We start from the raw sequence: 57,671 nt of genomic DNA, 5'->3' as shown, positions 1-57,671 counted from the left end.
AACTGAAGTTAAATAAGCCATATACAAAAGCGGTGTTTAATGCTGATAGTTTACTTGTTGTAAATGAGCAAGACTACGCCAAGTATGCAGCTGCTGTCCCAGATACAGAAAAGATGATGTATTACGGCTATTATATTAAGAACTGGAAAGATACGGAGGCTCTCGTGAAAGAATTGAAAGGTCACATCGCCGACGATAAAAAAGCAAATTTTGATAATTCTATTCTTATTTATCAAAGTGTAAAAGAAAATGGTGCGATTACGATGTTTATTGGTTTCTTCATAACAATATTGTTCTTCTTCTTTGCTTGCAGTATGACATACTTTAAGTGGTTTAATGATAAAGAACAAGATCGTATTCAATTTCATTCTTTAAAACGAATTGGTATGACGGATCAAGAAATTCGTAAAATTGCAGTTAGACAAATGGGAGCAATTTTCTTTATTCCGATTTTGATAGGTATTCTGCATAGTGGGTTTGCATTATATACGTTAGGGAACATGTTGTATTTAGACTTATGGAAGTCAGGAGCGGTTATTATTACAGCATACGTACTAGCATCCGCATTATATTTTGCCATTGCACAAAGAGGATATTTAAAGCACGTAAAAAGCTAGGACTTCCTAGCTTTTTACGTATGTAACGGGTTTTAGGGGGGAGAAAGGTGAAGTTTTATCAACTTACTTTTCAAAATGTTAGAGGGAATTGGCACAACTACAAAATATTTTTCTTAAGTAGTTGTTTTTCTGTATTTGCCTTTTTTATGTACACATCTATTATTTTGCATCCTTACATGAAAACGGGTGATTTGTATAAGGGGGTACAGTCGGGCCTTATTGTGTGTGATGTGATTGTAATTGCTTTTTCCATTATATTCATTCTTTATTCTAGTTCGATCTTTATACAATCCCGTAAAAAAGAATTTGGGCTATTTATATTAATGGGAGCTACGAAAGTAAATGTCATATGTATGATGATAATGGAGCAACTTGCAGTTGGGCTCATTGCGAGCTTTGCCGGGATAGGGATAGGTCTGCTATTTTTAAAGTTATTTTTTATGATTTTTAGTTTATTGCTTAATATGCCGGATCAATTGTCGTTTATTTTTAGTTTAAAAGCTGTTGTTATAACGATTATCACATACGTCACTATGTTTCTCTTTTTATCAATTTTTAGTGCACTACGTATATGGAAAATCGACATCATTCATTTATTAAAGGAAATTCAGGAAGGAAAGAAGGAAACAAAAAGTAAGAAGTGGCTTTGGTGGTTCGGTTTCGTCTGTATAGGAATTGGCTATGGTTTAACAACAAAAGTGACGATGATGAATATTGCTTTGTATTTTATACCTGTTTCCATTTTAACGACAATTGGTACATATTTTGTATGCACACATGGTACGATTCAAGTATTACAAAGGATTAAAAATAGAAAGAGTGTGATGTATCATTATCCGTATTTATTCGTTGTCAATCAGTTGTTACATACAGTAAAAGATAATCGACGTTTTTTCTTTATTTTATCTATGTTAACAACGATAGTAGTAACAGCTACAGGTTCAGTCTATTTATTTTTTTTAAGTATGAAAGAACAACTTCGTTACAATCAGCCTCATGCTTTCTCATATGTTGAAAAAGGAATTGGTTCTAAGGAAGTAATGGAGAAAGAAACGGTTGAAAATCTGTTTCGTAAGCACGGTGTCAATGATTTTCGTTATGCAACGTTTGTTGGAATCCCGGTAATATTTCAGTTAGATTCTAATAAAGAGTCTTATGCAACTGTGATTAGCGAAGATGAGTATAATAGAGAAGCAAACAGGCAGTCGAAGCAGCTGGTGCATCCGAAAGAAGGAACCGTAACATTTGTTTATTATGGTAATTATGATGTTCCGCCTCGGCATCATAAGAAGTATATAAATTTTAAAGCGCTAGGAGAAATATATCAATTTGCATATAACGGAGCATATGAAGGAAATGTATTTAATACGGATAGTAGTCAGCGTAGCGGCAGATTTCTCGTTATGCATAATCAAGATTTTCAAAAGCTTTCTCGTCAAGTTCCTGACCATGAAAAATATGTATATAGCGGATATGAATTAAGAAATTGGGAGAATAGAGAAAAATTAGGTGAAGAATTACAAGCTCACATTTCAAAAGGGAAAGAAGCAGTAACACGTAATAATGTATATATATATAAGGCGATGAAAGACGGAGGGAATCTTATATTATTTATCGGTTCATTCATTAGTGTACTCTTTTTTCTTGCATCCTGTAGCACAGTTTATTTTAAATGGTTTCATAATATTGAATATGACCGCATGCAATATCAAGCTCTTTTAAAAATAGGGATGACAAAGCAAGAAATATATAAGATTTCACGTTGGCAACTAGGGGTTCTATTCTTTTTCCCCGTTTTATTAGGAAGCATACATAGTGCAGTTGCCTTGCATACGTACTATGTTGCCTTTTTTTTATCTAAATCATTTGGACTCGTTTTAGAGATCATTGCAGTTTATCTCATCGCGTGTATACTCTATTTCTTTTTTGCACAAAAAGAATATATGAAACATATAGGCTAGCTCTTGCTAGCCTTTTTGTTTTAATATTCTAAAAATAGGTAGAAGAATATAGATGTTTATGGTATAACAGTAAGAAAACGAAAAAGAGGGGAAAAGATGACGATTCGAGTTGGCTATTTAGGACCAGAAGCAACATTTACAAATATGGCGGTGAGTCGCTTCTTTCCTGAGGCTGAACATGTACCATATCGAACGATTCCAGATTGTATAGATGCAGCAGCAAATGATGTTGTAGACTTTGCCGTTGTACCGCTGGAAAATGCGATTGAAGGCTCAGTAAATATTACGATTGATTATCTTGTACATGAGCAAACGTTGCCAATCGTTGGCGAAATTACAGTACCTGTTCAGCAACATTTGCTCGTTCATCCGCAGCATGCACAAGTATGGAAAGACGTATATGCAGTACATTCTCATCCACATGCAATTGCACAGTGTCATAAGTTTTTAAATCAAGAATTAAAAGGTGTGACGGTGCGTGATATGACATCAACAAGCGCTGCCGCGCAGTTTGTAATGGAACATCCAGAAGAAAAAATTGCGGCAATTGCAAATGAGGCTGCAGCTGAAAAATATGGATTATCTATTGTCGAGCGTGATATCCATACGCATAAAAATAATCATACGCGTTTTCTCGTATTGCATAAGAACGAACAAGTTGAATTACCGAGAAATGGGGAGCGCCGCGGGACGAAAACAACGCTTATGGTAACGTTACCTTCAGACTATGCAGGCGCGTTATATCAAGTGTTATCCGCATTTGCATGGAGAAAATTAAACCTTTCCAAAATTGAGTCTCGTCCGATGAAAACAGGCCTCGGCAATTACTTTTTCTTAATTGATGTGGAGAAAGAGTATGATGATGTCCTGCTTCCAGGAGTGAGAATGGAGTTAGAAGCACTTGGCTTTTCTGTCACATTACTTGGGAGCTATTCCTCTTATTGGGTGTGAAAAAGAAAATCCCATTGCGCATGCAGTGGGATTTTCTATGTTAATTTTTCAAGCCGTGAGGTCAATGATTTTCGCCAATCTTCTGCGAGTTCGGGAACTGCGATAATCTTTTCCATGCCATCTACATCTTTTTGTCCTCGGAAATAGACTTCGTTCGCGAATAAAATGGAAACTTGCTGTGGCTGACGTTCGAGTAATGTAACTTGTGAATCTTTACGAACCGTTCCTTCTTGCAAAACGCGGCATAAATATCCAGTATAGCCAGTTTCGACAATGCGAGGTAAAATACCAGAAATGCCGAGTCGTTTCGAAATTGTACTACATGGGATTCTTCCTTGCGTTACTTGAACAATTGCATCTCCAAGCTGATAAATGTCACCAATACAAACGTCCTGCTCTAACATATTTGTAACTGTTACATTTTCTCCGAATGCAGATGTAGGAAGTGATGTATGAAACTCGTTTTCCCACAGCTGATAATGTTCGTAAGGATAGACACAAACGGCACGATCAGGCCCTCCGTGAAAACGTAAGTCCGCAACACCGTCTCCTTGAAAGCCATCTTTTGATAAAAAAGCATCCTCAACAAGCTGTTTACATATGCCGGTTGTCATTTCTTTATCTTCTGCATATTGGATTGTTTTTGGTTTTCCGATGCTAAAGTGAATGAGTTCGATTCCCATATATTTTCTCCCTTCCCATCATTTTTTTCTATTGTAGCATGGATAAAAACAAAAAAATGCACAGAGATAGTAAAAATTCTCTGTGCGTTTTTTTAATGAACAAGAAATCCAGCTCGGTCTAATGCCTCACAAGCTGCATTTAACTTTTCAATAGAATCTGCTTCAATTGTATGCAAATGAATTCCATCTGTAAGTTGAGATAAATAAGTCGCTTTTGTTTCTTCAATTTTTTTTAAATACTGTTCGAGTTCAAATCGATTACTTACTAGAATTAAAGCAGTTAAATCTCCGTATACTGGATGTTCCACTTTTACATCTTTAATTGTAACTCCATGGTCAACGAGTAGAGTAAGCTCCTGGCGTACTTGTGATGGCTGATGATTGGAAACGATAATGCGCTCGAATGTAGTATGTTGTTTTTCTGACGGTCTTAAATATAAATATCCTTGCGCTGTTGCAATAATAGGTTCATTTCGGGCTTTTAATAAAGAAATATCTTGTACGATGACCTGACGGCTTACGTTTGTTTTCTTTGCTAATTCACTGCCGGACAATGGTTTACTTGCGGCGAGAAGCCATTCTAAAATGAGCTGTCTCCTTTCCTCTCCTAAAATCTTTTTTTGTTTATTTTGACTCATTTACTATTAACACCTCTATTAAATTGATTTCCGATTGCTATAAGTGCATAGATTGTTGCATCAATATGTTCTGTTGTTGTTTGATGTCCAAATGAAAAGCGGACATACTGCTTTGCTTCTTCATGTTCTTTTCCAATCGCAAGCATTGTTTTAGAAGGCTCCTGTTTTCCGATTTGACAAGCGCTTCCTGTTGAAATAGCAATACCGCGGCGATTGCACTCTAGCATTGTATACTGGCCTTCTATTCCTTTTATTGTAACCCCAATGATATGTGGTAAACAAGAAGTAGAATGGCCTTCAAGTTGTATTTCGTGTGAAATGGCTTGTAATTGCTGGATAAAGTATGCTCGTAATTCTTGTAAACGAGTTACTTCCACTTGTTGATTCTTTACCATGTGCTGTGCTGCTGTAATAAACGAAGCAATGCCAGGGACATTCACGGTGCCGGGACGAAATCCTTTTTCATGAGAGGTGCCAGGAAATACTTGCCCCCAACGAACTTGTGGATTTATATAGCATGCTCCTACCCCTTTTGGACCGTAAATTTTATGAGCAGAAACAGAGAGACTATCAATGTTCATCTTAGTCACATCGATTGGTATTTTCCCAAATGTCTGCACGCAATCTGTATGAAATAAGACGTTACGTTTTTGAAGAATGGCCCCAATTTCAGCAATTGGTTGCAGCGTTCCAATTTCAGAGTTTCCATGTTGTATGCTCGCAAGTACAGTGTGTTCTGTAATAGAACGTTCGAGTGCATCAAGTTGAATCATGCCAAAGCGATCTACAGGGATTTCAGTAATTTCATAGCCCTGCTCTTGAAGAAGGTGAAAGTAATTTCGGATAGATGCATGTTCCATAGGTGTTGTAATGATATGTTTTCCGTCTCGAGTATTTAGTAATGATTGAATCGCGAGATAGTTGGACTCTGATCCGCCGCTCGTAAAAAAGACTCCTTGTTCTTTCCCACTAATCATCGTAGCAAATGCTTGGCGGCAAGACTGTAATAATGAGGAGGCGGTACCGCCAATATCATGTAAGCTTTGTTCATTTCCGAAATAATGTTCAGCGGCTTTTGTATACGTCTCTAGCGCTTCTTTACTCATAGGTGTTGTTGCAGCATAATCCATATATATCATAGAGCATAGCCCTTTCTTTATAAGATTTTCTTATCATTTTATAAAAAGCTCTTGTTATTATTTTAAATATATGTAAATATAGGTGTCAAGACAGTTGAAAAGTGTAAAGTAGGAGGCAATGAAAATGCCAAATGCAGATGTCTTAATTATCGGAAGCGGGGTTGCAGCGCTGCGCGTTGCGCAAACAATTTGTCACGAAAAGAATGTGATTATTATCACAAAGAAAACAGGACGAAATAACAATACAAATTTGGCGCAAGGCGGGATTGCAGCAGCAGTTGCTTCATACGATCATCCAGACGATCACTATGAAGATACGCTTACAGCAGGATGTCATTATAACAATAGGAAAGCTGTTCGTTACTTAGTAGAGCAAGGGCCAAGAGAAATGAAAACCTTACTAGATAACGGTATGCGCTTTGACGGTGATGAGCAAGGATTACATCTTGGAAAAGAAGGTGCGCATCGAAAACGACGTATTTTACATGCGGGCGGGGATGCGACTGGGAAAAATTTGCTAGAGCATCTTGCAGAGCAAGTACTTCCATATGTGACAGTTGTTGAACAAGAAATGGTCTTGGATTTTATAATAGAGAATCAAACTTGTCATGGTGTTGTTGCACGTGATAGTAAAGGAAATATACAAAAATATTACGCACAGTGTGTCGTACTGGCATCAGGTGGTATTGGCGGAGTGTATACATTCACTTCCAATGATTGTACGGTTACAGGCGATGGGGTAGCGATGGTATATAGAGCTGGAGGAAAACTTGTTGATTTAGAATTTGTACAGTTTCATCCAACGATGCTATATGTAAATGGGGATTGCTGCGGTCTTGTGTCAGAAGCGGTGCGCGGAGAAGGTGCTATTCTTCGAAACGCAAAAGGAGAGCGGTTTATGACGCATATTCATGAACAACAAGACCTTGCACCGCGTGATGTAGTCGCGCGTGCTATTCATGAACAAATGTTAGCTGGTGAAATGGTGTACTTAGATATCTCATCTATTTCAAACTTTGAAGAGCGTTTTCCAACTGTTTCTTTTTTATGTAAAAAGAATGGCGTTAACATGGAAAATAAGTATATTCCAGTTGTACCAGGTGCTCATTTTCATATGGGCGGTGTAAAAACAAATTGTAACGGGGAAACATCGATCAATCGTTTATATGCAGTGGGTGAAGTTGCATGTAATGGTGTACATGGTGCGAACCGCCTTGCGAGTAATTCGTTATTAGAAGGCCTTGTATTTGGAAAACGTGTAGGGGAACACATTTTAGCAAATATTGAGCCGCAAATCGTGAATAGCGATGGAGCAGTACAAGGTGAGTTACCGCACATACAGTTGCCGCGAAAAGAAGAAATACAAGAGCTGATGATGAAATACGTTGGGATTGTACGCACGGAAGAAGGTTTATCGTATGCGAAGCAATGGCTAGAGCAGTATGGAACATATAGTAAAATGCTTCCATATGAAGACCTTACAAATGAAGATATAACAATTATTAATATGCTAACTGTTTGCCAGTTACTAACAAAAGCTGCACTGCAAAGAAAAGAGAGTATTGGCGGTCATTATCGCAGTGATTTTCCAAAGCGTAGTAACGGGACGTGCGAAATTGTAATGAAAAAGAATATGTTGCAATTCGCTTAACGAAGGGAAAGAGGGGTTCTATGAATACATTAAAAGTAAAAGAGGCATTGAAACAATTTTTTCTAGAAGATATTGGGGAGCGAGATGTAACATCGCAGCTTATTTTTCCAAACGACTTGCAAGCGCGGGGAACGTTTCTTGTAAAAGATACGGGTGTTTTTGCAGGAGTTGATGTGATTAAGGAAGGTTTTACATTATTAGATAATCGTATTGAAGTTACACTCCATGCAAAAGACGGAGATATGGTGAAAAACGGAGATATCCTTGCTACTGTACAAGGACCGATTGCTTCTTTATTAACAGCTGAACGTGTTGTGTTAAATGTAATTCAGCGCATGAGCGGCGTAGCAACAATGACAAGAAAGGCAGTTACTGCACTCGGCAGCGATCATACACGCATTTGTGATACGAGAAAAACAATGCCAGGGCTTCGTATGTTTGATAAACATGCCGTTGTATGCGGCGGTGGTTATAATCATCGCTTCGGATTATACGATGGTGTCATGATTAAAGATAACCATATTGCGTTCGCTGGCTCGATTACAAAAGCGGTAACAACAGTGAAAGAGCAGCTTGGACATATGGTAAAAGTAGAAGTGGAAACAGAAACGAAAGAACAAGTGCTAGAAGCAGTTGCTGCTGGAGCAGACATTATTATGTTTGATAATCGTACGCCAGAAGAAGTGAGCGAATATTGCAAGCTCGTACCAGGTGCAATTGTTACAGAGGCTTCAGGTGGGATTACGATTGAGAATTTGGCGGAGTATGGTCAAACAGGTGTGGATTACATTTCGTTAGGATTACTAACTCATTCTGTTAAAGCGTTAGATATTAGTTTCAACATTGAAGTGTGATTAAGAGAAGGGAAGAGGGGGACTTCACAGATGAGTATTTTAGAAACAGTGCAACCGATTGAAACGATGTTACCAGATCGTTATCAAACAATGTCAATAGAAGAAATGGAAGAGCGTGTGCGTGAAATTAAAGAGAAGCTAGGAGAAAAGCTTTTTATTCCGGGGCATCATTATCAAAAAGATGAGGTTGTTCAATTTTCAGATTCAACGGGAGATTCCTTGCAGCTTGCACAAGTAGCTGCACGCAACAAAGAAGCGAAATATATTGTGTTTTGCGGTGTTCACTTTATGGCCGAAACAGCTGATATGCTAACAACAGATGAACAAATTGTCATTCTTCCTGATATGCGAGCTGGATGCTCTATGGCTGATATGGCTGATATCGAACAAACAGAGCGAGCTTGGAAAGAGTTACAGCAATTATTTGGAGATACGATGCTTCCGTTAACATATGTAAACTCAACTGCTGCAATTAAAGCATTTTGCGGCCGAAATGGCGGTGCAACTGTTACATCTTCTAATGCGAAAGAAATGGTGAAATGGGCATTTACACAAAAAGAGCGTATTTTATTTTTACCAGATCAGCATTTAGGACGTAATACAGCATATGACCTTGGGGTACCTTTAGAAAAAATGGCGGTTTGGGATCCACACACAGATTCATTAGAATATGATGGGAATGTAGAAGACGTTCAGGTTATTTTATGGAAAGGGCACTGTTCCGTCCATCAAAATTTCACTGTAAAGAATATTGAAAGTGTAAGAAAAAACCATCCAGATATGAACATTATTGTTCACCCAGAATGTTGTTATGAAGTTGTTGCAGCTTCTGATTATGCAGGTTCAACAAAATATATTATTGATATGATTGAAAAAGCTCCGTCTGGAAGTAAGTGGGCAATCGGTACAGAAATGAACTTAGTTAATCGTATTATTCAACAGCATCCAGATAAAGAAATTATTTCATTAAATCCATTTATGTGTCCATGCTTAACGATGAACCGTATTGATTTACCACATTTACTATGGGCGCTTGAAGCAATCGAGCGCGGCGAGCATGTAAATGTAATTCAAGTAGATAAAAAAATAACAGAAGAAGCGGTACTTGCGCTAAACAGAATGTTAGAGCGAGCATAGAAGCGACGGATTTCCGTTGCTTTTTCTTTTGTACATAATTCTGCTTTCGTGAGCATACATTGTGTTGAAGCAATCATTGTGTTAATATTCGTTTTTATCTCGCTATTCGTGAACAGTAAGCTCCTCACCTCAAGATTCAGAGAAAAGCATTGTCCAGCTCTAGTGGCTAGAATCTCCGGTCGTTTCGCCCCCTCGGACGAGGCAAAAAGCGCATCTTTTCCTTAGGCGTGGGCGTCCTGCGATTCTGAACGAGCCGCTTCCGCTTTTCTTAGGAAGATAGGTGGGGATAGCTGTCTGTAAAAGCCCGATTGGTTCAACTAACCATTAGTGGGGATGAAGAAAAACTCCACTGATGGAAGTTTCACTTTATTATAGATAAGTTATACAGGAGGGGGAAAATTTGAAAATTCATATCGTGCAAAAAGGGGATACCCTTTGGAAAATTGCGAAAAAGTACGGGGTGGATTTTGAAACATTAAAAGCAGCGAATACACAGCTCAGTAATCCAGATTTAATTATGCCTGGCATGAAAATTAAAGTACCATCTAACAGTGTTCCGATTAAAAAAAATCCAGGTGCTGGTTCAGTCCCTCCAAAAGAATATGTAAAAGAAGTGCAGCAAAAAGAATTTCCTGTTGCACCTAAACCTCTTGGTATAGAAGAAGAGGAGGAGGTCTCACAAGCTGGACCAATTACAGAAAAACCAGCAGCGCAAAAACCGCAGAAGGAAATGCAGGTAAAACCACAAAAAGAAGTACAAAAGGAACAACCTATCCAAAAAGAGCAGCCTATACAAAAGGAACAACCTATCCAAAAAGAACAGCCTATCCAAAAAGAGAAACCAGTAGAAAAACTACCTGTTGTTGAGAAGCAACCGGTTGTTAGCAAAGTAGAAAAACAAAAAGAGAGCACAAAATTTTCCGTAAACATTTTACCACAGCCGCCGCAACCACCGGTAAAAGCGAAAAAAGAGTATAAAATTGCAGATATTATAAAAAAAGGTAACGATTTAATTGCTCCGCAAGTAAATAAAATGAAAGGAAGTAATGTTGTCGCACCAGGAGTGAAGAAAGAAAATATAAGTAACGTCATCGCGCCAGAAGTGAAGAAAGAAAATATAAGTAATGTCATCGCACCAGAAGTAAAAAAAGAAAATGTAAGTAATGTCGTCGCACCACAAGTGACAAAAGAAAATGTAAGTAATGTCGTCGCGCCACAAGTGACAAAAGAAAATGTAAGCAATGTTGTCGCACCGCAGGTTACAAAAGAAATTCCACAAGTGCTCCCACCTAATGTTACGATGCCAATAATGGAAAATATCCATCCAAGTGTTATGCCAATAATGGAAAATATCCAAATGCCAAATGTGATGTCGATGATGGAAAGTAATCAAATGCAAAATGTGATGCCAATGACGGAAAATAGTCCAATGCAAAATGTGATGCCAATAACGGAAAATAGTCCAATGCCAAGTATGATGCCAATGATGGAAGGTAGCAATATGCCAAATATGATGCCGATGATGGAAGGTAGCAATATGCCAAATATGATGCCGATGATGGAAGGTAGCAATATGCCAAATATGATGCCAATGATGGAAGGTAGCAATATGCCAAATATGATGCCGATGATGGAAGGTAACAATATGCCAAATATGATGCCGATGATGGAAGGTAGCAATATGCCAAATATGATGCCGATGATGGAAAGTAGCAATATGCCAAATATGATGCCGATGATGGAAAGTAGCAATATGCCAAATATGATGCCGATGATGGAAGGTAGCAATATGCCAAATATGATGCCGATGATGGAAAGTAGCAATATGCCAAATATGATGCCGATGATGGAAAGTAGCAATATGCCAAATATGATGCCGATGATGGAAAATAATCAAATGCCAAGTATGATGCCAATGATGGAAAGTAATCAAATGCCAAATGTGATGCCGATGATGGAAGGTAGCAATATGCCAAATATGATGCCGATGATGGAAAGTAGCCACATGCCAAATATGATGCCGATGATGGAAAGTAATCAAATGCCACCATTTGCACCAATGCCGTATCCATACCCACCATCATACCCACAACAGATGCCATATCAATCACCATACCCACAGCCACACTATCAAATGCCATATCAACAAAATCCATACTACGGCATGCCGGCAATGCAAGGTATGCCGCCAATGCAGGGCATGCCACAATATGATATGCAATACACTTCTATGCCAAATCCAAATGTCGCACCTATAACAATGGATAATAATGCACCGCCAATTGCGCCAATACAAGAGGACTGTGGCTGTGATGATGAACCAAAATTGTATAGTCCACAGCCAGGTGTACCATATTTTCCACGTGAATCTTATCAACAAAATCCATATATTCCGTATACACCACAGCCTGGTACAATGTATTATCCACCAAATCCTCCTTCTGTATTTGGTACACCATATTCGGAAGAAGAGGAAAATTAAAAAGGGTGTCAAGGAGCCGTTCTTTTATACAGAACGGCTTTTTTTGTGAAAATCTGTTTGGAAATTCGGAAAAGATTAGATAATATAGTAAAATGAGTACAAATGAATCCTGCTGAGAAAGGAAGTAGCAGAAATGGAACAAAAAATTGAAAAACTCATTGAGTGGTTACAAACGAAAGTAAAAGAGGCAAATGTAAAAGGTCTTATTGTTGGGATTAGTGGCGGCATTGACTCTGCTGTTGTAACGCATTTAATTAAACGTGCATGTCCAAATGATTCTTTAGGGGTTATTATGCCTTGTAAAAGTAATCCAAAAGATCAAGAGGACGCATTAAAAGTTGTAGAAAGCTCTGGAATTGATCATTATATCGTTGATTTAACAGAGACACATAAAACATTATTTGGTGCAGTAGAAGAACAACTGAAGTCAAATGGAAAATGGGATGAAGAACGTGCGACATTAGGTGATGCAAATACACGTGCTCGTCTTCGTATGACAACATTATATGCTGTTGCAAACAATTTTGGTTACCTTGTTGTTGGGACAGATAATGCGGCAGAATGGCATACTGGATATTTCACAAAGTATGGCGATGGCGGTGTAGATTTAGTACCTCTTGTTCATTTCACAAAAGGTGAAGTACGAGAAATGGCAAAAGCATTAGGGGTGCCAGATGAAGTTATACATAAAGCACCAAGCGCAGGTCTTTGGGAAGGCCAAACAGATGAAAATGAAATGGGTACAACATATAACATGATTGACAAATATTTAAAAGGTGAGGAAGTTCCTGAAAAAGATCGTCTTATCATTGAGCGTCTTCATGCCCGTTCAGAGCATAAGCGTCATTTAGCAGCAGCACCTCCGAAATTTTAAGTAAAATACTGACAGTGTAAAAACCCCCTTTGTGACTCATTATAAGAGGGAGCTTTTCGAATGAAAAGTTCATTCTAACAGAGGGGGTTTTTGTATTGAACAAACAAATTAAGCTTATTGCTGCTTCTTTGTTAGTTACCAGTGCGTTAGCTGCATGTGGTACACCTAAAAAAAGTGCAATGGATCGTAATGCTACTTATAATTACCAACGGACAGCGTATGAGAATACCGTTCCGTATACAGATAATGTGACACGTACAGATCGTACTACAGATTATGTCACATACCGTAACAATGCAAGAACGGACGATTACGGAAATGTAAAGTATTCAAAAATTAATAAAGACATTCATAATACTCGTAATAACGTTGGATACAATTATTACCGCGATGTAAATTATCACGGACAAATAACGAATCCGTATCCAACTCGTAACGTTACGATGAACAACTCCTATGTTAACAATGATGGTAAAACAGCTGAAGCTATTACTAATCGTGTAAAGGGTATGGCTAACGTGGAGCGTGTTTCTACTGTTGTGCGCGGTAATGATGTTGTCATTGCAGTAAAATCTCGCAGTGGAACAGATGAAAAAGCATTAACAGATGACATTCGCAAAGCTGTTGCACCGCTTGTTAACAATCGAAATGTCTATATTACAGCAAAAGAAGATATGTTTACTCGTGTTGACACAATTAGCACAAGTCTTCGAAATGGAACAGTTACAAACAATTTAAATCGTGATGTAACAAATCTGTTTCAAGATCTTCGTACGAATGTAACTAATACGGTGCGATAATGAGAAGAAGGGGAAATGTTATTTCCCCTTCTTTTTATTTATGTAATGTATCGATTTTTCTGTTAGTAAATGTATATTTTCGATGCAGTCTAATTGAAGTTCATCTTCTAATAATCCTGTATTAATTGTACTATAATGTTTTTTTGATTCAGATAAATCTGTGATAAGTTGATTCGACATTTTTGAAATTCTCCTTTTCTAGAGAGGGCGTTTAGGGTTACAGTGTAGTATTGTAGAAGAATTGGTAGGTAAAATCGGCAAAAGACATGCTAAAATAGGCAGTATCAAAAGTAGTATAAAGGTGGTTATTCATTTCCTTCTTGCTTTCTTGTGCGGTTAATGTTATATTAACAAAGCGATGAGCTAATTTACGTAAGACGAGAGATATGCTTAAGTGCTAAACACGCGGATGTGGCCGCCTGGTCTCTCGCCGTAAAACGCATCAAGACGCCTGCATGACAGGCGTCTTTCTTATTATATAGAAAATTGTAGCGGAGTAAGATGAAAATCTTATTCCGCTTTTTTGTTAGTTATCTTTTAAACGTGATTCTTTGTAGGAAAGAATTTATTCTAGTCAACTCCGTTTTTCGTATGGTCTAGCTTCGCTTCCTAACTCCTTTCGTCTAAGTGGATTAACAGTGCCACTTTTCTGAGGGATAAAACTTCTATTTTCGGTCAAACTGTAAATAGAAGTTTTTTATTTTCCCTAAAAGAGGTGACAGCATATGAAATTCATGATTATTGCAATGCAGATTGTGCTAGCTGTGTTTTGTTTTTATCATGAATCGAGTGTAGCATCGGCAGAGAGTTCGGATAATGCAGTGGAACAGGAACCTCAAATTACAATCATGTTGCAGCGTATATATTTAGACGGGGAAGTGAGTCAGGAAATTTTTAGAGACAAGGTTGTGCACTTAGAAAAGCTTTTGGAACAATATAAAGAGTGGCAACTTGTTGATCGAGACGATGTACAAGTTGTATTGCAAAAACGCATTGATGATATTTCGCCGTTATTAAAAACAAGCGGTTATTTTGGGGTTTCGAAAGAAGGAATTCTCCAAATTTTTAACGGTGTACCCGAAACCGATAATGTCATTCATTCCTTTTTTCAAATTGATATGAAAAAGATGGAGAGTTATCAGCGCGAACGGTTGAAGCGCGGGATTCGAGTGAAATCGAAAGAGCGATTTGTGGAAGTAATGAAAGATATGGAACAGTATTATATGAGTAATGGAAACAGCCGTAGCTTAAAGTAGCTACGGCTGTTTTCTTATCATTTTTATGCTATTCATTCTTTGAGAGTACTCAGTCAATATGAAAAGGAAAAGATAGGATAGAGAACATTTGTTGGGGGAATCTCGCATTTATATCGTTATTTATGTTAAAATGGAATACATGATTTGAGAGGGAGAGATACAGTTTTGTTTGAATATATTACAGGTTATGTGGAATATGTAGGACCGGAATATGTTGTTCTTGACCATAACGGAATGGGCTATCAAATTTTTACACCAAATCCGTATGTATTTCAAAGAAGTAAACAAGAACTTCGCGTATATACATATCATTATGTAAGAGAAGATATCATGGCCCTTTACGGATTTAAAACACGTGAAGAGCGTTTATTATTTACAAAACTTTTAGGTGTATCGGGGATTGGACCAAAGGGAGCGCTTGCGATTTTAGCTTCTGGTCAAACAGGTCAGGTTGTACAAGCGATTGAACATGAGGATGAAAAATTCTTAGTTAAATTCCCAGGTGTTGGAAAGAAAACAGCGCGTCAAATGATTTTAGATTTAAAAGGGAAATTAGCAGATGTTGTGCCGGATGCCTTTGTTGATCTATTTTCAGATGAAGAGCGTTTCGATGAGAAAAAAGGAACATCTGCGGAGCTTGATGAAGCACTGGAAGCACTTAGAGCGCTTGGATATGCAGAGCGAGAAGTCTCTCGCGTCGTGCCAGAATTATTAAAAGAATCACTTACGACGGATCAATATATTAAAAAGGCACTTAGTCTTTTACTAAATGGTAAGAGGTGAGTAGAATGGACGAACGTCTTGTCTCGGGAGAGTCCGTATATGAAGATGTGGACTTAGAATATTCGTTAAGACCACAAACGCTCCGTCAATATATTGGGCAAGATAAAGCAAAACATAATTTAGCAGTATTTATTGAAGCTGCAAAAATGCGTGAAGAAACGTTAGATCACGTCTTATTGTATGGGCCGCCAGGACTTGGGAAAACGACATTAGCAAACATTATTGCGAATGAAATGGGCGTGAATATTCGTACAACATCAGGACCGGCAATTGAACGGCCAGGTGATTTAGCAGCGGTATTAACGGCGCTTCAACCGGGTGATGTTTTATTCATTGATGAAATTCATCGTCTGCATCGCTCCATTGAAGAAGTGTTATATCCAGCGATGGAAGATTTCTGTCTTGATATTGTAATTGGGAAAGGTCCAACAGCGCGCTCTGTTCGGCTTGATTTACCTCCGTTTACATTAGTTGGTGCAACAACGCGTGCAGGTGCATTATCTGCACCGCTTCGAGATCGTTTCGGTGTATTGTCTCGTTTAGAATATTACACAGTTGATCAGTTATCAGCCATTGTAGAACGTACAGCAGAAGTGTTTGGAGTTGAAATTGATTCGTTAGCTGCCTTAGAGATTGCAAGGCGTGCACGAGGTACACCGCGAATTGCGAACCGCTTATTGCGTCGTGTACGTGATTTTGCGCAGGTGCGCGGTGATGGAACTGTTACGATGGATATTACGCAAATGGCACTCGAACTACTGCAAGTAGATAAACTTGGATTAGATCATATTGATCACAAATTATTGCTTGGTATTATTGAAAAATTCCGCGGTGGTCCAGTTGGATTAGAAACAGTTTCAGCAACGATTGGGGAAGAATCTCATACAATTGAAGATGTGTATGAGCCGTACTTACTGCAAATTGGCTTCCTGCAAAGAACACCAAGGGGTCGTATTGTTACACCGCTTGCATATGAACATTTCGGAATGGAGATGCCTGGGGTTTGATGGATATGTCAAAGCTGCTCATTACGGCTGGCATTCTTTTAATTGTTGTGGGATTAGCTTGGAAGCTTATAGGAAGGCTTCCAGGCGACATTTTTGTGAAAAAGGGAAACGTTACCTTTTATTTTCCTATTGTTACGTGTATTGTGATAAGTATTGTATTATCTTTTATTATGTATGTCATAAATCGATTTAAATAGAAATAGGTGAACTTAGTTATGGATATTAATTTGTTTGATTTTCATTTACCAGAAGAACTTATTGCACAAGTACCGCTTGAAGATCGTGAAACATCAAGATTAATGGTGTTAGATCGTGAAACGGGTGAGATTCAGCATAAACATTTTACTGACATTCTTTCTTATTTACATGAGGGCGATTGTTTAGTTTTAAATGAAACGAAAGTGATGCCTGCGCGTTTGCACGGTGTAAAAGAAGATACAGGTGCACATATTGAAGTGCTTTTATTAAAGCAAGAAGATGGAGACACTTGGGAGACGCTTGTTAAACCTGCAAAACGTGTGAAAGAAGGAACGGTAATTTCTTTTGGTGAGGGAAAACTAAAAGCAACATGTGTCGGAGCTGGTGAACAAGGTGGCCGCCATTTGGAATTTTCTTATGATGGTATTTTCTATGAAATTTTAGATGAGCTTGGTGAAATGCCACTTCCTCCATATATTAAAGAAACGCTTGAAGACCGCGATCGTTATCAGACGGTGTTTGCACGTGAAGTTGGTTCAGCAGCGGCGCCAACAGCGGGACTTCATTTTACAGAAGAACTGCTAGAAAAGTTGAAGCAAAAAGGTGTTCATTTAGCATTTATTACATTGCATGTTGGACTTGGGACATTTAGACCGGTTTCTGCAGATACAATCGAGGAGCATCATATGCATGCAGAGTATTATCATATGTCAGCGGAAACAGCAGATTTGCTAAACAATGTAAAACAAAAAGGCGGTCGTATTATTACTGTTGGTACAACATCAACGCGTACGCTTGAAACAATTGCAACAGACAATAATGGCAAACTTTGCGCAGCTTCTGGCTGGACTGATATTTTCATGTATCCAGGATATGAATTTAAAGCGATCGATGGTTTAATTACAAACTTCCACTTGCCAAAATCAACATTAATTATGCTTGTGAGCGCATTTGCAGGAAGAGAAAATGTTCTTCATGCGTACAATGAAGCGGTAAAAGAAAAGTATCGTTTCTTTAGTTTTGGTGATGCGATGTTTGTTGCATCTCACTCTAAAGTAGAGAAGAAATAAAAAGGAGCAACAATATGACAGCAATACGTTATGAATTAATTAAAACTTGTAAACAAACAGGAGCACGTTTAGGCCGTGTTCATACACCGCACGGTTCATTTGAAACGCCAATTTTTATGCCAGTAGGAACACTTGCGACAGTAAAAACAATGTCACCAGAAGAGTTAAAAGCAATGGATGCGGGTATTATTTTAAGTAATACGTATCATTTATGGCTTCGTCCTGGTCATGAAATTGTACGCGAAGCAGGCGGTTTACATAAATTTATGAACTGGGATCGTTCGATTCTAACAGATTCCGGTGGCTTTCAGGTGTTTAGTTTAAGTGACTTCCGTCGCATTGAAGAAGAAGGTGTTCATTTCCGCAATCACTTAAATGGAGATAAATTATTCTTATCACCAGAAAAGGCAATGGAAATTCAAAATGCACTTGGTTCTGATATTATGATGGCATTTGATGAGTGTCCGCCGTTTCCAGCGACATTTGAGTATATGAAAAAATCAGTAGAGCGTACGAGCCGCTGGGCAGAGCGCTGTTTAAAAGCGCATCAGCGTCCGCAGGATCAAGGGTTGTTTGGTATTGTGCAGGGCGGAGAATTTGAAGAACTTCGTCGTCAAAGTGCCCGTGATCTTGTTTCAATGGATTTCCCAGGTTATGCAGTAGGTGGTTTATCTGTTGGAGAACCGAAAGATATTATGAATCGTGTGCTTGAATTTACAACACCACTTCTTCCAGATAACAAACCTCGTTATTTAATGGGTGTTGGATCTCCAGACTCGTTAATTGATGGTGCAATTCGTGGTATTGATATGTTTGATTGTGTACTTCCAACTCGTATTGCACGAAATGGTACATGTATGACAAGTGAAGGACGTCTAGTTGTGAAAAATGCGAAGTATGCAAAAGACTTTGGCCCGCTTGATCCAAATTGTGATTGTTACACATGTAAAAATTATTCACGTGCGTACATTCGCCACTTAATGAAATGTGATGAAACATTCGGAATTCGCTTAACGTCTTACCACAACCTGCATTTTCTGTTAAAATTAATGGAGCAGGTGAGACAAGCCATTCGTGAAGACCGTCTTGGAGACTTCCGTGATGAGTTCTTTGAACAGTATGGCTTTAATAAACCGAATGCTAAAAATTTCTAATACATAATAATTAAGGAGGAATAAAAGATGAATCCAGGTATGATGAATATTATCATGATTGTTGCGATGTTTGCGATTTTCTACTTCTTATTAATTCGCCCGCAACAAAAGCGTCAAAAGGCAGTAGCACAAATGCAAAGTGAACTGAAAAAAGGCGATGCAATCGTAACAATCGGCGGCATGCATGGTACAATTGAATCTGTAACTGATACAACAATCGTGATTAAATCTGGTGGTTCACACCTTACATTTGATCGCAGTGCGATTCGTGAAATTGTAAAAGGTTAATGAAAAAAAGCTGTCCCAAAAGTATTACTTTTGGGACAGCTTTTTTAATATGTTGTACGCTTGCCAATATTGACTCCGAGTATGCCTCCAAGTGTACTTGCCGCTATAATCACGAGTTGATATAGAAGCTGTGCCTTTGATAACGCCGATGAAAAGCCTAAATAATTTACAAGAAATACGAGAATGGCAAATATGACTCCAGTGGATCCACCGACAAACCAACCTTTTCCCTGCGCTTTTACCCCAGCAACAAATCCAGCAATTATTGTCGACATAATTGCGAGGACAAAAAGTGCGATGGATAAAGTTCCTTCATTTATGTTTGTAAACTTCAATAATAAAGCAATGATGATACTTGCTAGGCAAGCGAAGATAAGTAAGGTAACGATGCCGAATCCAACTGCAATTGATAATTTTTTCGTTCCATCCATAGAGCATCTCTCCTTTCTAATACAAGCATATTTCTTGTTTTGCTAAGTTAGACTAGTTTCTTTTTGTACGGGGAAACTAATATATAGAAATTGAAATGAGAAAGGAAATGAAAGATGGAACTAGTTCAAATTATCTTTCGAACAATTGTCTTATACAGTGTAATGCTCATTATTTTTCGTCTAATGGGAAAACGTGAAATTGGTGAATTGAGTGTTTTGGACTTAGTCGTTTTTATTATGCTTGGTGAAATGGCAGTTATTGCAATTGAGAATATGGATAAGGCAATGTGGCATCAACTTGTTCCGATGGTGCTTATTATGATCATTCAAATTGCTTTATCTTTTGTCTCGCTAAAAAGCCAGCGTCTTCGTCATATATTAGAAGGGGAGCCGGCTATTATCGTGCACGAGGGGAAAATCGATGAGAAGCAAATGCGTAAACATCGTTACAATATGGATGATTTGCTTATGCAATTACGTGAGCAAAGTATCGGTGATATACGTGATGTAGAGTATGCAATTTTAGAACCATCAGGAAGATTATCGGTGTTTGAAAAGCAAAAAAGTAAAAATGATACACCATTATTTTCGGTTCCGCTCATTATTGATGGAGAAATTCAGAAAAAACACTTATACATGATGGAACATACCGATATATGGCTGGAAGACAAACTAAAGAAATTAGGGTATAAAGATATTGAAAATATTTCATATTGTAGCTTTCAAAACGGCCAGTTTTTTGTTGATTTAATAGATAAATGAAAAGTTGCTCCTTAAAATAGGCAGCAACTTTTTATTTAAAAAAAGAGAATCTACGAATAATAGGTAATCGAAGTAATTCTTCTTTTCTAATAAGGCGAAAAAGGATTAACAGAAATATATATAGTGTCGTAGTGGATAGTACTTCCCATAATGTTTGCTTGCCAAGTGAAGGGGAGAAGATGATGTGCTTATGTATGTAGTAACCTGTTCCTCCAGCAATGATCATGGAAAATAATCCGTATACATAATCTTTTATATAAATAGTAAACGTAATCTTTTTTAATACCGTTGCATAGTGAAGTAAAGTAACTGTCACGATATTGGCTGCAATTGCAAGTGCCACACCCATCATTTGAAATTGCGGCTGTGAGGCAAGGACGAAAATAACAAGTAATTTCACAATCGCTCCGATAAATGTATTCATCATGGCAGCTCGCGCTAAATTTAGAGCTTGTAATACAGATGTCAGTGGTCCCTGAAAATAGTGAAATAAAAAACAAGGTGCAAGTACTTGAATAAAAAGGGTCGCGCTATCGGAACCATACATAAGCGTTAAAATAGGTGAAGCGAATACGTATAAAATAACAAAAGACCATCCTCCTGTAATAAGAGAGATGCGCATTGCTTGCTGTAATCTACGCTCTACTAAACGGTGCTGCTTTTTAGCGTTTGCTTCGCTAATGGAAGGAACAAGCGCTGTTGAAAGAGCATAGGTAATAAAAGCTGGCAAAGACAAAAGTGGAAAGGCATACCCATTTAATATACCGTATTGCTTTGTTGCAATAGAGGCTGTAACTCCGGCCATTGCTAAACTTTGCATGACAACAATTGGTTCAAAAAAGTAAGAAATGGATCCGATTAAACGGCTTCCTGTTGTAGGAAGTGCGATATCCATTAAAGAATAAAAGGTGTCTTTGCTTTCTTTTACGGTACTTACAAAACGAGATCGAATGGAAAGATGTTTTTCTCTTTGAAACAACGTTAATAGGAATAAAAGGGAAGCGACTTCTCCGAGTACAGCAGATAGCATTGCACCCGCTGCAGCGTATTCCACTCCATATGGTAAGAAAAGGCGGATGCATACTGCAATAATTGTAATGCGAACGACTTGTTCTAGCACTTGTGCGTAGGCGCTCGGTTTCATGTTTTGTTTCCCTTGGAAATAACCACGAAGCACAGAAGAAACGGCAATAACAGGCACAACGGGTAAAATGGCGATTAATGGATAATAGGTTCGTTTATCGGTTAGAAATGTTTCTGCTAACAAAGGTGCCAGAAGCATAATTCCGGCTGTTAATAGAATACTAATGACCGAGGTGATAGCTAATGAAACAGTTAATATTTTTTTAACTTGTTGCTTATCATGTGTAGCCTCTGCTTCAGCGACCAGTTTTGCAATGGCAACCGGGAGACCGATTTGTGTAATGGTGATAGCTAATATAAATGTTGGAACGGCCATCATATATAATCCAACACCTTCTTCTCCTAAAGTGCGTGCCATTACAATACGGTTAATAAATCCTAATATTTTCGTGATAAAACCAGCTAACATTAAAATAAAAGCACCTCGTAAAAAGGTTTGTTTCGTCATAATTTTCTCCTACCTTCTCAAAATCAATGGAATGATTTACAATAATTTATATGCATCTATAAGGCAAGCATGACAAGCATTTGAAATGAGGAACGTGAGATCAGAAGGAGATGAGCTGGAAGTGGTTGGGAAAGAAGAGTTAATAGAAGCGTATCGGGAACAGTTAAGAATCGTCTTAGAAAGCAAGGTAGAAGAGTTCCAAATGCTCGGCTATGATCGCGTTACAATGGAAGACGTTTGGAAATGTTTAAAGACTCGAAAGTGGAAAAAAGTAGATAGTGATGTCAGATTGTATGAGCTTGTAAATGACGTGTTAACGTTAACAGCTAACGATTATATGACATTTTTAACGATGAAGGCGTACCAAGCACCGCTTTGGTCATTTGAAGAATATGAAAATAAATAATAGGTTGTAATTGGTTTGTTCTTCCTCTTGCAGTATAATAATGAGTATTGATAAAGAGGTAATTTTGGAACAATGGCCTTTGTTCAAAGGAGGAACAAGAAACATATGGCAAAACGAAGCAGTAGAATCGTTGCCTTTTTCCTCGTTGTGTTATTAATTGGAGGAATCATTGGAGCAACGACAAAAAACATTACAAAAGGAATTAACCTCGGGCTTGATCTTCGGGGCGGCTTTGAAATTTTATATGAAGTAAAGCCAGCGAAAAAAGGAGATAAAGTTACAAAGGATACTCTTGTGAGTACGGTTGGTGCACTCGAAAAACGTGTAAACGTTCTTGGTGTAAGCGAACCGAATATCCAAATTGAAGGAAATGATCGCATTCGTGTGCAGCTTGCTGGAGTAAAAGATCAGCAGCAAGCGCGAGATGTGTTATCAACGCAAGCGAAATTAACATTTCGTGATGTAAATGATAACATTCTTATGGATGGTTCTGATTTAGCGACGGATGGAGCAAAGCAAACGTTCGATGAACAAGGCCGTCCAAGCGTTAGCCTAAAATTAAAGAGTGCTGATAAGTTCCGTGCAGTAACTCAAAAAGTATCTAGCATGCCGCAACCAACAAATTTAATGGTGATTTGGCTTGATTTTGAAGAAGGAAAAGATTCTTACAAGGCAGAAGCAGCGAAGCCAAAGCCAAAATATTTATCGGCAGCTACTGTTAGTCAAGTATTTAATCAAGCGGAAGTATCTATTGTTGGTGGAAACTTTACAGTAGAGAGCGCAAAACAACTTTCAGAGTTGTTAAATGCCGGAGCACTTCCTGTTGATTTAAAAGAAATATACTCTACTTCTGTTGGAGCAAAATTCGGAGAGCAAGCATTGCAAAAAACAATTTTTGCAAGTGCGATTGGTATCGCTCTTATTTTCTTATTTATGCTTGTATTCTATCGTCTACCAGGTCTTGTAGCGGTAATTATGCTTGGTTTATATATTTACATAACGTTACTCGTATTCAATTGGATGCACGCTGTTCTAACATTACCGGGTATAGCGGCACTGGTGCTCGGGGTCGGAATTGCGGTTGATGCAAACGTTATTACATATGAAAGACTAAAAGAAGAATTGCGCATCGGAAAATCGATGTTATCAGCATATCGCGCAGGTAATCAGCGTTCGTTATCAACGATTTTAGATGCGAATGTTACAACGCTTGCAGCAGCAGTTGTCTTATTTGCATACGGTAATAGCTCTGTGAAAGGATTTGCGACAAGTTTAATTGTAAGTATTTTCGTCGGCTTTATTACAAATGTTTACGGTACACGTTTCTTACTTGGCTTACTTGTTAAGAGTCGTTACTTTGATAAAAAATATTCTTACTTTGGTGTAAAACCGAAGGAAATTATTCCGTTATCAAAAGGTGTAGAACATGCACCAACGAAATTTGACCGTGTTAACTTTGTTAATATTGGACATAAGTTTTTCTGGTTCTCTGTTGTTGTGATGATTCTAGGTGCGATTATTTTACCAATCTTTAAGTTGAATCTTGGGATTGACTTTGCAAGCGGTACGCGCATGGACATTAAAACAAATCAAGCCATAACGGTTTCACAAGTACAACAAGAGTTACATGATTTAAAAGTAGATGTGAAGAAAGAAGATATTGTGCCGACAGGTAATGATAATAAAGGATTTGCTGTTCGTACAATTGGTGTACTATCAAAAGATGATATTGCGAAAGTAAAAACATTTTACCATGATAAATATGGTGCAGAACCGAACGTAAGTACAGTTTCTCCGACAATCGGAAAAGAAATTGCACGAAATGCACTTATTGCAGTGCTAATTGCTTCTCTTGTTATCATTTTATATGTGAGTATTCGTTTCCGCTTCACATATGCGCTATCGGCAGTGTTAGCACTTCTGCACGATGCATTCTTCATTATCATTGTGTTTAGCTTACTTCACTTAGAAGTTGATCTAACATTTATCGCAGCAGTGTTAACGATTATCGGTTATTCTATTAATGATTCGATTGTTACGTTTGACCGAAACCGTGAGTTATACAAACAGAAACAAAAAATTCGTACTGTAAGTGATTTAGAAGAGATTGTGAATTCTAGTATTCGTCAAACAATCGGTCGTTCTATTAATACGGTCATGACAGTGTTACTACCTGTTATTACATTATTAATTTTCGGCAGTGAGTCATTGCGAAACTTCTCAATTGCATTATTTGTCGGCTTAATTGTTGGTACGTATTCTTCTGTTTTCGTTGCATCTCAAATTTGGTTGATGCTTGAAAGCCGTCGTTTGAAAAAAGGAAAAGGTCAGAAGAAAGTTGAAGTAAATACGTCTGAACCGCAAGTATAAGTAAAGTCGCTTAAACTTGAATAAAAAGAGATGCCTAATTGTAGGCATTTCTTTTTTGTTCCGGGATAAAATAAAGTGAAACTTCCTTCTGGAACGTTTTTTTCCAGAAGGTTAGTTGAACCAATCGGGCACTTAGGAGAAATTAGTCCCCACTTCTCTTCTTCGATTTCACTAAGCTTGATCGTTAGTGCGGGATAAAATATAGGTTGGCGAAAGAAAGGATTGCGGTTATGGAAAAAGATGAACGTTTTAAACAAGCGGAGTTTGGTGCGATTGTTGGAATTATTGGTAATATTTTACTCGCGATTATAAAGGCGATTATTGGATATATTGGAAATAGTAAAGCGCTTATGGCGGATGCTGTACATTCCGGATCAGATGTTATTGGTTCGTTAGCGGTTTTATTTGGGCTGCGTGCAGCAAAGCAACCGCCTGATGACGATCATCCATATGGACATGGAAAAGCGGAATCGATCTCAGCGATTATCGTAGCTGTTCTTTTATTTATTGTCGGAATTGAAATTGTTATCTCTTCTATTAAAGCTTTTACACAAGTGCTAGAGCCACCGCGCTGGATTACTGTGATTGCTGTGCTTCTTTCGATTGTTGTGAAAGAAGGGATGTTCCGCTACAAATATAAGTTAGGTAAAAGGATAAAAAGTGATGCCATTATTGCAAACGCGTATGAGCATCGTTCGGATGTATTTTCATCATTTGCGGCTTTAATTGGGATTGGAGCGGCGATTATAGGAAGTAAAATGGGGGTAGATTGGCTTGTATATGCCGATCCAGTTGCCGGTTTATTTGTATCTTTACTCGTTATAAAAATGGCTTGGGATATTGGAAAAGAAGCGATTCATACAACGTTGGATCATGTACTTCATGAAGAAGATATCGTTCCGATGAGGGAAGCCGTTATGCAAGTAGAAGGGGTAAAGAAAATAGGTTCGCTATACGCAAGAGAGCATGGACACTATGTTATTGTTGATATTAAAGTGTCTGTTGATCCGTACATTACGGTAGAAGATGGACATCGCATTGGTAAACATGTGAAAGAGGTGCTCATGCAGCAAGATCATGTGCAAAACGTCTTCGTACATATTAATCCATATTCTCCGGATTAATATATAAAGTGGTAGTTCATACAGAGGAGGAACTGTCCCTAAGAGCCTGATAGGTTCGACTAACTATTTTCGGGGAAGGGCGACCAAAAAGAAGTCTCACTTTATCTCGCTCAAACGGGCAGTAGAATGTAGGAACGCCAAGGAGAAGGACTGTCCGTAAGAGCCCGATTGGTTCGACTAACTATTTTGGGAGAAGTGCGCTCCCAAAATAGAAGTCTCACTTTATTGTCACCCCTTAGTCTGTCTAGTATAATGGATAGGTTAAGGGGTGATTTCGTTGTTACAAGCGAAGACGCGTTGGAAAGAAAAGTATACTAATGAGGAACTTGTAGGACAGTTGGCAAATAAACTTCAATTGTCTCCTCTTGTTACTTCACTATTACTGAATAGAGGATTCGATACAGAAGAAAAGATTGTGGACTTTTTAAATACAGAGCAGCAAGAATTTCACGATCCGTTTTTATTAGAAGGTATGGACCGTACTGTAGAGCGTATTCGCCAAGCGATTCAAAACGGAGAGCAAATTTTAATTTTTGGTGATTATGATGCAGACGGTGTTAGTAGTACAACTGTTTTATTTTTAGCATTGCAAGAACTTGGAGCGGATGTGGAGTTTTATATTCCGAACCGATTTACAGAAGGATATGGGCCGAATGAAGAAGCGTTTCGCTGGGCGCACCGTGCTGGTTTCTCACTTATTATTACAGTTGATACGGGAATTGCAGCTGTTCACGAGGCGCAGGTTGCAAAGGAGCTGGGCGTTGATTTAATTATTACCGATCATCATGAGCCGCCGCCAGAATTGCCGGAAGCTTTAGCGATCATTCATCCGAAGTTAGATGGTGGTGTGTATCCGTTTCATTACTTAGCAGGTGTTGGAGTTGCGTTTAAAGTTGCTCATGCTTTGCTTGGGAGTGTGCCAGAACATTTATTAGAAATTGCAGTTATTGGTACAGTGGCTGATTTAGTGCCTCTTTATGGTGAAAACCGCCTACTCGTGCAACGTGGGCTGAAAAAATTGCGAACAACGCAGCGAGTAGGATTACAAGCACTCTTTAAAGTTGCTAATATTTCGCAAGGTGACATTACAGAAGAGAGTGTTGGTTTTGCAATTGGACCGCGCATTAATGCAGTTGGAAGATTAGAAGATGCAACGCCAGCTGTGCATTTACTATTGTCAGAAGATGTAGAAGAAGCAAAAGAACTTGCACAAGAAATTGATGAACTGAACAAATTGCGAAAAGATATTGTAAAGCAAATTACGGAAGAAGCGATTGTGGAAGTGGAAGCACATTATCCGCCAGAAGAGAATAAAGTATTAGTTCTTGCAAAAGAAGGTTGGAATCCTGGTGTAATTGGGATTGTTGCTTCAAAGCTCATAGATCGCTTTTATCGTCCGACAATTGTACTAAGCATTGATCCCGAAAAAGGGACGGCGAAAGGATCAGCCCGTAGTATTGAAGGCTTTGATTTGTATGCTAATTTATCAGATTGCCGGGACATTTTACCGCATTTTGGCGGGCATCCAATGGCTGCTGGTATGACTCTTAGTATGGATGATGTCGATGAACTGCGCCGACGCTTAAATGAGCAAGCGGCGGTTCAGCTATCAGATGAAGATTTTATTGCAGTCACTGCAGTAGATGCAGTATGTGAAGTGGAAGATGTAACGCTTGCTGCAATTGAAGAGATGCAAAAACTTGCCCCGTTTGGTGTCGGAAATCCAAAGCCGCGTATCGCTGTGAAGGATGCAGGTCTTGAAAGTATTCGCGCAATTGGTTCTGATGGTTCGCATTTGAAAATGACACTTCGTAATGGACAAGCGACATTAGATAGCATCGGTTTTGGTCTTGGTGCATTTGCAAAAGAAATTTCTCCTGTAGCGCACGTGTCGATCGTTGGAGAAGCTTCTATTAATGAATGGAATAATTTCCGTAAACCACAAATTATGATTCAAGATATTGCTGTAGAAGCTTGGCAATTATTTGATTGGCGCAGTATGCGTAATGTAGAAGCAAATCTCACCGATCTTTCGCGTGATAAATTGACAATCGTGTATTTTAAAGAAGAGGCATTGCAAAAGTTTTCTTTAGAAGCGTATACAGATTATCTCGTGCATGCCAAGGATGTGACAACATTAGAAGGTCGTTACGTTGTTGTTCTTGATTTACCAGATGCGACAGAAGATCTAAAGTCTATATGTGAAAAAGGATTCCCAGACCGTATTTATACTGTTTTTTATCAAGAAAACAATCACTTATTCAGTACGGTTCCAACGAGGGAACATTTTAAATGGTACTATTCATTTTTACATCAAAAAGCACCATTTTCTCTTCGACAATACGGAGAGCAACTTTGCCGTCATAAAGGTTGGTCAAAAGATACAGTAAATTTCATGACACAGGTGTTTTTTGAGTTAGAATTTGTTACAATAAAAGACGGTGTCATTTTTATGGCAGGAGAAATGAAAAAGCGTGATTTAACCGAATCAAACACGTATCGTGAGAAAATCAACCATTTACAATTAGAAAAAGAACTGGTTTATAGCACATATCAACAATTATATGCATGGTTTGAAACGATTCGTAATCATAAAGAAGTAGAACAGTTAGGATAAAGGATTTGTATTTACAATTCTTTTATATTTGAGGAGGATTCATAAATATGGATTTCAAGCAACATATTGCAATTGTACCGGATTATCCGAAAGAAGGTATTGTCTTTAAAGACATCACACCTTTAATGAATGATGGAAAAGCATATAAAGCAGCAACGGATGCAATCGTTGCGTATGCAAAAGAAAGAAATATCGACCTTGTAGTAGGACCAGAAGCTCGTGGTTTTATTATTGGATGTCCAGTTTCTTACGCATTAGAAGTGGGTTTTGCACCAGTTCGGAAATTAGGTAAATTACCACGCGAAGTAATTAAAGTAGATTACGGTAAAGAGTATGGTAAAGATGTGTTAACAATTCATAAAGATGCGATCAAACCTGGTCAACGAGTATTAATTACAGATGACCTATTAGCTACAGGTGGAACAATTGAAGCGACAATTAAGTTAGTAGAAGAACTTGGCGGTGTTGTTGCAGGTATCGCATTTTTAGTAGAGCTTACTTATTTAGATGGCCGTAAAATGTTAGACGGTTATGACGTATTAGTATTAGAAAAATATTAATTGTAAACAGGGCGGCATGTGGAGTACCCGTGAATCTCTTTGAGAGGATCGGGTATTTTTATATATTTGTTGAAAAAGTAAAGCGAAATGTTTGTAAAATCTTTTCCTTTTCACAATTCCCAATCATTACGTTATAATGGTAAAATAAAAATTATTCTAATTGGCAAGGAAAGAGATTATTAATCTTCAATAAAAGGTGATTAGATGGCGAATGAACAAGTACTAACAGCTGAACAGGTACTGGAGAGAGCAGGGCAATATTTACAAGATGATGATATCGATCTTGTTGCGCGCGCTTATGAATTTGCGCGTTCCGCACATAGTGAGCAATACCGAAAATCAGGGGAACCATATATCATTCATCCAATTCAAGTAGCAGGTATTTTAGTTGATTTACAAATGGATCCGTCTACTGTATCTGCAGGTTTTTTACATGATGTAGTAGAAGATACAGAGGTAACGTTAGAAGATATTGAGCGTGAATTTACAAAAGAGATTGCGATGCTTGTTGATGGTGTCACAAAGCTTGGAAAAATTAAATATAAATCACATGAGCAGCAACAAGCGGAAAATCATCGAAAAATGTTTATCGCAATGGCGCAAGATATTCGAGTGATTTTAATTAAACTAGCTGACCGTCTTCATAACATGCGTACGCTGAAACACTTACCCCAAGAAAAACAGCGTCGCATTGCAAATGAAACATTGGAAATTTTCGCACCATTAGCACATAGACTCGGAATTAATACGATTAAGTGGGAACTAGAAGATACAGCGCTTCGTTATTTAAATCCGCAGCAATATTATCGTATTGTCAATTTAATGAAACGCAAGCGTGCCGAACGTGAAGAATATTTAGATGAAGTTATGACAGAAATTCGTGACAAGTTAAAAGAAGTGGCGATTCAACCGGAGATTTCTGGTCGTCCAAAGCATATTTACAGTATTTACCGTAAAATGGCAATGCAAAATAAACAATTCAATGAAATTTATGATTTGCTAGCTGTTCGTGTTGTCGTAAATAGTATTAAAGATTGCTACGCAGTTCTAGGTATTATTCACACGTGCTGGAAACCGATGCCAGGCCGTTTTAAAGATTATATTGCAATGCCAAAAGCAAACTTGTATCAGTCGCTGCATACAACAGTAATTGGACCTAAAGGTGATCCGCTTGAAGTGCAAATTCGCACGAAAGAAATGCATGAAATTGCAGAATACGGAATTGCGGCACACTGGGCATATAAAGAAGGACAAGCGGTTGACACAACAGGAACGCTTGAGAAAAAATTAACGTGGTTCCGTCAAATTTTAGAATGGCAAAATGAAGCTTCGAATGCAGAAGAATTTATGGAATCCTTAAAAATTGATTTATTCTCTGATATGGTGTTTGTATTTACACCAAAAGGAGATGTAATGGAATTGCCCCTTGGTTCTGTTCCAATTGACTTTGCTTACCGTGTTCACTCTGAAATAGGGAATAAAACGATTGGTGCAAAAGTAAACGGTAAGATGGTGACTCTTGATTATAAATTAAAAACAGGTGACATCATTGAAATTTTAACATCTAAGCATTCATATGGCCCGAGTCAGGACTGGGTGAAATTAGCTCAAACATCGCATGCGAAAAATAAAATTCGTCAATTTTTCAAAAAGCAGCGCCGTGATGAGAATATTGAAAAAGGTCGCGAGCTTGTTGAAAAAGAGGTGCGAGGCCTTGAGTATGAGATGAAAGAAGTATTAGCATCTGATAACTTAAAACGTGTTGCTGAGAAATTTAATTTTGCAAACGAAGAAGATATGTTTGCAGCTGTTGGCTATAACGGCATTACCGCATCGCAAATTGTGACGCGCTTAACAGATAAATTCCGTAAGCAACGTGAAGAAGAAATAACGGAAGTAAAAGAAGTTCGAAAACCGATGAAAATTCGGAAATGGGATTCTGGTGTGAAAGTAAGTGGTGCGGATAATTTACTTATCCGTTTATCAAAGTGTTGTAATCCAGTTCCTGGTGATGACATCATTGGCTATATTACGAAAGGACGCGGTGTATCGATTCATCGTACAGACTGCGTAAATGTTCATACAGAAGAAGCACAAGAAAGATTGCTGGATGTAGAATGGGAAGGCAGCCCGGAAAAAGAAATTGAATACAACGTTGATATTGAAATTTCAGGATATGACCGCCGCGGTTTACTAAATGAAGTATTGCAAGCTGTAACAGAAACGAAAACATATATTTCGGCTGTTTCAGGAAGAAGCGACCGCAACAAAATGGCGACAATTCATATGTCTATTTCTATTCATAACTTACAGCATTTGAAAAAAGTTGTGGAACGTATTAAACGAGTTCCAGAAATTTATGCGGTGCGCCGCATGATGCATTAATTAGGAGTGAATATATATGAGAGTTGTCTTACAACGATCAAAAGAAGCATCTGTAACAGTGAAAGGAGAAGTTGTAGGACAAATTCCTTTCGGCTTAACACTATTAGTTGGAATCACACATGAAGATACAGAAAAAGATGCAACGTACATTGCTGAAAAAATTGCCAACTTACGCATTTTTGAAGATGAAAACGAGAAAATGAACCATTCTGTATTAGATGTTGGTGGACAAGTTCTTTCTATTTCACAGTTCACGTTATACGGAGATTGCCGAAAAGGAAGACGCCCAAACTTTATGGATGCAGCAAAGCCTGACTATGCAGAACATTTATACGATTTCTTTAACGAAGAACTTCGCAAACAAGGATTGCATGTAGAAACAGGACAATTTGGAGCGATGATGGACGTTCAGCTTATTAATGATGGTCCAGTGACTTTAATTGTAGAGAGTAAATAGTGATGGTGGAAGAGAGGGGATGTCTTCTCCTCTCTTTTTTGTAACAGCGTATAACCTCCACATCAATATGGAACACTAGTCATTAGAATTCCACTATTGAATGTGAGGGATATGCATATGCGTATGAATGAGAAAGGAAACGCTGTTACTAACGGAGCGAATCAATTGTTTAATGTGAATTTTCATGAGTTTATTTCAAAAGAATCGCAAAATACAACGCTTGAACTTGCTTCTGAATTTGGGCTTTCTTTAAAAGATGTGAAAACATTAAAGAAGCACCTTGGACGTTCTTGAGAACCTTGACAACATTTGTGAATAACCGTATAGTAGTAAACAAATTCGTCTTTTTACAGTTACATATGTTATAAACCGATGATAGAGAAGAGTAGATGAGAGACACATGAAAAGAGAGGAAATGTCCAGGGCTGAAAACATTTCTGCATGATGACTGATCGAATGACACTCTGTAGGTTTCGTCTTGAACAGCTTAGTGCTCAGTAGAGGTCGAACGCAATTTAAGCGTTATTAAAAAAGTGGAAGCATACGTGCTTCAATTAGGGTGGCACCACGGGTATTATACTCTCGTCCCTACTGTGTAATCAGTAGAGGCGGGAGTTTTTTTATTTTTATTATTATTGAAAAAATGAGGAGGAACTGAATATGTCTATTCAAATCCCACGCGGAACGCAAGATATCCTTCCTGGTACTGTTGAACTATGGCAGTATATTGAAGGACAAGCACGTGAAATTTGCCGTCGTTATAACTATAAAGAGATTCGTACACCAATTTTTGAGCACACAGAATTATTTTTACGCGGTGTTGGTGATACAACGGATATCGTACAAAAAGAGATGTACACATTCGAAGATCGCGGAGAGCGCAGCTTAACACTTCGTCCAGAAGGAACAGCACCAGTTGTACGTTCTTATGTAGAAAATAAAATGTTTGGTGACGCTACGCAGCCAACAAAATTATATTATATTGGACAGATGTTCCGTTATGAAAGGCCACAAGCAGGCCGTTACCGTCAATTTGTTCAGTTTGGAATTGAGGCGATTGGCAGTAATGATCCAGCAATTGATGCTGAAGTTATTGCGCTTGCTGTTGAGTTTTACCGCGGCATGGGCTTAAAGAATATAAAAGTTGTTTTAAATAGCTTAGGTGATGCAGCGAGCCGTAAAGCACATCGCGATGCATTAATCGCACATTTTGAGCCTCGCATCGGTGAGTTTTGTGCAGATTGCCAATCTCGTTTAGAGAAAAACCCACTTCGTATTTTAGATTGTAAAAAAGATCGCAATCATGAATTGATGGCAACAGCACCGTCTATTACAGAATATTTAAACGAAGAATCAAGTGAGTATTATGAAAAAGTACAAGAACTATTAACAATGATGGGCATACCATTTGAGAAAGATCCAAACCTTGTGCGCGGTTTAGATTATTATCAGCACACTGTATTTGAAATTATGAGTGAGGCTGAAGGTTTCGGGGCGATTACAACGTTAAGTGGCGGTGGTCGTTACAACGGACTTGTACAAGAAATTGGCGGTCCAGAAATGCCTGGTATTGGTTTTGCGATGAGTATCGAACGTTTAATTATGGCGCTGAAAGCTGAGAATATTGAATTACCAATTGTTCATAACATCGATTGTTATGTTGTAGCGCTTGGTGAAAAAGCGAAAGATCGCGCTGCAAAAGTTGTCTTTGATCTTCGTAAGGCTGGCTTAGTGGTTGAAAAAGATTACTTAGATCGTAAAATGAAGGCGCAGTTTAAATCAGCGGATCGTCTAAGTGCAAAATATGTAGCTGTATTAGGTGAGGATGAACTAGAAAAAGGGATTATCAACTTAAAAGATATGGCAACAGGCGAACAAGAAGAGGTTGCATTAGATGTATTTGCTTCATACGTAGCAGAAAAATTAGTGTAGGGGGAAGAGCAGAAATGGCTGAAAGAACACATGCATGTGGAAAAGTAACAGTAGAAGCAGTGGGACAAACAGTTCAATTAAAAGGTTGGGTACAAAAACGCCGTGATTTAGGCGGATTAATTTTCATTGACTTACGTGACCGTACAGGTATTGTGCAAGTTGTATTTAGTCCAGAGACTTCAAAGGAAGCATTAGAAATAGCAGAAACAATTCGCGGTGAATATGTGCTGCATGTAGAAGGTACAGTTGTTGAGCGTGCGGCTGGTGCAATTAATGAAAATATGGAAACAGGCCGTATTGAAGTACAAGCTACGAAAGTAAACGTATTAAATGCAGCAAAAACACCACCGATTATGATTACAGATGATACAGATGCATCAGAAGACGTTCGCTTAAAATATCGTTACTTAGATTTACGTCGTCCTGCTATGTACAACACATTTAAAATGCGTCACGACGTAACAAAAACAATTCGTAACTTCTTAGATAGTGAAGATTTCTTAGAAGTAGAAACACCGATTTTAACGAAAAGTACACCAGAAGGAGCTCGTGATTACTTAGTACCAAGCCGTGTACATGAAGGAGAGTTTTATGCACTTCCGCAATCTCCGCAGTTATTTAAGCAGCTTCTTATGGTCGGCGGTTTTGAACGTTACTACCAAGTGGCACGCTGCTTCCGTGATGAAGATTTACGTGCAGATCGTCAGCCAGAATTCACACAAGTCGACATTGAGACATCATTCTTAACACAAGAAGAAATTCTAGAAATGATGGAACGCATGATGACAAAAGTAATGAAAGAAGCAAAAGGTGTAGAGATTCATGCACCGTTCCCGCGCATGACATATGCAGATGCAATGGCTCGCTACGGTTCTGATAAGCCAGATACACGTTTTGCGATGGAGCTTATTGATCTATCAGAATTTGCAGCAAGCTGTGGTTTTAAAGTGTTCACAAGTGCTGTAGAGAGCGGCGGACAAGTAAAAGCAATTAATGCAAAAGGTGCAGCGAGCAAATATTCTCGTAAAGACATCGATGCATTAACAGAATTCGTAAAAGTGTACGGAGCAAAAGGGTTAGCTTGGTTAAAAGTTGAAGAAGACGGCTTAAAAGGTCCAATCGCAAAATTCTTTAACGAAGAAGATGCAAATGCACTTATGAGCACGTTAGATGGGGCTGCTGGTGACTTATTATTATTCGTTGCTGATAAGAAGAGCGTTGTTACAGATAGCTTAGGAGCACTTCGCTTACGTTTAGGTAAAGAACTTGAGCTAATTGATGAAAGTAAGTTCAACTTCCTATGGGTAACAGATTGGCCGCTTCTTGAGTATGATGAAGATGCTGATCGTTACTTCGCAGCGCATCATCCATTCACAATGCCATTCCGTGAAGATGTTGAGCTATTAGAAACAGCACCAGAAAAAGCGCGTGCACAAGCATATGACCTTGTATTAAACGGTTATGAGCTTGGCGGTGGATCACTTCGTATTTATGAGCGTGACGTACAAGAAAAAATGTTCAAAGCACTTGGTTTCTCACAAGAAGAAGCACAAGAGCAGTTCGGATTCTTATTAGAAGCATTCGAATACGGTACACCGCCGCACGGAGGAATTGCATTAGGTTTAGACCGCCTTGTAATGTTACTTGCAGGCCGTACAAACCTTCGCGATACAATTGCATTCCCGAAAACAGCAAGCGCAAGCTGCTTATTAACAGAAGCACCGAGCCCAGTTGCAGATGCACAGCTTGAAGAGCTTTATTTACAATTAAAAGTCAAAGAAGAGAAGTAAGAATGAATCCTAGATGGATATACTAATTCCATCTAGGTTTTTTTTGTTTTGGTATATAACTTTTTCTATACAAATAGTCGGAAAAACGCTAGAATACATGGTAGACCATTTTTGTAATAGGAGTGTAGACCGCATGTTACATCAATTTTCACGTAATGAATTAGCCTTCGGAAAAGAAGGTATTGAAATATTAAAAAATAGTACGGTTGGTATTTTAGGAATTGGCGGTGTTGGTTCGTTTGCAGCTGAAGCGCTAGCGCGTTCTGGCGTCGGTCGTCTTGTATTAGTTGATAAAGACGTTGTAGATATTACAAATGTTAATCGTCAAATCCATGCGTTACTTTCTACTGTGGGGCGTTCAAAAGTAGAATTAATGAAAGAGCGTATTGCAGACATTAACCCAGACTGCGAAGTTATCGGATTAGAAATGTTTTATACAGATGAAACATACGAAGAGTTCTTTAAACATGGTTTAGATTTCGTAGTGGATGCATCTGATACAATTACGTTCAAAATTCATTTAATTAAACAGTGCTTGCGACGTAAAATTAAAATCATTTCAAGTATGGGTGCAGCAAATAAAATGGATCCAACTCGTTTCCGTATTGCTGATATTTCAAAAACACATACAGATCCAATTGCAAAGGTAATTCGTACGAAGCTTCGTAAAGAGGGCATTAAAAAAGGTGTGAAAGTTGTATTCTCTGACGAAAATCCGATTGTGATTCGTGAAGACATTCGAAAAGAAATTGTTCCAGATGAAAATGCGAAAATTCGCAAAGCGAAATTACCACCTTCCTCTAACGCATTCGTTCCGTCTGTGGCTGGCTTAATTATGGCAAGTCATGTTGTGCGTGAACGTTTGAAGGATATAGAAGTAAAGCGTGTAGGACAAGAATAAAAAAGAGAGATGCACATGCATCTCTCTTTTTTATCCCGCTATTCACAAGCAGTAAGACTCCCACCTCAAGATTCAGAGAGAGGTGAGGAAGATGAGTGGAGGATAACCCCTCATTGATGGCAGTTTCACTTTATTGTGAAACAATTTCTAAATTTCCGTTCTCATCCATTTTAAAAATGGGTGCCATATGCCCATTTGGCTCGTCTAATATAACAAGCTTGCGAGCGCGGTCCATAATTCTGACAAGTGTTTCATAGTCTTCTTGTACAGATTGTTGTTGATTCTTCAACGTTTCAAGCTTTTTCTCTAATTCTTGATTTGTATTTCGCAGTTTTTCGAGCTGACGGCGTAATGTTTCGTTTTCGGTTTGCAACTTCGCTACACGCGGATTGTTCTGTTCAACGTTTTGAAGAAATGAAATGACATCTTGCATCGTAAGCGATGGCTGATTTGGGCTGAGTTCTTCTGAAAACTCAACATCAATTACGACACTTTTCTTCGGTCTCAAGCGTGATATTTGCTGTTTTTGCTGTGTTGCTTGTACCCGCTTCAATTCTTTCCGTTGTTTTTTTGCAATTTGCACAGCTTCTTCATAGTTTTGCCGAACTTCTGCATTCCAACGAAAGCCGCAAGCAGCGGATGTTCGATTTAATTGATCCCCAATTTCATCAAATGCTTTTAATTGGGTGCTGCCCTCGCGAATATGACGTAAAACGGTTTCTGCTAGAAGTAAATCTTCTTCCCCAGTCCATGCATCTTGGCGCATTTTCATTGCGAAACCCCCATATTTCATGTCGTTTTCGCTTATATTACCCTTTTGATTCGGTTTTATACGAATGTTGCAATCTTTCATAAACTGAAGCGAGTGCTTGTTCAAACTTTCCAGTTTTCTTTGGTTTATAGTATTGTTTGTTTTTTATTTTATCTGGCAAGTATTGCTGCTGAACCCATCCATTTGAATAATCGTGCGGATATAAGTAACCAATACCTCTACCGAGCGTTTCAGCTCCTTTATAGTGACTATCTTTTAAATGGGAGGGAACATCGCCTGTTTGTCCATTTCTAAGATCATGTAAGGCTGCATCAAGTGCTTTATATGCTGAATTTGATTTTGGTGATAAGCATAGTTCAATGACTGCATTTGCAAGCGGAATACGAGCTTCTGGAAAGCCAACGCGTTCTGCGGATTCAATGGCAGCTAGCGTACGCGGCCCGGCCTGTGGATTGGCAAGCCCAACATCTTCGTATGCCATAATAAGCAATCGTCTGCCAATACTTTGCATGTCACCAGCTTCAATAAGGCGAGCTAAATAATGAAGAGCTGCATTTACATCGCTTCCGCGCACGGATTTTTGGAAGGCTGACAATACGTCATAATGTGCATCGCCGCTTTTGTCGTGTACAAAGCTTTTCTTCTGTAGACATTCTTCAGCAATTTCAAGCGAGATTTCTACTGTTTCTTCATCTGTTGTAAAGCTAGATAAGACAGCGAGTTCAAGCGCATTGTAAGCAGAGCGCATATCACCGCCAGATGCGTTTGCAAAATGATGAAGAGCTTCATCTGTTACTGTGACATTGTACTCTCCTAGCCCTTTTTCCTCATCTGTTAAAGCGCGCTTTAATCCTTGTAAAATATTTTCTTCCGTTAAAGCGTGTAGCTCAAAAATTTGACAACGGCTCCGAATAGGGGAGTTAATTGCGTGAAATGGGTTGCTTGTCGTTGCTCCAATTAATGTAATGAGTCCGCTTTCTAAGTGAGGAAGAAGGAAATCTTGCTTTCCTTTATCTAAACGATGCACTTCATCTAAAATTAAAATAAGGTGACGATGCATTTTTGCCTCTTGGACAACAACTTCCATATCTTTTTTATTATGAGTAACGGCATTTAATAGACGAAAAGGTATACCGATGCTGCCGGCAATGGCACTTGCAATAGATGTTTTTCCTGTTCCGGGAGGTCCGTATAAAATCATTGATTGTAAATGCTTTGCTTGTACCATTCGCCATAAAATTTTGCCTTCTCCCACTACATGTTCTTGGCCGATAACTTCTGTAATATTGGTCGGACGCATTCGATGTGCGAGTGGTTGTTTCATATATAATCTCTCCTTAAGTGACCGTTCATTGTTTATCCCGCTATGCGCGGGCAGTAATGCTCCCACCTTGAAATTTGGTAAAACATTGTCCAGCTCCAGTGGCTCGTTCAGAAGTTAGATGGGAGATAAACTGCTAACATGCGCCCGATTGGTGAGGGCTGATTAAAGTTTCACTTTATGTTATAAATTCCGAGTTATTTGATATACTTATATGTTATCATTTCTGTTAGAAAAGTTGAAATTTCTTATCATACTATATTATGCTATAATTTCAAAGGATTTTGATTTCAGAGAGTGTTCTTCCTACTAAATAAAAGAATAACTAGCCAAGTAAAAGTGAAAGATTTGAAAAGAGGTGCAACATATATGAAAATCTCAACAAAAGGCCGTTACGGTTTAACGATTATGATTGATCTTGCAAAAAAATTTGGAGAAGGTCCAATTTCATTAAAATCAATTGCTCAAGCGCATGATCTATCAGAGCATTATTTAGAGCAACTCATTTCGCCGCTTCGTAATGCTCGTCTTGTAAAAAGTACACGCGGTGCATATGGTGGTTATGTATTATCGGATCAACCAATTAACATTACAGCTGGTGATGTCATTCGTGTATTAGAAGGGCCGATTAACGTAGTAGAAATGTTGGATGAAGAAGAGCCAGCACAGCGTCAGCTTTGGATACGTGTTCGTGATGCGGTGCAGGAAGTTCTTGATAGTACAACATTAGAAGATTTAGTACGTTATGAAGAAGAAAATAACGGTGGTTATATGTTTTACATTTAATTCCGTGTGTAACGATTTGGAAAGAAGGAGATATAATGGAACGCATTTACTTAGATCATGCTGCGACATCTCCGGCTCACCCAGAAGTAGTCGAAAAGATGATTCCATATATGACAGAAGCATTTGGTAACCCGTCAAGTATCCATTTCTTTGGGCGCCAAGGCCGTCATGCAGTTGATGAAGCAAGACGTGCGTGCGCGCGCAGCATCGATGCAAATCCAAATGAAATTATTTTTACAAGCGGCGGTACAGAGGCTGATAATTTAGCGCTTTTAGGCGTGGCTCGTGCGAATCGTAATAAAGGAAATCACATTATTACGACTGCAATTGAGCACCATGCGATTTTGCATACATGTAATGTGCTAGAACGAGAAGGGTTTGAAGTGACGTATTTACCTGTTGATGAAACAGGGCGTATTCGTATTTCTGATCTGCAAGAGGCATTAACAGATCAAACGATTCTTGTCTCGATTATGTTTGGAAATAATGAAGTTGGTACAGTGCAGCCGATAGGGGAAATTGGTGCTTTATTGAAAGAACACGATGCTTATTTTCATACAGATGCAGTACAAGCATATGGTTTAACAGCAATTGATGTGAAAGAGCTTGGTATTGATTTATTATCAATCTCTTCTCATAAAATTAACGGTCCAAAAGGTGTCGGCTTTTTATATGCAGGGCAGCATGTGAAATTTGAACCGCTATTAACAGGTGGAGAGCAAGAACGAAAACGCCGCGCTGGTACAGAAAATGTGCCGGGAATTGTTGGGCTTCAGCAAGCTGTTTTGTTAGCGGAGCAAGCTCGTGAGCAAAAAATTGCCCAATACAAGGGATTTAAAGATATAATGATATCTGTCTTGAAACAAGAAGACATTACTTTCGAGGTAAACGGAAACTTCGGACATAGCTTACCACATGTGTTAAATATAAGTTTTACAGGAATGAATATTGAGTCATTCCTTATGAACTTAGACTTAGCGGGAGTTGCGGTTTCAAGCGGATCTGCTTGTACGGCTGGCTCTATTGATCCATCACATGTGCTCGTAGCGATGTTCGGAAAAGAATCCGATAAAATACGTTCATCCGTGCGGTTTAGCTTTGGACTTGGCAATACGAAAGAACAAGTAGAAAAAGCAGCGTACGAAACAGTGAAGATCGTAAAGCGATTAACACAAAATTAATATAGGAGGTGACGTGATGAACAAACTACCTCACGAAACACGCGTTGTCATCGGGATGTCCGGTGGCGTTGATTCATCTGTAGCAGCGATGTTATTAAAAAAGCAAGGCTATGATGTAATCGGAATTTTTATGAAAAACTGGGATGATACGGACGAAAATGGCGTATGTACAGCAACAGAAGATTATAACGATGTGATTGAAGTATGTAACCAAATTGGAATCCCATATTATGCAGTCAATTTTGAAAAGCAATATTGGGATAAAGTATTTACGTATTTTTTAGATGAATACCGTGCTGGCCGTACCCCGAACCCAGATGTAATGTGTAATAAAGAAATTAAATTTAAAGCATTTTTAGACCATGCAATGGAGCTTGGGGCAGATTATGTAGCAACAGGGCACTATGCACGTGTAGCGTATATTGATGGTGAATATAAAATGCTGCGCGGCGTTGATGATAATAAAGATCAAACATATTTCTTAAATCAACTGAGCCAAGACCAATTATCAAAAACAATGTTCCCGCTTGGTGAATTAATGAAGCCTCAGATTCGTGAGATGGCGAAAGAAGCAGGCCTGGCAACAGCGACGAAGAAAGATAGCACAGGTATTTGCTTTATCGGAGAGCGCAATTTTAAAGGCTTTTTAAGCAACTATTTACCAGCGCAGCCAGGTAAGATGCAAACATTATCTGGTGAAGTCAAAGGAAAACATGACGGTTTAATGTATTATACAATTGGTCAACGTCATGGCCTTGGTATCGGTGGCAATGGTGATCCGTGGTTCGTCGTTGGAAAGAACTTAAAGGAAAACATTTTATATGTTGATCAAGGTTTCCATAATGAACTGTTATATGGTGACGAAGTATTTGCTACAAATGTAAGTTGGGTTAGCGATAAGCCGAAAGAAAAAGAATTTGCATGCACAGCGAAATTCCGCTATCGTCAAGCGGATAACGGTGTAAAGGTCCAAATCGTTGATGAGAATACCATTCGCATTCTTTGTGATGAACCAATTCGCGCAATTACGCCAGGACAAGCAGTTGTTTTCTATGATGGAGATGAGTGCTTAGGTGGTGCGACAATTGATGACGTATACCGTAATGGTAAGAAACTTGATTATTTAGGATAAGAAAGAAAAACCTCTGCCTTATAATGGTCAGAGGTTTCTTTTTAGTAAAGGCGAATTTTCGTTCGCTCGAAAAATAGATTCTTTGTTATAATTTGTTGTAGAGGTGAAAAATATGTCAAACAAGCTTGAAACAGGCATTCAATATATGCAAGAAGGAAACTGGGAAGAAGCAGCAAAGAATTTTACAGAGGCCATTGAGGAAAATCCAAAAGATGCACTTGGTTATATTAACTTTGCAAATTTATTAGATGTATTAGGAGACAGTGAGCGTGCTGTTGCCTTTTATAAACGTGCGATTGAATTAGATGAAAAATCTGCTACAGCGTATTATGGATTAGGAAATATATATTTCCAGCAAGAGATTTTTGCACAGGCGAAAGAAGCATTTGAGAAAGCGATGCAAGCAGGGCTGCAAACGGGAGATGTTTCGTTTATGCTTGGCATTACATATGTTCAGCTTGGAAACGATCGTTTAGCGCTGCCGTTTTTACAGCGTGCAGCTGAGTTAAATGAAGGTGATGTTGAAGCGATTTTTCAATGCGGATTATGCTTTGCACGCCTAGAACATGTAAAAGAAGCAAAACCTTATTTTGAAAAAGTTGTAGCACTTGATGAAGAACATGCAGATGCCTATTACAATTTAGGTGTAGTATATGCGTTTGAGGAAAATAGCGAGAAGGCGCTTGTGATGTTTAAGAAAGCTGTAGCCATTCAACCGGATCACTTTTTAGCGGGTAACGGCATTCGTTTATTAGAGCAAGACGCATAAAATGGAAGGAGGGGCAAAATGGGAAATCAACATGCAATGGATTTGTTTGAGGAAGAGCAGAAGTTTATAAAAGCACAAGTTCTTCATACCATTTTCCACAACGAAGAAAACCTCTATTCCGTTGTCAGTATGAAAATTATTGAAACGAACGAAACATATGACGAAAAAAAGGTCATGATAACAGGTCACTTTCCCCGAATGCACGAAGATGAAGTGTTTACACTAACAGGTCATTTTAAAGATCATCCAAAGTACGGGAAACAATATCATATTGAAACGTTTAAAAAGGAATTACCGCAAACAAAAACAGGAATGGTGCAATATTTAGCGAGCGATTTATTTAAAGGAATCGGGAAACGAACAGCGGAAAAAATTGTTGATCATCTTGGTGAACATGCGATTTCGAAAATTATGGATGATCCCGCAGCTTTGGACGGAATTGTAAATAAGCAAAAAGCACAAGAAATATACGAAACGATTATTGAACATCAAGGCCTTGAAAAAGTGATGAGTTTTCTAAATGGTTATGGATTTGGAACGAAGCTTTCTATTAAAATTTATCAACAGTATAAAGAAATGACACTTGAAGTTATTCGGAATAATCCGTATCAGCTGATTGAAGAGGTAGATGGTATTGGGTTTGGACGAGCTGATGATATTGGCCGCGCGCTTGGCATCTCTGGTAATCATGCCGATCGTGTACGAGCAGGATGCTTCTATACATTAGAGCACGTTTCGCTGCAAGAAGGTCATGTGTATATGAAAAGAGAGCAGTTAGTGCAACAAACGATGGAGCTGTTAAATAACCAGGAAACGTCTGTTACAGAAGAAGATGTTTTGCAATGCACAGAAATGATGCAGGGAGAAGGCAAAATTATTATAGAAGATGAGCGTGTATATTTAGCCTCCTTGTATTATTCTGAAAAAGGTGTTGTAGCTTCTATCAATCGTTTACTTGGCCAAGAAGAACTTCCTTCCTTTCCTGAATCGGAGTTGTTGTTAACACTCGGAAAAATTGAAGAGCAACTCGGCGTGCAATATGCACCGCTTCAGCAAGAAGGGATTCAAACAGCTCTTCATAAACCGATGATGATTTTAACAGGAGGTCCTGGTACAGGAAAGACGACTGTTATAAAAGGGATTGTTGAAATGTATGCTTCTCTTCATGGGTTATCATTAGACCCGAAGGATTATAGTGATGACAATCCGTTCCCTATTTTATTAACAGCACCGACAGGCCGTGCAGCAAAGCGTATGAGTGAATCAACAGGATTGCCTGCTTGTACAATCCATCGTTTGCTTGGATGGACACCAGAAGGATCGTTTCAACGTAATGAGCACGATCCTGTTAAAGGGAAATTACTTATTATTGATGAGTTTTCCATGGTTGATATTTGGCTTGCGAATCAATTGTTCAAATCATTGCCATCTACCATTCAAGTCATCATCGTTGGAGATGAAGATCAATTACCATCTGTTGGTCCTGGACAAGTGTTGAAAGATCTATTAGAATCCAGTGTTATTCCAACGGTAAAGCTTACGGAAATATATAGACAGGCGGAAGGTTCATCTGTTATTCAGCTTGCCCATGCGATTAAAAAGGGTGTGTTACCTCCTGATGTAACACAAAATAAAAAAGATCGTTCGTTTATTGCGTGTGCAAGTACGCAAATTGTTGAGGTTGTTAAGCAAGTGTGTGAAAATGCAAAAACAAAAGGATTTAGTGCACGTGATGTACAAGTGTTAGCTCCTATGTACAAGGGGCCGGCAGGTATTAATACGTTAAATGAAGCGCTGCAAGAAGTGTTTAATCCGAAAAAAGAAAAAAGCCGTGAAATTGCATATGGCGAGGTTGTGTATAGGGCTGGAGATAAAGTGCTTCAACTTGTCAATCAGCCGGAAAGTCAAGTATTTAACGGCGATATTGGCGAAATTGTTTCAGTGTTCTATGCGAAAGAAAACGTAGAACAGCAAGATATGGTTGTTGTTTCTTTTGACGGTATTGAAGTAACGTATACAAAAGCAGATTTAAACCAAATTACACATGCGTATTGCTGTTCTATTCATAAATCACAAGGAAGTGAATTTCCGATTGTGATTATGCCGGTTGTAAAAAGTTATTACCGCATGTTGCGCCGTAATTTAATTTATACAGGAATTACACGTAGTAAAAAGTTTTTAATTATTTGCGGCGAGGAAACTGCTTTTCAATCTGGTGTAAGTCGCCTTGATGATGCGCTTCGTCAAACAACACTATGCGACAGATTGCAAGGAAAAGCAGAAGCAATTGAGATTATGACAGAAGAGGGTCTCGATGTGGAAAACATTTCACCGTATGATTTTATGTAACGAGGTGAAATTATATAGTGTAATGCAGTTCTTATCATGTATAAACATATATAGTTTGGACATAATGGCGTAATAGAATACGGGAGATTGTAAGGAGATGAACGCCATATGTTCAGTTGTCCAAACTGTAAAGGAAAAGATATTGGAAAAATAGGTGTGAATCAATATTATTGCTGGAACTGCTTTATTGAATTATCGATTTCAAAGGGGAAAATTCATACACATCAAGTCGAGGAAGACGGTTCATTAAGTTCTTTAGATGATTTGTTTGATGAGAACGAACGAACAATCGGTTAATAAGGAGAGTGTTAACTTTGAAATTGCGCTCATCATTAATTGCATTAGGTGTAGGAGCAGCAGCATATCAATATGCACGTAAGCAAGATGTATTTTCAAGACGAAATATGAAAAAAGCACGTAAGATGCTTAAATCTTATTTATAATTCTCATTATACATGCATGTTTCAGATGCGAAGAAGCTCCCTAATTTTAGGGAGCTTTTTTATGTGCTTATGTAGAGGTAAAATAATCCGATTTGAGAGAAAAGATGAGAAAGTCCGTAGCAGCCAAGCCCTAGTATACTGTAGTAACAGAGATGCCTGGCACGTTCTTGTTTTGAAGAGGGAATGAAAAATCCTTTCCAAATGCCAAACCCAATACATATCCATTCTAATAGCATGCAGAGTGCGGAAAGTCCCAGCATCAACCAAACCATTTTGCGCCTCCTAACTTTGTTGAACTAATCGGACTTTTGCGGGAAGTTGTCTCCCACCTATCTTCCTCGTTTCTCCTTGAATCTTAGGGTGGAGATCTTACTGCCCAAAAATAGCGGGATAAATAATAGTGAGGACAAGATATGATATGAAATTGCACTTGTTAGTTTGAGTATATGTATCTTTCTACAAAACAGTAAGAATACCTACAAAAAAATCCCGGCATGGCGGGGTTTTTTAATTTTTACACATAACCTTCTTTATTTCTCTTCAAACTAAGAAATAGAGGAGGTTTTTCTATTGAAGAATCTTAAAATTATTTGGATTTACCGGTTAGGTTTATTATTGCTGATTTTTTTATGTTTGCTCGTCTTTTTGAAAATTAAGCCGCTTTGGGCACCGATTTTATTTGTGATTAAAGTCGCCGTTACACCATTTTTCATCGCTTGTTTTATTGCTTATTTGCTGCATCCGCTTATTGAAAAATTGCATGAAAAAGGCATGCCGCGTACATTTGCCATTTTACTCATTTACATTCTTTTCTTTGGCGGTCTTGGATATGGTGTGTATAAAGGAACGCCAGCTGTTATTGCACAGTTGCAAGAAATGAACGAGCAATTTCCGCAATTTGTGAGCATGTATGAAACATGGTCGGATGGAATAACAGAGCAAACTGAAAATTTTCCTGAGTTCGTGAATGAGAAAATTAAACAAATCTTCGCAGGGGTTGAAGGAAAGATACAAGCGCTTTTAAATAAAGTGATGAGTACGGCAAGAGGAATACTTGATTCACTTCTTATTATTTTTTTAATTCCATTTATCGTATTTTACATATTAAAAGACTACGGTGAATTTTATCATATTTTTTGGAAGCTTGTACCGAGTAAGTGGCGTAAGGATGGTCAGCAGTTAGCGAAAGAAATTGATAAGTCGCTTGGAAATTATATTCGCGGACAATTATTTGTTTGTTTAATTTTAGGAGGGGTCTCTGCGCTGGCATTTTGGTTTATCGGAATGAAGTATCCGCTTCTTTTAGGGATTATCGTTGGAGTTACTGATATTATCCCATACTTCGGTCCTATTTTAGGGGCGATTCCAACATTAATGATTGCCGCGACAGTATCAACGAATTTAGTTATTAAAGCTGGAATTGCGCTTGCCATTTTACAATTTGTTGAGAGTAATATTTTGTCTCCCTATATTGTAGGAAGATCTCTGCGGATGCACCCTGTTATTATTATGCTTGCACTGCTTGTTGGAGGTGAAATTGGCGGCATTGTAGGACTCTTATTATCCGTACCACTGTTAGCGGTTCTTCGTACCATTATTGTCCATACCAAGCTATTTTGGAAACATTGACAAATGGAAACGGATTCGCTACAATTTGTGCATATAGTATATGATAAATTAATGACGGAACGAGTATGTTACAGTCCATTTTGCAGAGAGAAGCTTCCTTAGGCTGAGAGAAGCTTCAAATGAAGGGTAACAGAACGCTATTCCTGAGAGCAGCTAATCCCTGCCGTCTTGCCACGTTACGGCAACTTGAGGTGATGAAATATATGCATATTATTAGGATGTGCAATCTAGCCGTCGTGTCCAAAAGTAAGACACTTCCGCTTTTTATTTCATAATCAGGGTGGTAACGCGAGTCAACTCTCGTCCCTGTTATAGGGGACGGGAGTTTTTTGTTTTTTAATTGATTTTAATGAAGGAGGAAATACATATGAAACACTTAACAGGCGCACAAATTCGTCAAATGTTTTTAGATTTTTTCCAAGAAAAAGGACATGCAGTAGAACCGAGTGCATCATTAGTTCCGCACGAAGATCCATCTCTTTTATGGATTAATAGTGGGGTTGCAACGCTGAAAAAATATTTTGATGGCCGCGTAATTCCACAAAACCCGCGCATTACAAATGCGCAAAAATCAATTCGTACAAACGATATTGAAAATGTAGGGAAAACAGCTCGTCACCATACATTCTTTGAAATGTTAGGGAACTTCTCAATTGGGGATTACTTCAAAGAAGAAGCAATTACATGGGCTTGGGAGTTTTTAACGAGCGACAAATGGATTGGTTTCGATAAAGAACTTTTATCTGTAACAATCCATCCAGAAGATGAAGAAGCATTCCAAATTTGGCATGAGAAAATGGGTGTGCCAAAAGAGCGCATTATCCGTTTAGAAGAAAACTTCTGGGATATTGGTGAAGGCCCAAGTGGACCAAACACAGAAATTTTCTACGACCGCGGAGAAGCTTACGGTAACGATTTTAGCGATCCAGAATTATATCCAGGTGGAGAAAATGAACGTTATTTAGAAGTATGGAACCTTGTATTCTCACAATTCAATCATAACCCTGACGGTACATATACGCCGCTTCCGAAGAAAAACATTGATACAGGGATGGGTCTTGAGCGTATGGCATCTGTTGTTCAAAATGTGCCAACGAACTTTGACACAGACTTATTTATGCCAATTATCGGTGCAACAGAAGCAATTTCTGGTGAAAAATACCGCGCTGGCAATCATGAACAAGATACAGCGTTTAAAGTAATTGCTGACCATATTCGTACTGTAACATTTGCAGTTGGAGACGGAGCTCTTCCTTCTAACGAAGGCCGTGGTTATGTATTACGTCGTTTATTACGCCGCGCTGTACGTTATGCGAAGAAATTAAATGTTAATCGTCCATTTATGTATGAATTAGTACCAGTAGTTGGCGAAGTAATGAAGGATTTCTACCCAGAAGTTCTTGAGAAGAAAGACTTTATTGCACGCGTTGTGAAAAATGAAGAGGAGCGTTTCCATGAAACACTTCATGACGGCGAAGCAATCTTAGCTGAAGTGATTGGAAAAGCAAAAGAAGAAAAATCAACTGTTATTTCTGGCGAAGACGCATTCCGTCTATATGACACATATGGTTTCCCAATTGAATTAACAGAAGAATATGCAGAAGAAGCTGGCATGACAGTTGATCATGAAGGTTTTGAAGCAGAGATGGAAAAACAACGTGAGCGCGCACGTGCAGCTCGTCAAGACGTTGATTCAATGCAAGTACAAGGCGGCGTTCTTGGTGAAATTAAAGTAGCGAGCGAATTTATTGGTTATGATTCCGTAGCTACAGAAAGTAACGTTGTTGCACTTGTGAAGAATGGTGAGTTCACAGATAGCCTACAAGCAGGTGAAGAAGGACAATTAATGTTAGATGTAACACCATTCTACGCTGAGAGCGGCGGACAGATTGCTGACCGTGGTTATCTTCTTGCTGATGGCGTAAAAGTACTTGTAAAAGATGTACAAAAAGCGCCTAATGGTCAAAACTTACACAAAGTAGTTGTAGAAGAAGGAACATTAACAAAAGATGCAGCAGTAAAAACGTTAATCGATACGAAAAACCGCGCAGCAATCGTGAAAAACCATACGGCAACTCACCTTCTGCATCAAGCGCTAAAAGATGTACTTGGCGGACACGTAAACCAAGCAGGATCTCTTGTAACATCAGAGCGTTTACGTTTTGACTTCTCTCATTTCGGTCAAGTACAAGCTGATGAACTTGAAAAAATTGAGCGTATTGTAAACGAGAAAATTTGGGAAAGTATCACAGTAGACATTTCTCAAAAAGCAATTGAAGAAGCAAAAGCGATGGGTGCAATGGCACTATTCGGTGAAAAATACGGAGATGTTGTACGCGTTGTACAAGTAGGTGATTATAGCTTAGAGCTTTGCGGTGGTTGTCATGTAGATAACACAGCATCTATTGGTATTTTCAAAATCGTTGCTGAATCTGGTATTGGAGCAGGAACGCGTCGTATTGAAGCGGTAACAGGAAAAGCTGCATATGAATTAATGAACGAACAAGTTGGTTTATTAAAAGAAGCAGCAAACAAAATGAAAACAAATCCGAAAGATATTTTAACAAGAGTGGATGGCTTATTTGCTGAAGTAAAACAACTGCAAAAAGAAAATGAGTCTCTTGCAGCAAAACTAAGCAACATTGAAGCTGGTAACTTAACAGATGCAGTGCGTACAGTGGATGGTGTAAATGTACTTGCAACAAAAGTAAATGTTGCAGATATGAATAACTTACGTACAATGATGGATGACTTAAAGAACAAATTACAATCTGCAGTTATCGTGCTTACAGCTGTAAACGATGATAAGGTCAACATTCTTGCTGGTGTAACGAAAGATTTAATTGAGCAAGGATACCATGCTGGTAAACTTGTTAAAGAGGTAGCATCTCGTTGCGGCGGTGGCGGCGGCGGTCGTCCTGATATGGCGCAAGCTGGTGGTAAAAATCCAGCACAAGTAGAGGATGCACTTGCATTTGTAGAAGAGTACGTTAAATCTGTTTCAAAATAAAGAGATAGTAGTGTACAATAGTAGGGAGAAGGGATATCTTTCTCCCTATACCTAGTAAAGTGAGGTGCTTAAAAATGGACGGGTTCGATAAAACGATGAAGTTTAACTTCCAAGAAGAAAAACAAAATGTCCATGTCAATGACGTACTATTAACTGTGTATGATGCACTTCAAGAAAAAGGATATAATCCGATTAATCAAATCGTCGGTTATTTATTAAGTGGTGATCCAGCATACATACCTCGTCATAAAGATGCTCGCAATATTATTCGTAAGCTAGAACGTGATGAACTGATTGAGGAGCTTGTAAAGTCTTATTTGAAGCATCATCGTGAGGAGTAGTTTATGCGTATATTAGGTTTAGATGTTGGGACAAAAACAGTCGGCGTTGCAATAAGCGATGAGATGGGCTGGACAGCACAAGGCTTGGAAACGATTAAAATTAACGAAGAAAGAGGCGAATTTGGTTTTAATCGTATTTCAGAGTTAGTAAAACAGTACAATGTGGACAAGATAGTAGTAGGATTGCCAAAAAACATGAATGGTACAATCGGTCCGCGCGGCGTGGCTTGTCAGCAATTTGCAGAAAAATTGGGTGAGCTCGTGCAATTGGAAGTTGTACTGTGGGACGAACGCTTGTCAACAATGGCAGCGGAGCGCCTGCTCATTTCGGCAGATGTAAGCCGAAAAAAACGAAAGCAAGTCATTGATAAGATGGCAGCTGTCGTAATTTTGCAAGGATATTTAGATAGTAAATAAGAGGTGACCATAATGGAAGAAAATCAAATTACAATTGTTGACGAAAAAGGTAACGAACATCTATGTGAAATTATTTTCACTTTTGATGCTGAAAAATTTGGTAAAAAATCTTACGTAGTATTCTCACCAATCGGTGAAGTTGACGAAGATGGCGATCCAATTTATGATGCAATGGCTTTCGAGCAAAACGAAGAAGAATCTGGCGGAACATTACTTCCAATCGAATCAGAAGAAGAGTGGGAAATGGTACAAGAAATGTTTAACACTCTTGCTGAGGAAGAAGAAGGCGAAGAAGCGTAATATGGTAAGTGTAAACAAACTGATTTCATATTGAAATCAGTTTGTTTGTTATATTTGTAAGATGAATGAAAGATTTTTTGTCGAAAGCAGATAGTTATTTGTAGTATAATGATACAGATTGTAGAAAAAAGAAAAAAACATGTCTAAAGAATAGACATGTTTTTTAGTATTTCGTAAGTTGTTGTATAGAGTAGGCGAGTACATTATACAATTTGGAATAAGGAGGACATAGGGGAGTGAATCAAATGAAGACAAAAAAACGAAGACGAGTAATGGCAGCCATTGTCGTGGTATTGCTTGTTGTTTGTGGTTCTGCATATGCATATATTACCTCAGCTTTAAAGCCGCTTAATGCAGAGAGTAAAAAGGAAATTGAAGTGGAAATTCCAAAAGGTTCTTCTACAAGTAAGGTAGGAGAGATTTTGGAAGACAAAGGAATTGTAAAAAACGGAACTATATTTGGTTTATACGCAAAAATGAAGTCTCAAAATTTACAAGCTGGTACATATTTGTTAAACCCATCGATGAATGTAGATGAAATAATGGGACAAATGTCATCTGGTAATGTGCATCGTCCAGTTGCTTATAAAGTGACAGTTAAAGAGGGGGCACAAGTTGTTGAAATTGCAGATACAATTGCTAAGGAATTTAAATTAAACAAAGAAGATGTTATTCGTCAGTTGAATGATAAAGCATTTGTGCAAAAACTCCAGCAGAAGTATCCAACATTGCTTACTAATAAAATTTTTGATAGCAATATTAAGTATCCATTAGAAGGGTATTTATATCCAGCTACATACCCGTACTATAAAAAGCAAGTAACGTTAGAAGAAATCGTAACGCCAATGCTTGATAAAACAAATAAATTGATTGAACAAAACGCGCAAAAAATGCAAGCAAGACAATTGGATGTTCACCAATTATTGACAATGTCTTCTTTAATTGAAGAGGAAGCAACGGGTTATACAGATCGGAAAAATATTGCTAGTGTGTTTTATAATCGTTTAGCAAAAGGAATGCCGCTGCAAACAGATCCAACAGTGCTATATGCATTAGGGAAGCATAAAGAGCGTGTACTATATGAGGATTTAAAAGTAAACTCTCCGTATAATACATATGTTGTGAAAGGATTACCAGTTGGACCAATTTCTAATTCTAGTGTAAAATCAGTAGAAGCAGCACTTGAGCCTGCACAAACAGAGTATTATTATTTCTTAGCGGCACCAGACGGTCAAGTGTATTACGCTAAAACACTAGAAGAGCATAACGCGTTAAAACAAAAGTATATTACACAAAAGCAATCGTAAATTTTTTGAGGGAAGCGAGAAAAATTCGCATATCCCTCTTTTTTATGATAAAATATAGCGGGTTAAAAACTGGCAGAAGAAACGTTTTTAATATAGAAACGGGACGTACAAGCTAAGGATAGAGTGAGCTTGTATTTTTCTTGCCGCAAAGAGACAATATTCTTTTTTACTTCTCCATGCGATAAGGAGGACTATCTATGGAGCAACAAGATGCAGTTTATGAATATTTGCAGTCTTTTATCGATCCGAAAGATGAGCTAATTCTTGAAATGGAACAGTATGCGAGTGAGTATCATGTACCAATTATGGATCGTCTTGGCATGGAGTTTATGTTGCAATTTTTGCGTCTAATTAAGCCAAAGACCATCTTAGAACTTGGTACAGCAATTGGATATTCTAGCATTCGCATGATGCAAGCCATTCCAAATTCACGTATTGTCACCGTAGAGCGAAATGCGGATCGATATGAAAAAGCACTTGAATATATAAATCGTTCCCCGGTAAAAGAACGCATTTCTGTTATTTTTGGAGATGCTCTAGAAACAGGAGAGCAAGTAAAAGAACATGGCACATTTGATGTCATTTTTATTGATGCAGCAAAAGGACAATATCGTCGCTTTTTTGATATATACGAGCCGTTATTAAATCCTGGCGGCGTTATTATTTCAGATAATGTACTATATCACGGTCTTGTGACGACAACGGAACACATTGAAAATAGGCGTACACGTGGGTTAATTAGAAGAATTAAAACGTATAATGAGTGGCTCATGAATCATGAAGGATATGATACAACAATTTTCCCGATTGGCGACGGAGTAGCCGTGAGTAAAAAGAAGGGGTGACGTATAATGAAAAAACCTGAGTTGTTAGTAACGCCAAGAACAGTGGCGGATATTGAACCACTTGCAAAAGCAGGTGCAGATGCAGTAATGATTGGTGAACAAAAATTTGGTTTACGTTTAGCTGGTGAATTTTCTCGTGAAGACGTAAAAGAAACAGTAGCTATTGCACATGAAAATAACATGAAAGTGTATGTTGCAATGAATGCGATGTTCCATAATGAGAAAGTAGAAGCTTTAAAAGATTATGTGGCATTTTTACAAGAAGTAAATGTAGATGCAGTTGTATTTGGAGATCCAGCTGTATTAATGACAGTGCGTGAAGTTGCACCAAGTATGCAAATGCATTGGAATACAGAAACAACAGCAACAAACTGGTTTACATGTAACTATTGGGGACGTAAAGGTGCAAAACGCGCTGTTCTTGCCCGCGAATTAAGCTTAGATGAAATTGTGGAATTAAAAGAAAATGCAGAAGTCGAAGTGGAAGTACAAATTCACGGAATGACATGCATGTTCCAATCAAAGCGTTCTTTAGTAGGAAACTACTTCGAATATCAAGGGCGCGATATGGAAATTGAAAAGAAGAAGTATGAAGAAAACATGTTTTTACATGATAAAGAACGTAATAATAAATATCCAGTCTATGAAGATGAGAACGGCACTCACATTATGAGTCCGAATGATATTTGTTTTATCGATGAATTAGAAGAGTTAATCGATGCTGAAATCGATAGCTTAAAAATTGATGGTGTATTAAAAAGTTCAGAATACATTGTTGAAGTAACGAAGAGATATCGTAAGGCTATTGATTTATGCGTAGAAGATCGCAATGCGTATTATGGCGTAAAAGACGACTTATATAAAGAAATTGAAGAAATTCAACCGGTAAATCGCCCGTTAGATACAGGATTCTTCTTCAAAGAAACTGTTTATTAAAAAGGAGGTTCAGCATATGACTGTCAAAGAAATTTCACGTGTAATTGACGGAAAACGTGTTATTGTAAAGAAACCCGAGTTATTAATACCAGCAGGTAACTTAGAAAAATTAAAAGTAGCTATTCATTACGGTGCAGATGCTGTATATTTAGGTGGACAAGAATTTGGTCTTCGCTCAAATGCAGGTAACTTTACGCTAGAAGAAATGGCAGAAGGCGTTGAATTTGCAAAGAAATATGGTGCGAAAATATATGTAACAACAAATATCTTTGCACATAATGAAAATATGGACGGCTTAGAAGAATATTTAAGAGGGATTGAAAAAGCTGGTGTAACAGGTATTATCGTTGCAGATCCTCTTATTATTGAGACGTGTAAACGTGTAGCACCTTCTGTTGAAGTGCATTTAAGTACACAACAATCACTGTCCAACTGGAAAGCAGCACAGTATTGGAAAGAAGAAGGCCTGCACCGTCTTGTATTGGCTCGTGAAGTAGGATACGAAGAAATGAAAGAAATCAAAGAGCACGTTGATATTGAAATTGAGGCATTTGTCCACGGTGCAATGTGTATTGCGTACTCTGGAAGATGTACATTAAGTAATCATATGACAGCACGTGACTCTAACCGCGGTGGTTGCTGTCAATCTTGCCGCTGGGATTATGATTTAGTTCAGACAGTATCGCAACATAAAGAAGCAGAAGAACTTCCTTTATTTAAAGAAGGGGATGCTCCTTTTGCAATGAGTCCAAAAGACTTAAATCTTATTTTATCTATCCCGAAAATGATTGAAATTGGGATTGACAGCTTGAAAGTGGAAGGGCGCATGAAATCAATTCACTACGTTGCAACTGTTGCAACTGTGTATCGTAAAGTAATCGATGCATATTGTGCAGATCCAGACAACTTCGAGTTTAAACAAGAATGGTTAGAAGAACTTGATAAATGTGCAAATCGTGATACAGCACCTGCATTCTTTGAAGGAGTTCCTGGGCACTTAGAACAAATGTATGGAAATCATAGTAAGAAAACAACGTATGATTTTGCTGGTTTAGTGTTAGATTATAATGAAGAAACAGGCATTGTAACAATAGAGCAGCGTAACTACTTCAAACCAGGTCATGAAGTTGAGTTCTTTGGACCAGAAATTGAAAACTTTACACAAACGGTGGAAAAAATTTGGGATGAGGATGGAAACGAATTAGATGCAGCGAGACATCCGTTGCAAATCGTGAAATTCAAAGTGGATCGACCAGTGTATGTGAACAACATGATGCGAAAAAGCATACTTCAATAAGAAAGAGTGGTAGTTGAATGGGGACGAACAAGCCTGTTGTAATTGGAATCGCTGGTGGTTCAGGATCAGGTAAAACAAGTGTAACAAAAGCAATCTTTGATCAGTTTCAAGGTCATTCTATTTTAATCTTAGAGCAAGATTATTATTATAAAGATCAAAGTCATTTGCCAATGGAGGAGCGCTTAAAAACAAATTATGATCATCCGTTAGCATTTGATAATGACTTGTTAATTGAGCACTTGCATCAGTTGCTTGCGTATAAGCAGGTTGAGAAGCCTGTATATGATTACACATTGCATACACGCTCGGAAGAAATTATTCCAGTAGAACCGAAAGATGTAATTATTCTAGAGGGAATTCTTATTTTAGAAGATCCACGTCTTTGCGATTTAATGGATATTAAAGTGTTTGTTGATACAGATGCTGACCTTCGCATTTTACGCCGTATGGAGCGAGATATTAAAGAACGCGGCCGTACGATGGAATCTGTTGTTGAACAATATGTAAATGTTGTGCGTCCAATGCACAATCAATTTATTGAGCCTTCTAAGAAATTTGCAGATATTATTATTCCAGAAGGTGGACAAAATCATGTTGCGATTGATATTATGGTCACAAAAATTGCAACAATTCTTGAAGAAAAAGTGAATTTGTAATAGCATAGTAAAAGATGTACGATAGGAAGGGATTTTTCCCCTTTCTATCGAATACAATGAAACATGCCAACCTCACCCCCATCTAGGTGAGGGCATATTTATATTAACTTTCCATACATATCTTCTTTATATAAAGTGAAACTTCCACCAGTGGGAGGTTAACGGGCAACCTACCTTCCTCGCTTTCCTTTGGATTTTGAGGTGGGAGTCTACTGCCCGCGAATAGTGGGATAAGGAAGAATTGGGAAAAAATACGGGGTTGTGTGTGACAACTCCGCTAGTGCTAAGCGTACTAGAAACCTTCGCTATTTCATAAGGCGGAGGAGTTTTCATATGGAACTCCTCTTTTTTTCGGGGGATTGGTATATAAAAGGAGTGGAAAACATGGCAACAGAAAAAACTTACCCTATGACACTTGAGGGAAAACAAAAATTAGAACATGAACTTGAACAATTAAAAACAGTAAGACGTAAAGAAGTTGTAGAGCGTATTAAAATTGCGCGCAGCTTTGGTGATCTTTCTGAGAACTCTGAGTATGATGCAGCAAAAGACGAGCAAGCATTCGTAGAAGGTCGTATTACACAGCTTGAAAACATGATTCGCAATGCAGTTATTATTGAAGATAACGGTGAAGATTCTACAGTTGTAACGCTTGGTAAAACTGTTGTTTTTCAAGAATTACCAAGTGGTGAGGAAGAAGCATATACAATCGTCGGTAGCGCGGAAGCTGATCCATTTGAAGGCAGAATTTCTAACGATTCTCCAATCGCGAAGAGCTTAATGGGTAAGCAAATTGGCGAAGAAGTAATCGTACAAACGCCAGGCGGAGATATGCGCGTAAAAATCGTTTCTGTAAAGTAAAACATAAAAAGCTAACTCATCGTATGGTGAGTTAGCTTTTTTATTATTGTGATTCGTATACCTCATCTTAAAATCCATGGGAAATAAAGTGAAACCTCCATCAGTGGGGGTACTGTCCGTTCATGCGAGATAAAGAGAACCTTTACAATATCAAATTCTTCTGTCTGTTTGTATAAAAAGAATTACACCTCGTCAACAATGAAAGACGAGGTGTTTTTTATGAAAATGCAGCAGCGAATTATCATAATTTTAGCAGCTTTTATGTGTATGATGTTTATATTACTTGGTCGTTTAATACAAATTCAGCTTGTGAAAACGGAGTCGTTTACAGATAAGCATATTAATTTAATTGAAAAAGGCGTTGCTCAGCGTACACAGGCAGTTATTGTAGACGATGGGCGTGGCCGTTTTACTGATCGAAATGGTAAAGAGCTGGTAGATGATAATCAG

General features: G+C 38.3%; 56 protein-coding genes and 1 other annotated feature (2 of these 57 running past the window's edge). Of the genes, 47 read left to right on the top strand and 9 right to left on the bottom strand.

The window, feature by feature from the left end; genetic code table 11:
- From AB1284_RS17355 to pheA, 3 genes are all read left to right on the top strand, one after another.
- On the top strand, positions 1–617 hold the end of the coding sequence (locus tag AB1284_RS17355) for an ABC transporter permease (RefSeq protein WP_429753730.1). The gene continues 1,297 nt to the left of window position 1, outside the view; only the last 617 of its 1,914 coding nucleotides appear in the window; its start codon lies beyond the left edge, outside the window; its stop codon occupies positions 615–617.
- A gap of 47 nt (positions 618–664) precedes the next feature.
- On the top strand, positions 665–2,578 hold the full coding sequence (locus AB1284_RS17350) for an FtsX-like permease family protein (RefSeq protein ID WP_429753731.1): 1,914 nt from the start codon (positions 665–667) through the stop codon (positions 2,576–2,578).
- Positions 2,579–2,674: 96 nt separating this feature from the next.
- Positions 2,675–3,529: a prephenate dehydratase gene (gene pheA, locus AB1284_RS17345; protein WP_429753732.1), complete on the top strand. Its 855-nt coding sequence runs from the start codon at positions 2,675–2,677 to the stop codon at positions 3,527–3,529.
- A 35-nt stretch (positions 3,530–3,564) separates the two neighbouring features.
- Here the strand turns inward: pheA and AB1284_RS17340 are convergent, their stop codons facing one another.
- The 3 genes from AB1284_RS17340 to AB1284_RS17330 form a co-directional block, all read right to left on the bottom strand.
- Entirely contained in the window at positions 3,565–4,212 is a 648-nt protein-coding gene (locus AB1284_RS17340) for an MOSC domain-containing protein (RefSeq protein ID WP_429753733.1), read from the bottom strand.
- Positions 4,213–4,304: 92 nt separating this feature from the next.
- Positions 4,305–4,850, bottom strand: a complete 546-nt coding sequence (locus tag AB1284_RS17335) for a transcription repressor NadR (RefSeq protein WP_429753734.1) — start codon at positions 4,848–4,850, stop codon at positions 4,305–4,307.
- A complete protein-coding gene (locus AB1284_RS17330) occupies positions 4,847–5,989 on the bottom strand; it encodes an IscS subfamily cysteine desulfurase (RefSeq protein ID WP_429753735.1) in 1,143 nt (380 codons plus the stop codon). The genes AB1284_RS17335 and AB1284_RS17330 overlap by 4 nt, the downstream gene beginning before the upstream one ends.
- A gap of 124 nt (positions 5,990–6,113) precedes the next feature.
- Between AB1284_RS17330 and nadB the strand changes: the two genes are divergently transcribed.
- The 6 genes from nadB to AB1284_RS17300 all read left to right on the top strand — a co-directional run bounded on the left by nadB (position 6,114) and on the right by AB1284_RS17300 (position 13,787).
- Positions 6,114–7,640, top strand: coding sequence for an L-aspartate oxidase (gene nadB, locus AB1284_RS17325; protein ID WP_429753736.1), 1,527 nt, complete (start codon positions 6,114–6,116; stop codon positions 7,638–7,640).
- A gap of 20 nt (positions 7,641–7,660) precedes the next feature.
- Positions 7,661–8,494, top strand: a complete 834-nt coding sequence (gene nadC, locus AB1284_RS17320; protein ID WP_429753737.1) for a carboxylating nicotinate-nucleotide diphosphorylase — start codon at positions 7,661–7,663, stop codon at positions 8,492–8,494.
- Between the two features lie 30 nt (positions 8,495–8,524).
- On the top strand, positions 8,525–9,631 hold the full coding sequence (nadA, locus tag AB1284_RS17315; RefSeq protein WP_429753738.1) for a quinolinate synthase NadA: 1,107 nt from the start codon (positions 8,525–8,527) through the stop codon (positions 9,629–9,631).
- 400 nt (positions 9,632–10,031) lie between these two features.
- Positions 10,032–12,113, top strand: coding sequence for a SafA/ExsA family spore coat assembly protein (gene safA, locus AB1284_RS17310; RefSeq protein ID WP_429753739.1), 2,082 nt, complete (start codon positions 10,032–10,034; stop codon positions 12,111–12,113).
- 133 nt (positions 12,114–12,246) lie between these two features.
- A complete protein-coding gene (gene nadE / locus AB1284_RS17305; protein ID WP_429753740.1) occupies positions 12,247–12,987 on the top strand; it encodes an NAD(+) synthase in 741 nt (246 codons plus the stop codon).
- A 95-nt stretch (positions 12,988–13,082) separates the two neighbouring features.
- A complete protein-coding gene (locus AB1284_RS17300) occupies positions 13,083–13,787 on the top strand; it encodes a YhcN/YlaJ family sporulation lipoprotein (protein ID WP_429753741.1) in 705 nt (234 codons plus the stop codon).
- 18 nt (positions 13,788–13,805) lie between these two features.
- Here the strand turns inward: AB1284_RS17300 and AB1284_RS17295 are convergent, their stop codons facing one another.
- The gene (locus AB1284_RS17295; RefSeq protein WP_429753742.1) at positions 13,806–13,967 is read right to left on the bottom strand and encodes a hypothetical protein; all 162 of its coding nucleotides are present in this window, start codon (positions 13,965–13,967) and stop codon (positions 13,806–13,808) included.
- A 545-nt stretch (positions 13,968–14,512) separates the two neighbouring features.
- Here AB1284_RS17295 and AB1284_RS17290 point away from each other — a divergent pair.
- The 7 genes from AB1284_RS17290 (at position 14,513) to yajC (ending at position 19,543) form a co-directional block, all read left to right on the top strand.
- The gene (locus AB1284_RS17290; RefSeq protein ID WP_429753743.1) at positions 14,513–15,043 is read left to right on the top strand and encodes a BofC C-terminal domain-containing protein; all 531 of its coding nucleotides are present in this window, start codon (positions 14,513–14,515) and stop codon (positions 15,041–15,043) included.
- 165 nt (positions 15,044–15,208) lie between these two features.
- Positions 15,209–15,826 (top strand): Holliday junction DNA helicase RuvA, encoded by a 618-nt coding sequence (ruvA, locus tag AB1284_RS17285; RefSeq protein ID WP_429753744.1) that lies wholly within the window; start codon positions 15,209–15,211, stop codon positions 15,824–15,826.
- A gap of 5 nt (positions 15,827–15,831) precedes the next feature.
- The gene (ruvB, locus tag AB1284_RS17280) at positions 15,832–16,833 is read left to right on the top strand and encodes a Holliday junction branch migration DNA helicase RuvB (protein ID WP_429753745.1); all 1,002 of its coding nucleotides are present in this window, start codon (positions 15,832–15,834) and stop codon (positions 16,831–16,833) included.
- Positions 16,830–17,030, top strand: a complete 201-nt coding sequence (locus AB1284_RS17275; protein WP_429753746.1) for a DUF2905 domain-containing protein — start codon at positions 16,830–16,832, stop codon at positions 17,028–17,030. Before ruvB ends, AB1284_RS17275 begins: the two co-directional genes overlap by 4 nt.
- An 18-nt stretch (positions 17,031–17,048) precedes the next feature.
- Complete coding sequence (queA, locus tag AB1284_RS17270) at positions 17,049–18,101, top strand: tRNA preQ1(34) S-adenosylmethionine ribosyltransferase-isomerase QueA (RefSeq protein ID WP_429753747.1); 1,053 nt, start codon at positions 17,049–17,051, stop codon at positions 18,099–18,101.
- Between the two features lie 14 nt (positions 18,102–18,115).
- Positions 18,116–19,255, top strand: a complete 1,140-nt coding sequence (tgt, locus tag AB1284_RS17265; RefSeq protein ID WP_336481789.1) for a tRNA guanosine(34) transglycosylase Tgt — start codon at positions 18,116–18,118, stop codon at positions 19,253–19,255.
- Between the two features lie 27 nt (positions 19,256–19,282).
- Entirely contained in the window at positions 19,283–19,543 is a 261-nt protein-coding gene (gene yajC, locus AB1284_RS17260; protein ID WP_429753748.1) for a preprotein translocase subunit YajC, read from the top strand.
- 44 nt (positions 19,544–19,587) lie between these two features.
- Here yajC and AB1284_RS17255 read toward each other — a convergent pair whose 3' ends face one another.
- The gene (locus tag AB1284_RS17255) at positions 19,588–19,974 is read right to left on the bottom strand and encodes a TIGR04086 family membrane protein (RefSeq protein ID WP_429753749.1); all 387 of its coding nucleotides are present in this window, start codon (positions 19,972–19,974) and stop codon (positions 19,588–19,590) included.
- 114 nt (positions 19,975–20,088) lie between these two features.
- Here AB1284_RS17255 and AB1284_RS17250 point away from each other — a divergent pair, with 114 nt between their 5' ends.
- Positions 20,089–20,736 carry a DUF421 domain-containing protein gene (locus tag AB1284_RS17250; protein WP_429753750.1) on the top strand — a complete coding sequence of 216 codons (648 nt, stop codon included), beginning with the start codon at positions 20,089–20,091 and terminating at the stop codon, positions 20,734–20,736.
- Between the two features lie 31 nt (positions 20,737–20,767).
- Here AB1284_RS17250 and spoVB read toward each other — a convergent pair whose 3' ends face one another.
- Positions 20,768–22,327 (bottom strand): stage V sporulation protein B, encoded by a 1,560-nt coding sequence (gene spoVB / locus AB1284_RS17245; RefSeq protein ID WP_429753751.1) that lies wholly within the window; start codon positions 22,325–22,327, stop codon positions 20,768–20,770.
- A gap of 121 nt (positions 22,328–22,448) precedes the next feature.
- Here spoVB and AB1284_RS17240 point away from each other — a divergent pair, with 121 nt between their 5' ends.
- From AB1284_RS17240 to AB1284_RS17190, 11 genes are all read left to right on the top strand, one after another.
- Positions 22,449–22,733, top strand: a complete 285-nt coding sequence (locus AB1284_RS17240; RefSeq protein WP_336482014.1) for a post-transcriptional regulator — start codon at positions 22,449–22,451, stop codon at positions 22,731–22,733.
- Positions 22,734–22,838: 105 nt separating this feature from the next.
- Positions 22,839–25,103 (top strand): protein translocase subunit SecDF, encoded by a 2,265-nt coding sequence (gene secDF, locus AB1284_RS17235; protein WP_429753752.1) that lies wholly within the window; start codon positions 22,839–22,841, stop codon positions 25,101–25,103.
- 230 nt (positions 25,104–25,333) lie between these two features.
- Positions 25,334–26,227, top strand: coding sequence for a cation diffusion facilitator family transporter (locus tag AB1284_RS17230; protein ID WP_429754433.1), 894 nt, complete (start codon positions 25,334–25,336; stop codon positions 26,225–26,227).
- 277 nt (positions 26,228–26,504) lie between these two features.
- The gene (recJ, locus tag AB1284_RS17225; protein ID WP_429753753.1) at positions 26,505–28,844 is read left to right on the top strand and encodes a single-stranded-DNA-specific exonuclease RecJ; all 2,340 of its coding nucleotides are present in this window, start codon (positions 26,505–26,507) and stop codon (positions 28,842–28,844) included.
- 47 nt (positions 28,845–28,891) lie between these two features.
- Positions 28,892–29,404, top strand: coding sequence for an adenine phosphoribosyltransferase (locus AB1284_RS17220; RefSeq protein ID WP_230574794.1), 513 nt, complete (start codon positions 28,892–28,894; stop codon positions 29,402–29,404).
- A gap of 204 nt (positions 29,405–29,608) precedes the next feature.
- Positions 29,609–31,789: a GTP diphosphokinase gene (gene relA / locus AB1284_RS17215; RefSeq protein WP_429753754.1), complete on the top strand. Its 2,181-nt coding sequence runs from the start codon at positions 29,609–29,611 to the stop codon at positions 31,787–31,789.
- A 16-nt stretch (positions 31,790–31,805) separates the two neighbouring features.
- Positions 31,806–32,246, top strand: a complete 441-nt coding sequence (locus AB1284_RS17210; protein ID WP_429753755.1) for a D-tyrosyl-tRNA(Tyr) deacylase — start codon at positions 31,806–31,808, stop codon at positions 32,244–32,246.
- A gap of 117 nt (positions 32,247–32,363) precedes the next feature.
- Positions 32,364–32,540 carry a hypothetical protein gene (locus tag AB1284_RS17205; protein ID WP_429753756.1) on the top strand — a complete coding sequence of 59 codons (177 nt, stop codon included), beginning with the start codon at positions 32,364–32,366 and terminating at the stop codon, positions 32,538–32,540.
- Positions 32,541–32,609: 69 nt separating this feature from the next.
- Positions 32,610–32,839 (top strand) — a binding site (T-box leader).
- Between the two features lie 67 nt (positions 32,840–32,906).
- On the top strand, positions 32,907–34,178 hold the full coding sequence (gene hisS, locus AB1284_RS17200) for a histidine--tRNA ligase (protein ID WP_429753757.1): 1,272 nt from the start codon (positions 32,907–32,909) through the stop codon (positions 34,176–34,178).
- Positions 34,179–34,192: 14 nt separating this feature from the next.
- On the top strand, positions 34,193–35,968 hold the full coding sequence (gene aspS, locus AB1284_RS17195) for an aspartate--tRNA ligase (protein ID WP_429753758.1): 1,776 nt from the start codon (positions 34,193–34,195) through the stop codon (positions 35,966–35,968).
- Positions 35,969–36,101: 133 nt separating this feature from the next.
- The gene (locus AB1284_RS17190) at positions 36,102–36,869 is read left to right on the top strand and encodes a tRNA threonylcarbamoyladenosine dehydratase (RefSeq protein ID WP_429753759.1); all 768 of its coding nucleotides are present in this window, start codon (positions 36,102–36,104) and stop codon (positions 36,867–36,869) included.
- Between the two features lie 130 nt (positions 36,870–36,999).
- Here AB1284_RS17190 and AB1284_RS17185 read toward each other — a convergent pair whose 3' ends face one another.
- Positions 37,000–37,641 (bottom strand): RsfA family transcriptional regulator, encoded by a 642-nt coding sequence (locus tag AB1284_RS17185; protein WP_429753760.1) that lies wholly within the window; start codon positions 37,639–37,641, stop codon positions 37,000–37,002.
- A gap of 37 nt (positions 37,642–37,678) precedes the next feature.
- Positions 37,679–38,965, bottom strand: coding sequence for a replication-associated recombination protein A (locus tag AB1284_RS17180; protein WP_429753761.1), 1,287 nt, complete (start codon positions 38,963–38,965; stop codon positions 37,679–37,681).
- Positions 38,966–39,331: 366 nt separating this feature from the next.
- Between AB1284_RS17180 and cymR the strand changes: the two genes are divergently transcribed.
- The 7 genes from cymR (at position 39,332) to AB1284_RS17145 (ending at position 45,622) form a co-directional block, all read left to right on the top strand.
- Positions 39,332–39,748 (top strand): cysteine metabolism transcriptional regulator CymR, encoded by a 417-nt coding sequence (cymR, locus tag AB1284_RS17175; RefSeq protein WP_090916825.1) that lies wholly within the window; start codon positions 39,332–39,334, stop codon positions 39,746–39,748.
- A gap of 35 nt (positions 39,749–39,783) precedes the next feature.
- Positions 39,784–40,929 (top strand): cysteine desulfurase family protein, encoded by a 1,146-nt coding sequence (locus tag AB1284_RS17170; protein ID WP_429753762.1) that lies wholly within the window; start codon positions 39,784–39,786, stop codon positions 40,927–40,929.
- A 16-nt stretch (positions 40,930–40,945) separates the two neighbouring features.
- Positions 40,946–42,061, top strand: a complete 1,116-nt coding sequence (mnmA, locus tag AB1284_RS17165; RefSeq protein ID WP_429753763.1) for a tRNA 2-thiouridine(34) synthase MnmA — start codon at positions 40,946–40,948, stop codon at positions 42,059–42,061.
- Between the two features lie 112 nt (positions 42,062–42,173).
- Positions 42,174–42,830 (top strand): tetratricopeptide repeat protein, encoded by a 657-nt coding sequence (locus tag AB1284_RS17160; protein ID WP_429753764.1) that lies wholly within the window; start codon positions 42,174–42,176, stop codon positions 42,828–42,830.
- 18 nt (positions 42,831–42,848) lie between these two features.
- The gene (recD2, locus tag AB1284_RS17155) at positions 42,849–45,179 is read left to right on the top strand and encodes an SF1B family DNA helicase RecD2 (protein WP_429753765.1); all 2,331 of its coding nucleotides are present in this window, start codon (positions 42,849–42,851) and stop codon (positions 45,177–45,179) included.
- Positions 45,180–45,287: 108 nt separating this feature from the next.
- Entirely contained in the window at positions 45,288–45,476 is a 189-nt protein-coding gene (locus AB1284_RS17150; protein WP_020060848.1) for a hypothetical protein, read from the top strand.
- A gap of 17 nt (positions 45,477–45,493) precedes the next feature.
- Complete coding sequence (locus tag AB1284_RS17145; RefSeq protein WP_429753766.1) at positions 45,494–45,622, top strand: YrzQ family protein; 129 nt, start codon at positions 45,494–45,496, stop codon at positions 45,620–45,622.
- Between the two features lie 59 nt (positions 45,623–45,681).
- On the opposite strand, the gene AB1284_RS17140 is transcribed toward AB1284_RS17145, so the two are convergent.
- The gene (locus AB1284_RS17140; protein WP_429753767.1) at positions 45,682–45,894 is read right to left on the bottom strand and encodes a hypothetical protein; all 213 of its coding nucleotides are present in this window, start codon (positions 45,892–45,894) and stop codon (positions 45,682–45,684) included.
- A gap of 280 nt (positions 45,895–46,174) precedes the next feature.
- Between AB1284_RS17140 and AB1284_RS17135 the strand changes: the two genes are divergently transcribed.
- The 12 genes from AB1284_RS17135 to AB1284_RS17080 form a co-directional block, all read left to right on the top strand.
- Positions 46,175–47,251, top strand: coding sequence for an AI-2E family transporter (locus tag AB1284_RS17135; protein ID WP_429754434.1), 1,077 nt, complete (start codon positions 46,175–46,177; stop codon positions 47,249–47,251).
- Positions 47,252–47,618: 367 nt separating this feature from the next.
- Positions 47,619–50,261: an alanine--tRNA ligase gene (gene alaS / locus AB1284_RS17130; protein WP_429753768.1), complete on the top strand. Its 2,643-nt coding sequence runs from the start codon at positions 47,619–47,621 to the stop codon at positions 50,259–50,261.
- 74 nt (positions 50,262–50,335) lie between these two features.
- On the top strand, positions 50,336–50,602 hold the full coding sequence (locus tag AB1284_RS17125; protein WP_035434175.1) for an IreB family regulatory phosphoprotein: 267 nt from the start codon (positions 50,336–50,338) through the stop codon (positions 50,600–50,602).
- 3 nt (positions 50,603–50,605) lie between these two features.
- Positions 50,606–51,019: a Holliday junction resolvase RuvX gene (ruvX, locus tag AB1284_RS17120; RefSeq protein WP_429753769.1), complete on the top strand. Its 414-nt coding sequence runs from the start codon at positions 50,606–50,608 to the stop codon at positions 51,017–51,019.
- 12 nt (positions 51,020–51,031) lie between these two features.
- Positions 51,032–51,319, top strand: coding sequence for a DUF1292 domain-containing protein (locus tag AB1284_RS17115; RefSeq protein WP_429753770.1), 288 nt, complete (start codon positions 51,032–51,034; stop codon positions 51,317–51,319).
- A 245-nt stretch (positions 51,320–51,564) separates the two neighbouring features.
- Positions 51,565–52,626: an endolytic transglycosylase MltG gene (gene mltG / locus AB1284_RS17110; protein ID WP_429754435.1), complete on the top strand. Its 1,062-nt coding sequence runs from the start codon at positions 51,565–51,567 to the stop codon at positions 52,624–52,626.
- A gap of 197 nt (positions 52,627–52,823) precedes the next feature.
- On the top strand, positions 52,824–53,471 hold the full coding sequence (locus AB1284_RS17105; RefSeq protein WP_429753771.1) for an O-methyltransferase: 648 nt from the start codon (positions 52,824–52,826) through the stop codon (positions 53,469–53,471).
- A 6-nt stretch (positions 53,472–53,477) separates the two neighbouring features.
- Positions 53,478–54,407 carry a peptidase U32 family protein gene (locus AB1284_RS17100; RefSeq protein ID WP_429753772.1) on the top strand — a complete coding sequence of 310 codons (930 nt, stop codon included), beginning with the start codon at positions 53,478–53,480 and terminating at the stop codon, positions 54,405–54,407.
- A gap of 16 nt (positions 54,408–54,423) precedes the next feature.
- On the top strand, positions 54,424–55,704 hold the full coding sequence (locus AB1284_RS17095) for a peptidase U32 family protein (RefSeq protein WP_429753773.1): 1,281 nt from the start codon (positions 54,424–54,426) through the stop codon (positions 55,702–55,704).
- 17 nt (positions 55,705–55,721) lie between these two features.
- Positions 55,722–56,360: a uridine kinase gene (udk, locus tag AB1284_RS17090; RefSeq protein WP_336481761.1), complete on the top strand. Its 639-nt coding sequence runs from the start codon at positions 55,722–55,724 to the stop codon at positions 56,358–56,360.
- 384 nt (positions 56,361–56,744) lie between these two features.
- Positions 56,745–57,221, top strand: coding sequence for a transcription elongation factor GreA (gene greA / locus AB1284_RS17085; RefSeq protein ID WP_429753774.1), 477 nt, complete (start codon positions 56,745–56,747; stop codon positions 57,219–57,221).
- A 219-nt stretch (positions 57,222–57,440) separates the two neighbouring features.
- On the top strand, positions 57,441–57,671 hold the start of the coding sequence (locus AB1284_RS17080) for a peptidoglycan D,D-transpeptidase FtsI family protein (RefSeq protein ID WP_429753775.1). It continues 1,524 nt past the right edge of the window; 231 of the gene's 1,755 nt are visible here — the first part of the coding sequence; the start codon lies at positions 57,441–57,443; its stop codon lies off the right edge, out of view.

It is taken from the genome of Bacillus sp. S2(2024), assembly GCF_050474045.1.
GTDB classification, from domain to species: domain Bacteria; phylum Bacillota; class Bacilli; order Bacillales; family Bacillaceae_G; genus Bacillus_A; species Bacillus_A yunxiaonensis.
This window is presented reverse-complemented; position numbering and strand designations above follow the sequence as displayed.

What these genes read in the sequence shown, in the direction of transcription:
- pheA (WP_429753732.1), top strand. Translation starts at nt 2,675, where the DNA reads ATGACGATTCGAGTTGGCTATTTAGGACCAGAAGCAACATTTACAAAT.
- AB1284_RS17340 (WP_429753733.1), bottom strand. Translation starts at nt 4,212, where the DNA reads ATGGGAATCGAACTCATTCACTTTAGCATCGGAAAACCAAAAACAATC.
- AB1284_RS17335 (WP_429753734.1), bottom strand. Translation starts at nt 4,850, where the DNA reads ATGAGTCAAAATAAACAAAAAAAGATTTTAGGAGAGGAAAGGAGACAG.
- AB1284_RS17330 (WP_429753735.1), bottom strand. Translation starts at nt 5,989, where the DNA reads ATGATATATATGGATTATGCTGCAACAACACCTATGAGTAAAGAAGCG.
- nadB (WP_429753736.1), top strand. Translation starts at nt 6,114, where the DNA reads ATGCCAAATGCAGATGTCTTAATTATCGGAAGCGGGGTTGCAGCGCTG.
- nadC (WP_429753737.1), top strand. Translation starts at nt 7,661, where the DNA reads ATGAATACATTAAAAGTAAAAGAGGCATTGAAACAATTTTTTCTAGAA.
- nadA (WP_429753738.1), top strand. Translation starts at nt 8,525, where the DNA reads ATGAGTATTTTAGAAACAGTGCAACCGATTGAAACGATGTTACCAGAT.
- nadE (WP_429753740.1), top strand. Translation starts at nt 12,247, where the DNA reads ATGGAACAAAAAATTGAAAAACTCATTGAGTGGTTACAAACGAAAGTA.
- AB1284_RS17295 (WP_429753742.1), bottom strand. Translation starts at nt 13,967, where the DNA reads ATGTCGAATCAACTTATCACAGATTTATCTGAATCAAAAAAACATTAT.
- AB1284_RS17290 (WP_429753743.1), top strand. Translation starts at nt 14,513, where the DNA reads ATGAAATTCATGATTATTGCAATGCAGATTGTGCTAGCTGTGTTTTGT.
- ruvB (WP_429753745.1), top strand. Translation starts at nt 15,832, where the DNA reads ATGGACGAACGTCTTGTCTCGGGAGAGTCCGTATATGAAGATGTGGAC.
- queA (WP_429753747.1), top strand. Translation starts at nt 17,049, where the DNA reads ATGGATATTAATTTGTTTGATTTTCATTTACCAGAAGAACTTATTGCA.
- tgt (WP_336481789.1), top strand. Translation starts at nt 18,116, where the DNA reads ATGACAGCAATACGTTATGAATTAATTAAAACTTGTAAACAAACAGGA.
- yajC (WP_429753748.1), top strand. Translation starts at nt 19,283, where the DNA reads ATGAATCCAGGTATGATGAATATTATCATGATTGTTGCGATGTTTGCG.
- AB1284_RS17255 (WP_429753749.1), bottom strand. Translation starts at nt 19,974, where the DNA reads ATGGATGGAACGAAAAAATTATCAATTGCAGTTGGATTCGGCATCGTT.
- AB1284_RS17250 (WP_429753750.1), top strand. Translation starts at nt 20,089, where the DNA reads ATGGAACTAGTTCAAATTATCTTTCGAACAATTGTCTTATACAGTGTA.
- spoVB (WP_429753751.1), bottom strand. Translation starts at nt 22,327, where the DNA reads ATGACGAAACAAACCTTTTTACGAGGTGCTTTTATTTTAATGTTAGCT.
- secDF (WP_429753752.1), top strand. Translation starts at nt 22,839, where the DNA reads ATGGCAAAACGAAGCAGTAGAATCGTTGCCTTTTTCCTCGTTGTGTTA.
- AB1284_RS17230 (WP_429754433.1), top strand. Translation starts at nt 25,334, where the DNA reads ATGGAAAAAGATGAACGTTTTAAACAAGCGGAGTTTGGTGCGATTGTT.
- AB1284_RS17220 (WP_230574794.1), top strand. Translation starts at nt 28,892, where the DNA reads ATGGATTTCAAGCAACATATTGCAATTGTACCGGATTATCCGAAAGAA.
- relA (WP_429753754.1), top strand. Translation starts at nt 29,609, where the DNA reads ATGGCGAATGAACAAGTACTAACAGCTGAACAGGTACTGGAGAGAGCA.
- AB1284_RS17210 (WP_429753755.1), top strand. Translation starts at nt 31,806, where the DNA reads ATGAGAGTTGTCTTACAACGATCAAAAGAAGCATCTGTAACAGTGAAA.
- AB1284_RS17205 (WP_429753756.1), top strand. Translation starts at nt 32,364, where the DNA reads ATGCGTATGAATGAGAAAGGAAACGCTGTTACTAACGGAGCGAATCAA.
- hisS (WP_429753757.1), top strand. Translation starts at nt 32,907, where the DNA reads ATGTCTATTCAAATCCCACGCGGAACGCAAGATATCCTTCCTGGTACT.
- aspS (WP_429753758.1), top strand. Translation starts at nt 34,193, where the DNA reads ATGGCTGAAAGAACACATGCATGTGGAAAAGTAACAGTAGAAGCAGTG.
- AB1284_RS17190 (WP_429753759.1), top strand. Translation starts at nt 36,102, where the DNA reads ATGTTACATCAATTTTCACGTAATGAATTAGCCTTCGGAAAAGAAGGT.
- AB1284_RS17185 (WP_429753760.1), bottom strand. Translation starts at nt 37,641, where the DNA reads ATGAAAATGCGCCAAGATGCATGGACTGGGGAAGAAGATTTACTTCTA.
- AB1284_RS17180 (WP_429753761.1), bottom strand. Translation starts at nt 38,965, where the DNA reads ATGAAACAACCACTCGCACATCGAATGCGTCCGACCAATATTACAGAA.
- cymR (WP_090916825.1), top strand. Translation starts at nt 39,332, where the DNA reads ATGAAAATCTCAACAAAAGGCCGTTACGGTTTAACGATTATGATTGAT.
- AB1284_RS17170 (WP_429753762.1), top strand. Translation starts at nt 39,784, where the DNA reads ATGGAACGCATTTACTTAGATCATGCTGCGACATCTCCGGCTCACCCA.
- mnmA (WP_429753763.1), top strand. Translation starts at nt 40,946, where the DNA reads ATGAACAAACTACCTCACGAAACACGCGTTGTCATCGGGATGTCCGGT.
- AB1284_RS17160 (WP_429753764.1), top strand. Translation starts at nt 42,174, where the DNA reads ATGTCAAACAAGCTTGAAACAGGCATTCAATATATGCAAGAAGGAAAC.
- recD2 (WP_429753765.1), top strand. Translation starts at nt 42,849, where the DNA reads ATGGGAAATCAACATGCAATGGATTTGTTTGAGGAAGAGCAGAAGTTT.
- AB1284_RS17150 (WP_020060848.1), top strand. Translation starts at nt 45,288, where the DNA reads ATGTTCAGTTGTCCAAACTGTAAAGGAAAAGATATTGGAAAAATAGGT.
- AB1284_RS17140 (WP_429753767.1), bottom strand. Translation starts at nt 45,894, where the DNA reads ATGGTTTGGTTGATGCTGGGACTTTCCGCACTCTGCATGCTATTAGAA.
- alaS (WP_429753768.1), top strand. Translation starts at nt 47,619, where the DNA reads ATGAAACACTTAACAGGCGCACAAATTCGTCAAATGTTTTTAGATTTT.
- AB1284_RS17125 (WP_035434175.1), top strand. Translation starts at nt 50,336, where the DNA reads ATGGACGGGTTCGATAAAACGATGAAGTTTAACTTCCAAGAAGAAAAA.
- ruvX (WP_429753769.1), top strand. Translation starts at nt 50,606, where the DNA reads ATGCGTATATTAGGTTTAGATGTTGGGACAAAAACAGTCGGCGTTGCA.
- AB1284_RS17115 (WP_429753770.1), top strand. Translation starts at nt 51,032, where the DNA reads ATGGAAGAAAATCAAATTACAATTGTTGACGAAAAAGGTAACGAACAT.
- mltG (WP_429754435.1), top strand. Translation starts at nt 51,565, where the DNA reads ATGAAGACAAAAAAACGAAGACGAGTAATGGCAGCCATTGTCGTGGTA.
- AB1284_RS17105 (WP_429753771.1), top strand. Translation starts at nt 52,824, where the DNA reads ATGGAGCAACAAGATGCAGTTTATGAATATTTGCAGTCTTTTATCGAT.
- AB1284_RS17100 (WP_429753772.1), top strand. Translation starts at nt 53,478, where the DNA reads ATGAAAAAACCTGAGTTGTTAGTAACGCCAAGAACAGTGGCGGATATT.
- AB1284_RS17095 (WP_429753773.1), top strand. Translation starts at nt 54,424, where the DNA reads ATGACTGTCAAAGAAATTTCACGTGTAATTGACGGAAAACGTGTTATT.
- udk (WP_336481761.1), top strand. Translation starts at nt 55,722, where the DNA reads ATGGGGACGAACAAGCCTGTTGTAATTGGAATCGCTGGTGGTTCAGGA.
- greA (WP_429753774.1), top strand. Translation starts at nt 56,745, where the DNA reads ATGGCAACAGAAAAAACTTACCCTATGACACTTGAGGGAAAACAAAAA.